A 48,965-nucleotide genomic window follows, 5' to 3' on the forward strand; every position below is an offset into this window, starting at 1 on the left:
GGAAATTTTGTCGATAACACCGCTACAGCATACTGCTATTGACAAGGTATCTATATCCATATAGGCAAGGCAAAAATTTTGCTATTTAGTTGTTCTAAATGAGAAATTTTTAACGAAGCTAATATGCTATTTGACCCTTCAAATTGATTAGAGAATTAATTCAATTGGTATAATATGAAGGCCAGAGCTATTTCTGCTTGGGACAAGGCAATGTTATCAAAGCGCTTTATTATTGAAACTGTGAATGACCAGCTAAAGAATATTTGTCAGTCAGAGCATTCAAGACATAGAAGTTTGCATGGGATGATATTAACAGTCTTAGGTGCGCTGATTGCATACAGCCACAACGAAAAAAGCCATCAATTTCTGTTGATGAACTGATGGCCTAAACCGCTCTCGGGTTAGTTAGCGAAACGCAGAGTAATAAAGCTGAGCTTTCAATTACTTTGGTGGATCAATTGAATGGTTAATGCTGGCGTTAACCCTAAACCACCCTGCAATTGAATAGCGCTTTTCGTTGGCAACTAATACTTCGTGAGGAAATTCATCACTTAAAAAGGTAACCAGTGTGCCGTAACTTGGCAGTACCGTTGTGAGTATCTCGTCGTGATTATCGGGATTATAAACAACTAGTTCGCCGCCATTGTCTGACGCCCAAGACTGATTCAAGTACAATACCGTGGTCAAAATACGGTTGGTCTTTCCCTTAAAAGCGTCCATATGCTTTTTGTAAAACGCCCCTGGAGGATAAATGGCAAAGTGGCTTTCATAACTAAAAAGTCCCATAAACAGCCGTCTGTTTAAATAGGTTTTTAGCTCGCCCATGTAGTTGAGCCAAACAGATTCCAACTCATTGCTGCTATCTAGCCAGTGAATTTTATCTCTGCGAATTTTCTTATTTTGCTCGTGAGAGGCTAAACGACCAATGCCAGCTTGCTTAAAATCATCATTGCTTAGCTCTGCTATTCTCAATTCCAACTTGGATAAAATGTCGGGACTGACGAAATTTGGCAAAATACTAATGCCTGTGGTTTGTAAGTCCTGAGCTAATTTCTCGAACGGAAATTCTAAGTCTAAATCTAACAATAGCGGTGCCTCTAAAAAAGGTCTTTTTACCCCTTTGTTTGGTACCGATCCAGCGAGTTAATTTTACCTTGTCGATAAGCGAATTTTGTTAATGATGTTTTCGCTGGCGGCTTCGATTAAATCAAGCACATGTTCAAAACCTTGTTCACCACCATAATAAGGATCAGGCACTTCATGCTCACTCATGTCACCAAACGCTAAAAACAGCTGAACTTTATGAGCCAAACCGGTAGGACAAATGGAGAGTAGATCGCGGTAATTAGCGTTGTCTGCACACAAAACTAAATCGTAATCTTCAAAATCGCTGGGTTTTACTTGCTGCGCTGATATGCCTGAAAAGTCATATCCTCTTGCGCTTCCTGTTGCGACACTTCGTGGATCTGGAGGGTTACCTTGATGATAGCCAATGGTACCAGCAGAATCGATACGGATTGTTAACTCTGTTGCTTCGAGTTTGTGCTTTAATACCGCTTCCATAGTTGGAGAGCGGCAGATATTGCCCATGCAGACGACTAAGATACTAGAAATTGCGCTCATATTATTGTCCTTCAAGTACGCTTTTATACCAATAGTATTCATTCTCCAAGCATACCGACTTTTTAATTCAGAGCAAAATACAAGGCGCCGGCTAATACCAACAGTATTAGGGCGCCAAATTTAAATTGTTAGTTTGGAAGGTTTTCGTGAGGACCAAATACCTCATAGAAGATTTGCTCGGCTTGTACACCGGCATTAATCAGTTGGGTTTTGATAAAGCGCATAAAGGCAACCGGGCCGCATAGGTAGAACTCTCCGTGTGTGAGCGGCAAAGTATCTTTGATTACGTTGATATCCATCAGCCCAGAATATGTACCATCGGCTTCTGACTCCAACCATGTAACCACATTAAAATCTCGGATATTGCTACCAAGCTCATTGATTTCTTGATTGAAACCTAAGTCACTGAGGGCTTTATTAGCGTGTAAAAAGTGTGCCTCGACTTCAGGTGAATGCTGGCTATGAACACCAAGCATGCAAAGCATAGGAGTAATTCCAACCCCAGCGCTAATGTATACCTTTGGACTGGCTGTGTGTTGTCTGACGAAGTCTCCAGCAGGTGGAGTGAGCTTGAGGAGGTCGCCCGCTTTAAGCGTATGAAGATATTGCGATACGGCACCGTCGTGTTTAGTCGAAATTCTAAGATACGAACCATTGGGGGCAACAGACAAAGAGTATTGGCGGATCTGCTGAAACCCTGCTACTTCTTTTGGTATAAAAACAGAAATAAATTGCCCAGCTTGGTAATGAGGTACGGCTTTACCGTCGACTGGTTTGAGATAAAAGCTCTTAATATTTTCAGTATTGCTTATTACCTTTTCAATCGTAAATTCACGCGTTCCTTGCCACCCACCTTGCTGATCAAGTGCGGTTTGATACAGACCATGCTCTGCGGTGATAAATAAATCTGCTAAAAACTGGTAGGCACTAAGCCAAGCTTGCTCTATTTCGTCTGTGAATTGTTCGCTGAACTCGGCTTTGAGTGTTGCAATTAAATGCCGGCCAACAATAGCGTATTGCTCAGGTAAGATCCCAAGGCTAACGTGTTTGTGGTTGATACGTAAAATGGCGTCACTGAGCACTTCTGGTTGATCAATGTAATTGGCATAGGCTGCTAATGCCGCAAATAGTGCCAACGGCTGTTTTCCCGAAGCCTGATGGGATTGGTTGAATACCCCTTTCAGCTCAGGGTGTTGATTGAACATATTATGATAAAACTTGGCGGTGATCTCGGGACCGACCTGAGCCAATAGCGGTGCACTTTGTTTTACCAACTCAATCGTGTTGTTTGTAAGCATTAATATCTCCAATTTGAGAGTAGAGTTAACCCATTCGCCCATCGACGCGTTTTTGTACCAGCATGGGCGCGAAGGTAATGAAAAAAAGCATAAAACCAAAAACCCAAGCCACGGCACTTAACAGCCATGCATTGTGCGGGTTTATAAAGTGAATTAGGAATGCGCGGATAAGACCTGATACCGCGATACAGATAAACGCCAGTATAGTTGTCGTGCCTACCTGTAATAGTCGACCAGTGTGGCCCAAGGTAACGCGAGTCATCATGGCTAAGATCATTAATCCCATGCCATTAATTGCCACTAAGTGAAGATGGCTGCGCAAATGCTCTGGTGCAAAGGTGTTGTTGTATGCGATAAGTATTAAACCCACTGCGATTGCACAGTATGAAAGATATAATGACCAAAGCAGTGGTACGTTAAATAATTTACCGTTAAACCAATAGGTTGCTCTTATCGAGTGCAGTAGCCCAAGGAGCAGGAGTGCAACACTTAAATAGTGAGTATTGGGTATCGCAAACTGCAGGATATAGGTGAAAACGCAGATGATGGCGAGGTAGAAAATCGTCCTGTCTAACTTCGGAGTATGTGGTTTTTGTACTTGCTGCAATCCTCGGGCAATAAAAAATGGAATAACGCGGCCACCCACTACACCAATCAACAGCATGTAAGCAACTAGCGTTGCTTGGCTTATAGCGCTTAGCAATAATAAGTGCTGGTTGTGAAGTAAAATCAAAAATATGATGTTGCAGCCACACAACATACTTACAGCAAAAATAAAAACACGATTGTTTTTGGATTTTGCATCAAGAATAATGGATGCTAAGTTGATTAGAACAATGAGCCAAAAACCCAGTTGTAGTAGTAAGGTGATGATGATTGATGAATTTGCCACAAAAAAGCTCAGCCTAGCAGCACACCAAATAATACAGAGTGACAGCAGTGCGCCACCATGTAATGTCTGTCTTTGCGTCCAATTTTTTGCCGCGGTTAGCAAAAAACCGGCGACGACAGCACCGCCAAAGCCAAACAGCATCTCGTGGGCGTGCCAATAGGTCGCTGGGTATTCATTACGCCAAACAACATTGCCATTGAGCAATAAAGCCCATACAGAAATGCTCACGACAGCGAATAACCCCGCGAGTAAAAATAGCGCTCTAAAGCCGAGCATCAACACCGGCCAAGTAGATGGTAAATACCAACACACTGCTTTTGGACAGGGCTCTTCTAGCTGGATTAAACTCATTTATTTAACCTCCAAACCTAGGTGGTATAGACAAACAAGGCGGATGACGTAGGCAAGCTTAATCAAGGCGGCCAATACGATAGTACTAATATGCGCTGCAATTTGTGAGAAAAGGCTGAAGCTTTCAACGCTAAAAAAACTCACTTGCAGTGACAGCATAAACGCTGCGAGAGATGTGAAAATGGCGATGTTGCTAAATCTTAAAAGTTGGTATGCACGGCTCATCGTTAACTCTGCGAATGTTGATATATAGACTATCTATTGCAGGTGTTACGCCAACTTTAAAATTTTATATAAATCAAAATATTACAATTATCCTATTGATATTTGAGTCAAATTGACCTACCTTAAATGGTGTTTATTTGAGTAAATTGAGTCTTTTTGACATGAATTCGTTAGAACTCTCCAAGTTGCTTGAGCTTAGTATGTCGTTGTCACGACTTTCGTTAGCACAAGAGGGGCGCGAGGTTAAGCAATACGCTAAGTCCTTGCTTTCAGCATTGAGTCAATCTGTTACCGCTGATGCCATCGCCATTCTCTATGGCGATCAGCATGCATTAACGATTCTAGCTTGCAATGGATTGAGTGCGGACGCTGTTGGGCGGCAGTTTTTGCTCTCAGAACAACCTAGATTGATGTCTATTTTCGAGTCTGACGAGCTAGTTAGTTTTCCTGCCAATAGCAACTTACCGGACCCCTACGATGGTCTGTTACTAGCGGAAGAAAGTCGCTTGCCAGTGCATGCCTGCATGGGATTCAAGGTCGCACTGCAAAGTAGTGCCTTATTGGTAACGTTCGACAGCCTTAAACCTGATAGCTTTGAGCACTTGTCTGACGTTTATATGAAAACCCTACAAACAATTGTCTCAAGTAGTGCATTACGTATGTTTGAGGCTGAGCGTCTCTATGAGCAAGCACGTTCACTTACACATACCCAATCCCAAAAGTCCGTTAAAAAGCAAATCTTGGTAGGAGAGAGTGCGGTGATGCACTCGCTTAAATCAGAAATTGAACTGGTAGCTGGCTCTGAGTTTAATGTCCTTATTCAAGGTGATACGGGAACGGGTAAAGAGTTGGTAGCAAAACATGTACACTTTAATTCCCAGCGAAATGACAAACCGTTTGTACAAATTAACTGTGCAGCGCTTCCTGACTCGATAGCAGAAAGTGAACTCTTTGGTCACAAAAAAGGGGCGTTTACTGGCGCCGATAAAGACCGATTAGGCAAGTTTGCAGCCGCAGATGGAGGCACACTGTTTTTGGATGAAGTTGGCGAACTGAGCCTGACTTTACAGAGTAAACTCTTACGTGTGCTGCAAAGCGGCGAGGTGCAAGCGGTAGGTGCTGACCGTATTCATATTGTCGATGTTAGAGTAGTTGCTGCCACTAATCGCAACCTAAAAGAAGAGGTGAAACGCGGAAAATTTAGGGCGGATCTTTATCATCGCTTGAGTGTGTATCCTTTATTTGTTCCTCCACTGACTGAGAGGCTAGATGACATACCGCTGCTGGTTGGTTTTTTTTTAGAGCAGCTTAGAGGTACGCTCAACGCAAAACAAGTAGTGATGGATAGGCAAGCACTCAGCCGGTTAATGCATTACGATTGGCCGGGTAATGTCAGAGAGCTTGAGCATTGTGTCAGTCGTGCAGCGTTAAAAGCTAAGCACCAACAGTGGCAGGCTAATATCATCGAGATCCATGACATAGATATTGAGCCAAAACACAATCAACAAAAACGGCAAGCTGACCGCCTTATTAAGGAAGAGAAAGCAGGTCCTATTACCATGAAACTCGCCGTCGAGCTACTACAAAAAGACATGATCGTTAACGCGATGGAACGTAATGGGTTAAATTGGTCGGCAGCTGCGAGAGAGCTGGAAATGGATAGAGCAAATTTAGTTCGACTAGCGAAGCGTTTGGGGTTAGATGTTAAAAAGCAGATGAGTTGAATAACCTGAGCTGCTTTTGTGAGTTTCAATAACTTAGCCTGTTTCTTATTCTGAGTTAAGATTGAATACAAGCTATTCAAAAAATGAAACCCGAAATGTAATGAAAATTGTTATTAATACTCTTATAAGTTGTTTATTTTAAAAGGGTATATTAAGAAAACTGTTATTTTTATTTAATCTTGCGAAGAATAAATATTGAACTAGGGTTATAGGGCGTCACTCGACATTATTAGGGGGCCCTATGCAGGGTAATAAGCAAGTTATAACAGCGCTAAATCAAGTGCTTACGTTAGAGTTAACATCGATAAACCAGTTTTTTTTACACGCAAGAATGTACAAAAACTGGGGATTGGAAGAGTTAAACGAGAAAGCTTACAAAAAATCTATCAAGGATATGAAGCAAGCGGATGATCTAATCGAGCGTATTTTGTTTCTTGAAGGGTTACCAAACCTCCAGCATTTAGAAAAGTTACGAATAGGTGAGCATACCGAAGAAATGATGGCGTGCGATTTAGCGTTTGAACTCGATCAGCTACCGACACTACGCGATGCGATTGCGTTGTGTGAACACGAACAGGATTATGTTAGTCGAGAGCTACTAGAAGATATTCTTGAGTATGAAGAAGGCTATGTGGATTGGCTCGAAACGCAGCACTTCTTAATCAAAAATACTGGCATTGAAAATTATCTGCAATCGCAGATTGAGGGGTAAGTTATGCAAGGCAATTCTACCATCATCGACTTACTCAATAAGCAACTTACTCTTGAGCTTTCTTCTATGGATCAATATTTGGCTCATGCCAAAATGTATGAAGATTGGGGGCTTGAGAAGCTGCATCACAAGCTATCTCACGAGTACGAAGAAGAGCTTGACCATGCAAAACGGATCACCGAGCGTATTTTGTTTTTGGAAGGCACACCGGATACCGCTTCTCGTGCGCCAATTCACGTCGGTGCTGACGTGAAAGAAATGCTAGAAAATGACTTGGCAGCTGAAATTTTGGTAAAAGATCATTTGAAAAAGGTGATAACAGCGTGCGAGCAAGCGCAAGATTATGTCACGCGAGAAATGCTTGAAACTCTGTTAGATGATACTGAAATGGATCATATTTATTGGCTTGAGCAACACATTAACTTGATCAAATTAATAGGTCTACCAAATTACATTCAGAGCCAACTTGCAAGTAGTTCTGAATGACCCAACCACCGCACCCGCTTTAGGGTGTGGTTTCTTTATGTACCATGCAATCTTCTGCTGAGCTATAACGTGTAAGGTATTCGCTATAAAATTAAGCAATCACAATGATTTGAACTAAAGTTTAGTTATGTGTTGAGTAATTAGTAATACGATGAAAATATTATTACTGTTTTTCTGCCTCCTGAGCTCGGTTTGTCTCGCAGCAAACTCAAAGCTAGTGTTTCGTATTTATCATGACGCTGATTATTCTAATTTAAATGAGTCAGCCGAAGCGATAAAAATGGGATTTTTGACCGCATTCGATGAAGTTGATAATCAAATACAAGGTTTTAAGATTGAATTAGTGAGCAAAGATCATCGTGGTAATAGTAATCGTAGTTTGCTCCATTTTAAGCAATTTTTAAAAGATCCCGATGCTTTGTTAGTACTTGGAGGCGTGCATTCTCCCCCCTATATTAAATTTCGTCAGTTTATCAACGAGAATAAAGCGCTGCTGTTGGTTCCTTGGGCCGCTGGTGGACCTATTACAAGATACCCGAGTAAGGACAATTGGGTGTTTAGGCTTTCGGTAGATGACACCAAAGCGGGTAAAGTACTCATCAATTATGCAAATCAACAAGGTTGTGTTGCGCCTCATTTACTCCTTGAGGATACTGCATGGGGACGCTCCAATTACGACACATTGTTAAGAGAGTATAAAAAGGCTAAGCCTAACAGTGCGTTACCCGTATCTTGGTTTAACTGGGCCACTCGAGAGAGTGAAGCAAGGATTATTATTCGTAATATCATTGAGAGTGAGCCACAATGCATCATTTTTGTTGGCAATGCGATTGAAGGAGCTGAGTTTGTAAAAGCCATGGCGAGTATTGATGAAGTGGAGCGCCTGCCGATTATAAGTCATTGGGGAGTGACTGCGGGTAACTTTTTTGATGTTATTGGGGATAAGTTATCTGCAGATGTCTCATTGGCGGTGTTACAAAGCTGCTTTTCTTTTGAGAATAAACCGTTAGATGAGTTTTCGGCGCGAGTATTTAATCGGGCAAGGCGGCTTTTCCCAACTCAGTTTGCAACGCATGGGTTTGTTCAAGCAGCACCTGGATTTATCCATGGGTATGACATTGCCAAGCTTCTTATTGCGGCGGCAAAGCAAATAAAACTGACAGAATCGGTTGCTACCAATAGAGCCTTATTAAAAAGTGCATTGGAGGATTTGCAATCGCCAGTTAACGGCCTAATAAAAACCTATCAACGACCATTTCGGGTGTGGAGTGAAAAAAATGATTCCGCTCATGAAGCGCTGACAGTGCAAGACTTGTGTATGGGACAATACCAGTCTAATGGCAGTATTAAACTAGTTTATAGTTACTCGGGGTCAAATTGAAAAATAAACTCACTTTGACGAGTAATCGTGCCTTTTACGCCTTTTTAGGATTAACGGCTATCATTTCACTTCTGCTCAGTGCGCTCTTCGTTGGACTAAGAGCAAATGTCATAGTTGAAGATTTGGTAAGAGAAACGAATGAGACCCAAGCTCAACTCTCGGTAAACAATTTGACACAATACTTGGAGAGCCGAAAACAAATACTATTTGATCTATCTTCGCACCCTATTGTTGTAAATGGTGCGATGGGAACAGGCCTCTCTGCAACACAGTTACGAGATTTTCTGCGCAGTTTTCAAATTATAGGCAAAGCAGAGAAACTGATGGTAATTAACGTTCTCGGAGAAGTAGTCTATGCAAACTTTGACTCTAATGAAATACTAGGGCAACAACCTATTTGGTTGGATAAGGTGATTAACGCTGAAATCAGTAATGCAATAGATTTAACTAAAGTTGCTAACCAGCATTTTTTTACGGTAGCGGTACCTATTTACTATAACGGTTTTGCTGAAGGAGCGCTTATTGGTGAGTTTTCGACCAGCCTTGAAACCCTACTGGCGACTTCTTTAGACTCTCAACTTCATAGCATCTCGTTAAAAGGGCAATGGCTTGAGTTTTCCGATGTTGAACGTGTTGAGGACTATTTTAGTATCAAGTCATTAGCTATCGGAACAACGGGACTTCAACTAGACTATCGTTTGCGAAAAAGCTTGGTTACTAACGAAGTGCAAATATTTGTCTTGGACCTTATAGGTGCGATAACCTTTGGGTTACTCCTGTCCTTTGGGTTGCTTTACCTATTTGGTAAACAACTATTGTTAAACCCGTTCAAGAAACTAGAAGAGTCCAGAGCAATACTTACGCGAAGTGAAGAGCGATTTAAACTCGCAATATTTGGCAGTGATGATGGCCTTTGGGATTGGGATCTTGAGCGAAATGCCGTGTTTTATTCAGATAGATTTAAATCTTTGCTCGGCTTTTCTCAAGAGACACAAGCCTTATTCTCTGCACATATTTCTAGTTTATTTGATCGAGTTCACCCTGCAGATCTACCCAATTTAGAAAACTCTATAAAATTCCATATGACAGAAGAAGAGCCTTTTGGTGTCGAGTGCCGAATAAAAACGAGGCAAAACAGCTATCGCTACTTTTGGCTCAAAGGCGCGGCAGCACTTAAAGATGGAAAAGCAAAGCGAATAGTTGGATCACTTTCAGATATAACTGATCAAAAGCTCCATCAAGAAGCGCTGAAAAAGGCAAAGGAGCAAAATGACCTACTTGCTCAAGCAATAGAATGTGCAAATGTTGGCATTACGATCGTTGATGCGACGAACCCTGAATTACCGATCGTATTTGCCAATAAAGCTTTTAAACAGATCACCGAATATGGAGATGAAATACTTGGTAAGAACTGCCGCTTTTTGCAAGGAGAACAAAGCCAACAGCAAGCTATAGATAAAATCAGAGCTGCAATAAAAGCTCAAGCATTCGTCAAAGTTGAGTTGATAAATTATACCAAATCTGGGAAAGCATTTTGGAATAGTTTACAGATCTCCCCTGTATTTGATGAACAGAACCAAATAACAGCATTTGTTGGTATCCAACAGGATATTACTGCTGCCGTCGAGGCGAAAAAAGAGTTAGAGCAAGCGAAGCAAGCGGCGGAGCAGGGCGCCCAAGCTAAAAGTGAGTTTTTAGCGTCAATGAGTCATGAGATCCGCACGCCAATGAATGGTGTAATAGGCATGTTAAGCCTGCTGGAAGATGAGCACTTGACTCAAACTCAGTTACATAAAGTGAGTCTAGCAATGGGAAGCGCCAAGTCATTGTTAAATCTTATCAACGATATTTTAGACTTTTCTAAAATTGAAGCAGGCAAACTTGAGCTTGAGTCACTAGATTTCGATATTAGAGCTTTGCTTGGCGAGTTGATTGAATCCGTTGCGTTGCAGGCGCAGAAAAAGGGACTTGAACTTATCCTTGATGTTACCCAACTTGAAAAGCCATTGGTGCGGGGAGACCCGAGCCGCATTCGACAAATCATTACCAACTTAATTAGTAATGCAATCAAGTTTACCGAGCAAGGGGAAATTATTATTCGAGCTTGGTTTAGTGAGGTAGAGAATAAGCTGAGGTTTCACTGCTCAGTTGAAGACACTGGAATAGGTATACCAGAGAACAAAGCTGAAGGACTTTTTGCTAAGTTTTCTCAAGTAGATGCCTCTACAACAAGGAAATACGGTGGTACGGGTTTGGGGCTTGCCATTGTCAGGCAACTGTGTGAGTTAATGGACGGCGATATCACCGTAAGTAGTCGGTTTGGTCACGGTAGCCAATTTGAATTCTTTGTTACCTTAGTTCACGGTGACAATACTCAGTTCGAAACGACAAAAGTAGATCTGGAAGGGATCAAAATACTCTTAGTTGACGATAACCTCGCGACCTTGGCGAGTTTAGAATCTCAATTGAAGCATTGGGGAGCGGAGGTGTGTAAAGCCAGTTCAGGCATACAAGCATTATCAATGTGTGAAGCTGAATACCAGCGTGATAAAAATGTGTTTGATATAGCCCTATTGGACATGACGCTCAGAGGTATGTCGGGTGAGCAGCTCGGCGCTGCACTAAAAAATGATAAGCGATTCAAAACGATTAAGCTTATCATGATGACGCAAATGGGAACTAAAGGAGATGGCCAGTTTTACGCAGAGCGTGGCTATTCGGGTTATTTCCCAAAGCCCGTGACAACCAAAGACCTCTTTGATGCATTAACCATTTTGGCTGAAGATGGCAAAGCGCTGGCTAATGCGAAGCCACTGGTTACAAGTCACTATTTGAAGCTGGTAAGAAAGGCGAATGAAACCGAATGTACTTGGCCAAAGCCTTGCCGCATTCTATTAGTTGAAGATAATGAGGTAAACCAAATTGTTGCATTAAGTATGCTCAGAAAATTGGGGATCACAGATGTTGAAGTCGCTGAAAATGGACTTGTTGCTATCGAGTTGCTCAAATCTCATCAAGATGAGTGCTGTTTTGAACTGATCTTAATGGATTGTCAGATGCCAGAAATGGATGGCTATCGGACTACCGAGTTAATCCGAGACGGAGCCGTAGGCAAGAGTTATCAGGAAGTGAAAGTATTAGCCATGACCGCTAATGCAATGTCTGGTGATAGGGAAAAGTGTCTAAATGCGGGCATGAACGATTATCTCACAAAGCCCATTTCGGAAGAGCCATTGAGCGAAAAATTACAATATTGGCTATACAAAAGCGAATATACATCTACAGATGGTACAGAAGAAACGACTTAATGGGTAACTGAAGCAAATTGGCAATATTTTCTATCTATGGTAATCTTTACTGTATATAAAAACAGTTGCCTTGGTTTGTGTTGAGAAAAGAATTACCCGTCAAATATTACTTAAGTCACTTTAGTGAGCTTAGTGATTATTTACTTAAAGTATGTCAACCGCTATTAAGTAACGCACAGCGTGAGCTGTTGGCTGAACTACATCGCTTGCCTGAAGATGAACTGTGTTTGCTAGTGCGGTTTATTTCTCGCAAAACTCCTTTTCTGGATATCAATTCGTTGCGCTACGAAGAGATCAATAGTATTTATGAGGTCGCGCTTTCACTAAAAGCAAAAGGGTTACTTCGCCAAGTACAGCAAGACGACTTTCAAATATTACTACATTGCTTAACTAAACCATGTTTAATTGAACTTGCTGAGCGAGAGAACTTAACTAAGCCGCCAAGTAAATCGGCAAAAAAATTGCTCTGGGTAGAGCATTTGCATCACTCTATCTGTGTTGAACATGTGAATGTACAAGAATATCTATCCAAGTATCTCACGTTCTCATTTCAAGCTGATATTGACTACTTTCTATTTTTGTACTTTGGTAAGGTAGGCCTTAGCTTAGCGCAATTTTCGATGCGGGATCTTGGTGTAATGAATACCCGGAGCGTTAACGCCGCTTACCATGCACATTTTGAACAAAGATCAGAAGCAGTGAGCGCGTTTTATTATGCAAATGCACTCAGTGAGCTCAAAAACACCCCTGAAGATGAGTTGGTACAGCGTGCTAGCGAAGCGATAGCGCAACAATTACCTAAGGCCGATGGGCAATATGCAGTGACTGCGCATGCAAAGTACCTGTTGACGCTTGCCAGAAAGTTAGGTCCTGAATTTTCCCATTTTAAAACCTTACTGTGTATGAGTGAGCTCCCTCAAGCTCGTGAGATGTTGATACGACATCATTATAAACAAGGTGAAGTTGAGCTGGTACGTGAGCAATTAGAGCGGATATTACAGGGTGAAAACGATGAAACACTGATGATCTTCGCGGAAGACTTTTACCAGCGCAAATTTAACCAAAAACGCACTTCTGTACTCACGGATATGCTAAGAAAAAGTCAATCTGCGATCCAAATTGATGAGGCCTATAAAGGGCAAACCGAAGCAGGCGTTATTGCTTACTACAAACGTCACGGCATTGAAGCCTACCATGTTGAAAATAAAATTTGGCTAGCCTTATTTGGATTGACCTTTTGGCAAGAACTTTTTTATCACCCAAAAAGTATCGTTGCTAATGGGTTTTCTAGAACTCCGCTGGCGTTAAAAGAAAATCGTTTTTACAGCGAGTTTGAGGAAGAGATTGAATGCCGCTTAGCGAGTTTTACAGATACTTTGGTTTGGATAAACTGGCTTTTGCGCCAGATGAGTCAACATTACGGAGAACCCAATCGGTTGTTTATTTGGCACGATAGGATGCTCGACGCGATAAAAATATTATTGTCTAACGTGTCAATTGAGAGTGTTAAATCTGTTTTAAGGCTATTGTGTAGTGACTTTCATCTGATGAAATCCGGTTTTCCCGATCTGATGATAGTCGATGAAAAAGCGGGCTTAAGGTTTGAAGAAATCAAGGCACCAGGTGATAGTCTTAGCAGAAGTCAGCTAGTTAACATTTCTAAACTCTTGCAATGCAATATTCCCACACGGCTGCAAACCGTTGAATGGCACATCTCCAAAGCGCAACCATATGTCATTGTCGATATTGAAACCACTGGGGGAAATAAGGAGTTTGATCGCATTACTGAGATCGCCATGGTAAAAGTCGTTAACGGTGAGGTCGTTGCTAAATGGCAGTCGCTTATTAATCCGATGCGCCGTATCCCACAAAAAATCACTGAGTTGACAGGGATCACTCAGTCAATGGTGAGTGATGCTCCGAGGTTTTGCGAAATCGTAGAGCAAGTTGAGCAGTTTAGCCAAGGTGCTATTTTTGTCGCGCATAATGTGAATTTTGATTATGGCTTTATTCGGCAGGAGTTTGCTCGTGTTGATCAAGAGTTTACTCGTGCAAAGTTATGTACTGTGCAGTTAGGCCGAAAGTTTGTACCAGGTCTGCGCTCCTATGCGCTCGGAGCATTTTGCCAAGCGATGAATGTACCTTTGGTTAATCATCACCGGGCGATGGATGATGCTTATGCTACTGCTGAAATTTTCATTCAAATCAATACAATAAGACAGGGAAAGTAGCATGTCAGCCGTTCGTTTAATGCATCAGCAAATGGGCCTATTTTGGGGGACTGGCGTGTGGCTAGGGGCACTTTGTGTATCTAAGCTACCTTGGCAAGCGGTTATTTCTGCAGTGGTGTTGTTGGTTATCAATTTATTTATATTTGCACTTTTTTGGTGGGATAAGCGAGCTTCAACACTTGCTCAATCGCGCATTCCTGAGCGTAATTTGCTACTTTTTGGGTTACTCGGGCTCAATATTATCACACCAGTGGCGATGTATATACTCAGGCATAAAACCATCAAGCCTAGCTTTAATTTTAAGCTGTTGATGGTGCTCATGATGCAGACCATCGTGTTCGGCATGCTGTTTATTTGGTTATTTATATAGGCCCTAATAGAATTTTTTATTGATAAATTTTCTTTGTTGACTAATTATCAATAGGATAATTGGTATCAGTGAGAGAATAATAATGAACAAACTAGAGACGCTATTAAGTCAGTATGCCATGTATCATCGCAGCAAAAAGAACATTCTGACTCACTTTTTTGGGATCCCGTTTATTGTGATTGCAGTTGTCGGCATGACTTTTATCCCACTATTCGATGTGTCAGGAGCTACCATCACGCTTGCCGCGCTGATAGGGTCAGTTTTATGTTGCTACTACCTGATGTTATCCCCCACTTTCGGACTCATGATGAGCGCAGTCATACTGGCTTTTTATTTCCTTGTTCAAACGTTAAATCCACTTATCGCTAATGCTGGGATAATGACCGTACTGTTTTGGGCTGGTGTTTTCTTTGTGGGCTGGGTGTTACAGTTTATAGGGCATTATTTCGAGGGGAAAAAGCCTGCGTTTGTTGATGACTTGATTGGTTTAGCAATTGGGCCATTGTTTGTGCTTGTTGAGCTTTTATTTGTATTAGGGTTATTCAAGGAGCTCGAAAACAAAATAGTGAATAATGCTGGAGAGTATAAAGCATAGGCAAATAGTTGGGCTAAAATGCTATTTCTGCCCAACTGTAAAGACTGTCTAAGTTGTCATGCGAGTTTCTAGTTTAGAGCCTTTTATTATGGTGATATCTTGGCAATTTAATCTTACTCGGCCACAGCGAGTTTCTAATAAAAAGGTAGCTTCTGGGTAATCTTCACCACCGGAATCAACAAATTGCTTTCGTGCGCGGTGAACCATAATGTTCATATGGTTTGTTTGTACGCCGAGTGCTTTTGCTAAGTCATCACGATAAACCCAACCTTGAACATCCGATTCAAGGCCTGCATCTTTATCTTGGATCCGAGTTCTTGCAAGCAGCAGCAGTAAGTAGTGATGACTTCTGACGCCTAAATCTAGGTGTTTGTCGTCAACACTTAGTGTTAGTTGAGTATCTTCTTCGTCTTGGCTAACATTGAACTCTAACGCCATTGGTTTTGCTGTCTTTTGGCACTCTAAATGCTTGGTTACAGCAATAGTCGTGGCAGAAAAAAACATCCATTGGTCATTCATCAAAGAGACAATACTGCCATCTATCAAGGCCTGTCGATCCGAGGTATTCAGATCTTCTAAAAACCAATAGTTGAGCAATTTATCATAGTAAATGATGTGTTTAGGGTCATCTTCACTAGGGAGTAGAAGTTGATTCGTTACTTCCACTACTTTTTGGTTGTTTGACTGTGAAACTAAATATTGACACTCGGTTTGTAAGTTCGCCGCCACAAACGAGTTTTGACCAGGTGCTGCAAAATCAATCTTATCATTTTCGAATAGCTGATACGGCAGGTTTTTATCGAGTTTCTTGTCATTTATCCAGATGCCATTTGTACTCACATCTCGGATAAACCATTTGTTTTCATTGAGTTCGATAATGGCGTGATGTCGCGAAACTCCCGGCTTGTCTATTAAGGTATCTACACTATATTTATAGCGGCCTACCGTATGATAGCTTTTAAGATAGACTCGTTCGAGTTTCTGTTCGTCGATTAAATAAGCCATAGTTAGTTCCGTATAACTTTGATGAAAATTACATGCTTATACAAAATAGATATCACAATTCAGCGAGGCGTAAATCTCATCTATATCATGTATAAGTGCGGTGAAGCATACAATTTTATTTCCTTCTACTCAATGATAAAGACCCACGAGGTGGGTCTCGTTGAGGGAAGAATTCACCAGTACTTACGTACCGGCTTGGTCTAATTTGGAATTACAGTTTTTCTAGTTTGACGCAGAATCCCAAAACCTAAACCAATTGTTTGATATTAGGGTGATAAATCCTAGCAAACATCTTTAGTCTAATTCGATTACTTAAATTTAGCTATTACACGGCATTACACTGAGATTACAGGAGTTTTAGACTTCATTGACTTGAATAGGTCACCTCCCTATGAAATGAGACATGCATAATTGGAGATTTTGTAATCTCTCTTACCTTTCCAGTTACCTGAACTAATTTTTTACTGCTTTTACACTGATTGTGCTTTTTATTTTTGGTTGTGGGTTGTTCACAACAACATAAAAGCCAGAAGCTCTGTAAAAGCAGGAGCATAAAATGAGCCAATTCAGAGCGTGAAAGACAGTTAAGTTGGAAGGGGGATTTCAACTTTGTGATCACTTCGATTCAGAACCTATAAATATGGATGGTGGTGTGGTTAAGGTGGCGAATGACTTTACTCGTAGGCTGCTTTAGGTGAGAGCAAAAGGTGTCGATATTGTTCATGTTTTAGACATGATGAAAAAATGGCTACGTGCGCTCAAAACTCGTTGTTGACGAAGCTGATAATTTCTTGCGAGTGGTAAACAGTCGTGACCTGACCGACTAAAAGGCCTAAAGTGTTCTACAGAGAAAACAGGTGTCGGAGAGAAGATGTGTGCGTTGAAGATTTGATGGTGACTAAAGAAGAACTCTTTGGGGTTGTTAGCGGTCAGCAAGACTTAGCGAATTAGCTTATATTAACAGGTCGTGTTGTTTTCATCGGAAAAGTTTAACGTTGCACAATCGGACACTTTGGTAGGCTATGTTCATTTTCCTTGGTGTGGTTTAACAAACCACACCTTCTAAAGCCTTATCGTCTCTCGCTTTCTAAGTACTTAATGGCCCCTCTAATTGCGGCCACTTGTCCCGCGATACAGTTTTCTGGTGTTGCGTTTTGACCATCAGGGTAAACTTCTGTGGTTGTTACAAAAGCGGCATTGGTCATACCCATACATAAACCTAGCGCAGTGCCATCATAATTAATTACACCGTGCTGCTCTATATCAACACCGATTAATTGCCCATTTTCATCAGCATCTGCAATTTGGGTTACCTCAGCCACCTCTTCGATAATACGTTTTTGGAATTTAGCTTCCGGTTTTTGAGTATGTCCGACTAAATAGAAACCGTCAGGTATATTCCAATTGTGATTCTCTTTACCATCTCTTGCTGCCAATGCCGGGCGGAATTCAGAATTATCAGAATCTGTGGTTTCGTGTAAATCAACATGACACAGAATATCTGCTGCTTTCTTATTGACAAAGTCCATTGCTGATCGAGATTCAGGTGCTGGACTATTTGCATAAAAAGAGCGGTTAGGGTCAATGGCTTCTGGATTCCAGCGGTTTATCGTCTCATAGCCCCAAGGACTTAAGCAAGGCAAGATTATGAAATTATAAGCCTGTTCATATTGTTGTGCTTCTGATTTTGCAAAAGCGAGCGCACCATGTACACCGCTTGTTTCATAGCCATGCACGCCACCGGTAACGAGTATGGTTGGTTTGTTTTGCTGCCAGTTTTTTGTTGTTAATGCAAATAGAGAATAAGTTTGGTTGGGGTAGTCAAGCTGACCATACTCGGTGACGTCAAAAACGTGCTTGAGCGCTTCTATTTGAGTTTTTACTTCTTCAGAGTATGAACGTTTGATAGATTGGCTTTCTAACCACAATGTTTTTTCTTTGGAAGTCCAAGGTACGCCGGGCGTACCTATAGCATATTGTCTTTGCATAATAACCTCATTGTAAATTTAGGTTATCTTACTCAATGCCTCGTTTTGAAAGCAACTTTATACGGCCTACTACACACCAATAAGCTTGGGATTAAGTATATCCAAGTAGTTTAAGGCTATGCTGTTGCGCAAGATTGGGTTTGAAAGACCAAATTCTAAGTACACCGCTTGTCAGATAAAGTTTGGTATAACTAAACCAAAGTAATCGTTCTACGGAGATTTTTTCCACTTCTTCTGCTGGAATATAGTGTTTTTGGCCTAACAGACTGTGATAAACCACGCCTTGATTGCAAATGATTACTCGGCTTTGACCACTGAATATTGCCCATAACCCTGTAACAATATAAAACATGATTGCTGCAGATAGCGTTAATTGGACAAAAGAAACCATGCTGATCTTTTCTGACACGATTAAGGCATCTAGAACAAGTAAGGTAAGCGCTATAATAGAAAGGGAAATGAAAAATGATAAGTTCATTCCTAGTTTTAACTCTTTCATTGTTGTTCCTATTTTCTTTGATTGATTCTGAGAGTGTGCAAATTATTTCAACAAAATGAATCAATTGTGGAGGTAATGATCTTTTCTTACTAAATCAAACTTTGTAATTGATATTTTCTCTAAAGGCTGCTTCTTTAGTCGTATATATTAGAGGTGTAGGTTCGCAGACATAACGCCTTTTAGCGATAGAGATAATAATGTTGGCAGTGTTTGGGAGCTTTTTAATTGTGAAAAGTGAAATGTAATGAGTGGCTCCTCCTTATTTTTCGACTTTTTACGGCCTACGGAGCGTGGTGTAATTGAACTTGCACTTTTTTAATATGACAAATGGAAAAAGTTAGCATATGTTTAAATCTTAGCGTTTTTTGTTCCGTCTTGAAATATCTGTGATCTTGTCTTGCAGAAAAGGGTTAAGGAAGAATTATGAAATTTGAACAGCTACTCAATCACTTTGACACAGGTATTTGTGTCGATCAGATGCAAAAAGAAGCCCTAATTGATATCGCATTACTCTTTATTGGTGTTGATGGCGTCATCAGTGAAAGTGAAAAACATGTTGTGAGAAAGTGGGCAAAAAGTCTGCAGTGGAATTCTGCAATCGCATTAGACGATTACATAGAAGATAGCCTTTCAAAATCTGTTGTAGCGATAAAAAATAATGACATTGAAGCTTATGTGCAACACCGCATGAATAATATTATCGACGAGCCGATGCGTAACCTTGCTAAGGATTTGGCCGTGCGTGTTATTGAAGCCGATGGTAATGTGAAACAGGCAGAAAAGGACGCACTTGCCATTCTTGAGGCCGAACTATAATACTGTCTTTAGCTGCAAGGTCAGTGGATCCAAGGTATCCAATTAAATACTGAGATCCACTGATATCTCAGTGTCTTTTTGGCTTTGAACTACGCACATAATAAGTCGTGTTCTATTAGGTTTTCTTATGTTTGAGAAAACTGTTGAATTAGGCGTGTTTGTTGCTCAATTTGACTTAGCAACTCTTGACTTAAAGCAAACGATTGCTCGCCATGTTCAGTGCCTTTTTCTGCCAGCATTGTTACGCTCTCCACATTGAGGCTTATCTGCTTTACCACACCGCTTTGTTGTTCAATGGCTGCAGCAACACTGCGATTTAAATCGGCTAAATGCATGACATGGCTTTGAATGGTATCAAGGCTTGAACCGTTATTTTTTGCAAGGTCAACACTGTGATTTGATAGACTATTACTTTTTTGCACTGACTCAACAGCGGAGCTGGAAATATCATTTAGCTCTTTAAGTAATTGCGTAATTTCTTCTGTGGAAGTTTGTGTGCGCTGTGCAAGTGTGCGAACTTCATCTGCGACAACGGAGAATCCTCGGCCATGATCGCCCGCTCGGGCGGCTTCAATTGCGGCATTTAACGCAAGCAAGTTGGTTTGATCGGCAATAGAGTTGATAACACTCAGAATATTTTGAATGCGGTCATTTCCCGAGACTAAGCGATTTACGGCACTGTTCACTTCCATTAAATGCTCATCAAGATAGTGAATAGAATCAATAACATCCTTTACTGCGGCTTTCCCAAGCCCAGCCTGATGCTCTGAATTATTGGCTGCATCTGCAGCATGGTTTACGTTTTCTGAGAGTTCATCAATTGTTTGTGAAAATTCGTCCATGCAAGCGACCATTTCTTTTGCCTCGCTTGTTTGCTGTTTTAGTAACTCAGCAACAAATTGACCGCTTTGTGTGGTAAGTTTTGCATTTTCACTGACTTGAATGGATACATCGTTCACTCGGCCTACTACCGCAGAAATTTTCGCCTTTTGCATTTCGAATGCCAGTGTAATATCGGCAACTCGGTCTCGAGATTGACCGTATATCACAGACATTAGATCATTATCAAAAATCGCTTTGGCTTGTGTGAGCAAAGCTTTATATTTAGATCGAAAACGTGCGGTCAACACAATCGTGAAGCATAACAGAGTCAATGGTAGCAGGGTAAACCAATGGTTGTTTAATACTGATGCTAGAGGCAAAGTTATCGCGACGAAAAGCAATAACATAAATGAAAGGCGAGTGCTGTCATAGCGGCTCGTTTTTTGTTGGCTATCAAGAGTGCGATAAGCATTTTCTGCGCGTTTAATTACGGAGGAAGAAGGGCAAGTTCTTACAGATTGGTATTCAACTATGTTGCCTCGCTCGTCTTTAATTGGAGTGACGAAAGCGTTTACCCAATAGTAATCCCCATTTTTGGTTAAGTTTTTAACAGGCCCCATCCAAGATTGGCCGTTTTGAATGGTAGACCACATATTTCTAAATGCCGCTTTTGGCATATCCTGATTACGAACTAAGTTGTGAGGCTGACCAAGCATTTCTTCAATGCTAAAACCCGCGGTGTCACAAAATGACTGATTTGCGTATGTAATTCGACTATCCAGATCCGTTGTTGAAAGCAATACACTGTGCTTGTCTAACTTTATTTCCCTACCCATTATTTTTGACATTTGTTTTTTATCTCGGTAGCTAAAGACAAGGCGAAATATAAATCTAAGACTTTATAGTCAGAAGGTTTTTTTGACCGAACCGTGGTTTAATAAAAGGCTTGCTGACCAAGATCAGGTTTATCTATTGTTACCTTAGCCGAGATTAATTTGATTGTGATACATCAATAAATTCAACCAGCTTTCATGTTATTGAGTGTAATTAAAGGTGGTATGGAATTCGCTTTAGTTACAATCATTAAGCTGAAATTGCGTTAATGTCGGCAGATTTTTCTTAGCTGATTTACTCGGTCGGTAATTTCTACTTATGTTTGTAATAAAATAGGGGGAGCCACCAGTGAAAAATGCGACACTTTACCGAATGCATACCTCATCGCACATTTGTCCTTTTGGTCTCCGGGCTAAGGATTTGCTTTCACGAGAGGGCTTTTATGTAGACGACAGAGTGCTCAAGTCAAGGGAACAGACGGATGAATTTAAAGCCACTCATAACGTTGACACTACACCACAAATATTTATTAACGATCAACATATTGGCGGCTATGAAGCGCTACGCCGATATCTAGGCAAGCCGTCACATAAGGAAAAGAAAAACGTATACTGGCCGGTACTTTCAATATTTTTAGTCGCGCTGCTGGTCACATTCGCGACACAATTTCCTGTCGATAATCTTGTAGAATGGATAATGCCCTTTATTGGGTTTTCCATGCTGTTACTCGCGGTACAAAAGATACGGGATGTTCATAGCTTTACAAACTCCTTTATCACTTACGACTTGTTAGCGATGCGCCATCTAAAATACGCGTATGCTTACCCCTACTTAGAGTTATATGCCGGCGTTTGCATGTTAACAACGTTGTCTGCCATTTATTATGCGCCAGTGGCAATATTCATAGGGCTTATAGGCGCAATCTCGGTGTTTAAGGCCGTATATATTGATAAAAGAGCGCTCAAATGTGCATGCGTTGGTGGTGACACTGATGTGCCTTTAGGCTTTATATCATTAACAGAAAATGTGGTTATGTTTAGCGCTGGAGCACTTATGTTGTACAGCTATTTCTGATTTATCCTGAGGCTCGGGTAAGGTACGAGCTGGTTGATTACTTTTAAAACTTCCGTAAATTAGCAGGCAGCATAGTGCTACCTGCCAAATTTTAAGAGAAGAAACCGCTGACTATTGGCTTATGGCTTTCAACCATTTTTTGACCGTTACACCAAACGCTATGTGGCGTTAGCGTGTTTGCGTCGAGCAAAACAAGGTCGGCATCACTACCGACAGAGATCTCACCTTTATTTAATCCTAAAATCCTCGCTGGATTGGACGTAATCGATTGCAGAGCTAAGTCAAGCGGCACATTAAATTGCTGTACCGCTTGCTGGAACGCCCCAAGCAGCGAAGACTCTGAACCCACTTCAAATCCAACTAAATGATTTTGTTCATTATAAATTGGTAAGCTTGCATGTCCATCGGAGCTCATGGTCAGTTGTTGCGAGTTCACGCCTTTGTCTAAGCAATATGCCAACGCCTCGGCTGCTGCTAGTTCACCATTAGCTAAGTCGTACTCGGTGGTACTAGTGGTAAAGTCGATGGTTCCGCCAGCTTTGCAAAATGCAATCCCCGCAGTTAGCAATTCGGCATTTCGATTCATATGAGTTGGGTAAAACTGACTGAGCGGTATTTCACTAGATTGTGCTACTTCATGGAGAAGTTGTAAGTGCTCAACACCTGTTCCAACATGAATAGAGACGGTACCACGTTTACCACTCAATAGGCCTGCAGTTCTCGCTTCTGCTGCTATGGTTGTAAGCTCTTTTACCGAAGGCTGCGTACCTCGATGATCGGCGATTGCAACTTCTCCAACACCGATAAATTCATCAATATACATAATGTCATGGCGGATACTTTGACCGAGCGTTTTTATTGGCAAGTGGTAAGAGCCTGTATGGCAAAAGGCGTTCAACCCCTCCTGTTTTAGTCCTTTCGCTTTAGCAACTAGATCGGTATGTGTTCGGCTGACATCATCGGTGCCAAGTGCGCCAATGACAGTCGTGATCCCATATAGCGTTGCATCAGTGAGGTTCATTTGCGGTGTGCGGCTCGCAAAACCGGCTTCGCCACCACCGCCACTAAAGTGCACTAAAGAGTCGACAAATCCGGGGGTTAATATAAATCCCTGTCCGTCAACGATAGCGAACTCCAAGTTGCTGTTTATTTCGATATCCTCCTCGATTGCGAGGATTGTTTTCCCTGCAAAAAGGACATCACGCTTTCCGAGCTTTTTAGGCGTAAAAAGCTCAACATTTTTAATAAGTGTTAGCATAAATTTATTGATAATTTGTTAAGTGAGCAAATATGGTGACCACACTTGCTAATGTGAAAAGAAGTAGCATAAAGCGCCAAATAAACTGCGCCCAATCGTTCCAAGAAAGTTTAACAACCCCTAAGCAGCCAATTAGGCTCGCTGAGGTTGGGATAATGATGTTGCTCAGTCCATCTCCTAGCTGAAAAGCCAGTACAGAAGTTTGTCGAGAAACACCAATTAAATCTGAAAGGGGTGCCATAATAGGCATAGTAATAGCTGCTTGTCCGGATCCCGAAGAAACAAAGAAGTTGAATAAAGATTGGAATACATACATAAACCAAGCTGCCAACGCATCTGGGACTTGGGTTATTAAGATAGCCGCATAATAAAGCACAGTATTTAAGATTGAAGGTGTTTGGAGATCGCTCCCGCCTAGTAATAGTACAAGCCCCTTGGCGAGACCAACTAGCAAGGCTGCAGGCAGCAGATCTGCGCTTCCTGTTTTGAATGCTGCCATTGATTGACTAATAGATTGGCGTCCTCCCAATTTAGCTATCAGGGCGATGACCAGCCCCAGCACAAAAAACTGAGTGGCAAGTTCAGGGATGTAGTATCCTTTTGCAGTCACACCGTAAATGACCCAAATAATTACCATGAAAAATGCAAGCAATAACGCCTTATCAACAAGTTGTAGCTCCGTGGGCGAAGTACTTGCCATGATATCCTCACGATTTTTACGTACTTTCGCAGCGTAGCGTACCGTAAAAGCCAGCCCGACGAATGTGAATAGGATAGTGAGAGCAACCCTAAACTCAGCGCCTGAGAACACCGGTAACTGGGCGATACTTTGCGCAATGGCAATACTAAAGGGGTTCATGGGGGAAGTAGCAAACCCGATTTGCGTTGCGACATAAGTCACAAGCACGGTAACTTGGGCGTTATAGCCAAGCCTCATCATGATAGGGTAAAGCACAATACAAAATGCGATAGCCTCTTCACCCATGCCGAATATGGCACCACCCAAAGCAAAGGTGATGAACAGACTAGGGGTAAATAGCCAATCAATCCTTTGTGTAGAATTGATCAGCGCCATAATGCCATTGTCTATTGCTTTGGTCTGCATTAATACGCCAAATGCACCACCTGTTATTAGGATAAAAGCGATAACCCCAATAGCGGCTCCATTTCTGTCGCCACTCACGAGCCCCTCAAATAGCACGTTGAACAATCCTGCTTCACCTTGAGTGGCAAACAAAGGTAAAGGTGCGGGTGTTTGTGCTTGTGAAAACTGTGAAAGTGCAACGGTATCATTAGTTCCTGCTAGCTCGAACGAGCCGGGCAAAATAAAGTGTGACACCGCATAGCACAGCCCTGCAATCACCAGCAAAATAACGAATGCGTCAGGCATTTTTATAGTTTTTTGCATATAAAGAACGAAAATGGGGTTACCCCCATTTCTCCATTAGAACTGGTAAGTTAATCCGAGAGTATAGTTGGTGCCTAACGCATTGTGATTGATTGAGTCGAAACCTCGCGATGAGCCATAAACCACAGGCGGCTTTTTATCGAAAAGATTATCAATACTGAGCCTCACTTTTAGGTGCTCTGAGAACTCATAACCCGCACTAACATCAACCACTGTCCAGCTATCAACATCTCGTTTCCCTTCGCTATCGAGTTGCCCAAGTTCAGCTAACTCGTCGATTTCTCGACCACGTAGCCCTTCGATGTCATCCTCATAACTGTCAGTATAGTTTGCACCCAGCGAGACATAAAAATTATCAGCGTTATAAGTCACTGAAACTCTGCCTATATTTTCAGGGTATCTGAAGGTACCAACAAGTTCTTCACTTTGATCAGAGCCTGGTTTATTGCGTTCGTATTCAAGGTAATGAGTTGCATCCAGTTTCACGATTAAGTCAGCGTTATCAAATCTAAATCTATGATCAAATTTAATGTCCAACCCAGCGATATCTTGGCTACCTGTGTTCTCTAATTGAATAACATGATCGCGATATAGTTGTAGGCTTTGAGCGCGAGAGTCAAATTCATTGATATAAGCCGCCAAAATTTCGCTTAGATCAGCGCCGCTTTGATCTATGCTCAAACCTTGTGTATCGGTTACGCTACAAACATTTTCATCATACGAAATACCCATCAGACCATCAGGTACAAGGCCACAATGACGCAACGACGGATCGGTAATCGCACGACTGAGTACAGCGGTCATATTTGTATCAATAACGTCGGTATATTCAAACTGCCAGTAATCAATCGCGATAGTGGTATCTCGAGTTGGACTCCAGGCTAAACCTAGAGAAATAGATTCAGACTCTTCTGCGTTAAGTTGGCTGTTACCAAGCTCTAAGGAGTTAACCGTAACTTGCGTGCCATCACCCTCACAATACAGATCGGCGACAGCTTGATTCGCGCCGCAATCGAAGGTTGAAGTCGTTGTTCTCAGCTTTACCCCCGCCTGCGTTAAAGAAGGGGCTCTAAAAGAAGTAGACCAACCGGCTCGTAACATTAGGGCATCAGTAGGACGATAGCTTATGCCGATTTTTGGATTAAAAGTTGAGCCAAAGTCGTCAAAGTGGTCATATCGTCCAGCCACCTGCATTTCTACGGTTTCTGTTACTGGAATGTATAGCTCTACAAATGCACCTAGCTGCGTTCTTTTTGCGTCCGCGATGCTAGAGCCATAACCAAATACATCAACTAAGTAATCGTTGGCAGCGTCTGCAACCGCATCATTTGAAGGGGTGTCCGACAGCTCTTCTTTTCGTGCTTCGAGACCAAACGAGGACTGTACCGCGATATCTTGCCAAGAAAAGAGCTCACCCGATACAGTAAAATCCCAGCTGTAAATACGGCTTGTACCTTCTCGGGTCGGGCGTGCTTTGGTAAGTGCAAGTGTTGCATCGTTAGTGGCATTGCCTACTAAGAATGGGTTATAAAAGTCGAGCAGGTTACTATTAGCACAGCTTAACTGGCCGTCGTTAATGCTGGCAATGTTCCCATCACCACATAGCTCCCCGGCCAAAGCGGCATGAAACTTATAACGATTGTATACCCCATCGGTGGCCACCTGATCTGATTTAGATTCAGAGAACATAATCCCAGATACCCAATCCCATTCGCCTAGCTGCCCTTCTAGGCTCGAAACCAATCGCATATTTTGGCTTTCGACTTCAATGGTGCGTGGTGAGGTAAAGCGAGCATCAAACTGAAACCCCCATTGCTCCTGTCCAAGTTGTGTGTCGAATGGGTCGATGTAAAGTGAATTAAGTAGCGAGTTGTTACCGCTTGCGTCGCTATAAATGAAGAGGGCACCCTCTCTCACCCAAGGGCCTTCACTGTCATCAATCTGATTGATTGCGGCTGGGGTTGAATAAGCCGTCGATTTTGTTTTACTGATAAAAAATTCAGTTTTCCAAGTTAACTCGCCAACCTGTTGATTGAACATCGCACCACCAGACACACTCTCAAATGGAGTGCTCAGCACATCATCTTGATTACCATAGTAAGCACAGATCTGCTCCCCATACTCAGTGGTGATCAGCTGGCTCATACAGCCAGGTGCTGGAAGCTCATTACCGTCGCGACTGCTGTAATAATAAATATTAGGCGTATTGTTGAGTTTAGGAAGATAAGAATATCCGTTAACTAAGTTGGGTGTTGCTAAGAAGTCTCTATCTGTTGCGTTAAATTGGTTTCGGTCGTAAAAATCTGCAAACAACATAAGGCTGCCATTACCAACTTCAGTTCCCCAAATTAGATTGACTTGTGTTTTGCCCTCATCAGAGCTTTCAAGACTGTTACCATAGCTAACCTCAAGTTCTGCACCATCGTAATTGTCTTTAAGAATATAGTTAATCACACCCGCAACGGCGTCGGCTCCATAGATTGCGGATGCCCCAGTCGCTAGGATCTCAACTCGTTCGATTGCCGCTAAGGGGATGGCGTTTACATCAACAAAGTTTTGTGTGCCCGCCGCAAAAGAGCTTGGCGCGACACGACGACCATTGATCAAGGTTAACGTCGCTGAAGGACCCATGCCTCGTAAACTGGCTGCTGCTTGCCCCGCGGGTGTTGAGGTTGATGTACTGCCACTCTCGCTTGTGGAGAATGTGCCAGAGCCACCTTTTAATTGAGGAAGGTCTTGAAGTAACTCGAAAATTGAGGAAGCACCTGAGCGGTCTATGTCTTCTGAGCTTAAGATAGTAACGGGCTGTGTGCCTTCTAAATCAACGCCTTTTATGCGAGAGCCCGTGACCTCAATTCTTTCAACGGCTTTTACGTTTTGATCTGTTTGTTCTTCTGCATGAGTATTAAAACTTGAAGCAGCCAAGGCTGCTGAAATTGCTACGAATAGTTTGTTGTACATTACTTCACCTACTTTCTGTTGATGAGCGGCTTAGTACAGGCGAATGGCGGTGCTGTAGAATTTATTTGTTGTGTTTATTGCTCTACCGAGTTGAAACTTCGCAATCGTTTGTGCTTAAAAAGCGTTAAAAACAATAGGTCAGTTTCAATTAGACAGATAAAAACCACGCCACTACGAAAAATAATCGCGATAGTATGCCTTAAGTCAGCCGTTTAATTTTTATAGAAATCAAGAGGTGGGGTTGCAATTAATAGACAACGCCACGGCTTTACACCGTGTGTCTACTCGTCGAACCACTCAGAAAGGTAGTGAGGTGAGTAGAAGTAGCAAACAAATTTGAACGCATTCTTCAACATATTTTCATCTCGTGTTTTTTGACAATGCAAACCAGCGTATGCTAGCTTGCGCTTCGCAATGTTCATTAAAATTTATAGCACAAGCGTTTTTGTGCTGACAAGTCGTTTTTAACAAATTTGTTTGGAATTTATCATGAATGTTGTGTTTTTTATAACCACAGTGTTAACTGTGGGTACGCTTTTCTTCAGCTTAACCTCTTCTGCGCAAACACTTTATTTGATTGGCGGGGCACTCAAAACTTGCTCTAGTATGGCTACAAAAAACTGTGCAGAAAATGTCGAATTTTCAGCGGCTGTGAAAACGCATTTGCTGTTTTCTGTTGATGAAAGGGCAATAAATAAATTCACTAAAGGTTGGCCAACTAACAATCGCGCGCACCTAAGGCGCACCCTTAAACTGCTTAAGAAATTACCATCGAACAAAGTTTTATCTAAACTACAGCTTGCGCAGCATGCGAAACAATTTGATGAAGGCTTATATCGCAGTTGGAGTGATAAAGAATATAACTTCTTCTTCGATATGCTTGAACTGCCCTTGTTGTATGAGCATAACCGCATACCTGAAATAGTTAATACTAACGGAAATAATGAGCCAGCGAGCACCGAAATCATAGAAGATATTGCTAAGCGCATTGGCAAGACAAAAACCAAAAGATTGCTGCTTGTCACTGCATCTTCTCGTGATCCTTATGAGTCTGCTGATTTCTATGAAGGACTATTTCAAAGCTACGATGTTAATGCTCAATGGTTCCCCCTTACTCCAGCATTAGCCGCAGCACTTAGTCGCGATGACTGTGAAAACCTAGATAGCTATCGTAACCAGCTCAATGGGGTTTATAATCGTGAAGTCATTTATCCGGATAGAACATTAACCGAATATAATCTTTGCCAGCAAGGGATTGAGAAAGTGAAACAGCAGTTGGTAATTGCGGATGCGGTCATGTTTAACGGCGGTGATCAATCACTCACTAAGCTAGTTATGTATGCTACCGATAAGCAAACGCCTTATCCTTGGACTAAAGTTCTAAAGGAGATACCAATAATTATCGGTACGAGTGCCGGAACAGCGGTGCTGGCTGGCGGAAAAAATACCTTCGGTAATGTTCCAATGATCACCAATGGTAGCAGCATCGAAGCTATATTAAATGGTGCGATAAATGCCTCTGCTCCAGTACAACACTGCGAAAAGCATGGTGGGTGTGGCAAGCTAAATGCCGATGCATTAACTTATGATGCTACAGGTGGCTTAGGAGTCTTTTCCTTTGGCGTTTTAGATACGCATTTTAGTGAAAGAGGCAGAAGTTTTAGGCTTGCGGTGTTAGCACTAAAAAGCGGCCAAAAATTTGGTTTTGGTGTGGATGAAACCACAGCACTAAAATTTGAAAGTACTGAAGAGGAGTTCTCGGTACTTGGTAAGCAGGGCGTAGTCGTGATTGAAACTCATAAGCCACAGCATTTCTACTATTCGTTTTATCCTGCAGGCAGTGCGTTTTCAATGTCCAAGCTACATTCAAAGGATAAAAGCGACAGTAATGTGGTGAACAACACAAAAGGCAAACGTCTAGTTGAAAATTTAGTCGAAGACAATGCGCTCCGTGAAGTGACACAGCTTATGTGTTTAGAGCACCTTAGTGAAGTGGAAGCCTCACAGGTAGACCTGCCAAACATTCATATTGAACGAACCAACCAGAGTCGCTGTGACAGGGTGGTCAATGGGAAATTCCGAGTCAAAAACATAAGCGTAAAATGGCATGAAAAGTAGTGTAACCTAAACCTTAAATGAGGCGGGTATTCATCGCGAAAATGCCTTGAAGCAAATTACAAAGTGAATTAAACGGCTACCAACTGGTAGCCATCATAATTAGCAGCCTAGTTGTGAGCTAAGACCGCCGACTCGACCCTCAATGTCGGTGGCTTTATAGCTTGGCAGGCTAGGTAGGATATTCAGGCCCGCTTTTTGTTCTACTTCGTCAATGGTTACTTCTGTTTTGCAGTAATCAAGATATCTACCAGAAGTTTGCTCCATGATAAAAGCAGAAGCCTTCACATTTGAGCCTGCTATTGTGACAACGACCTTAAAATAGCCTGACGGAATAGTGTGAGATTCATCAGCACCAGGCAAGGTAGCAAAGTAATATTCATACAAGGGACCCGTGAACACATAGGCATTTTCGCCTGTTCGCACTAAACTTCTCACTGCATTTTCTAATTTAACCCATGGGCCTTGATTAAGGTTTGATGATTGCGGGGTAATGTTCGAGAGGTAGTTAGTATCGCTCCAATTGGATGTATTGGAAAACGACGCCAAAGGCACTTGATGACCTCTATCTGTATGAATAGTTGCCCATGCATCGCTGTAGTCACTTGGCTCTAGCGTGTATCTACTTGCAATTTTAGGGTCTGATTTCCAACTCCTTGAACGGCTTGGTCCGTCAATTGTGCTTGGTGTGACTTTGTATGCTACCCAGTCCGCAAACTTTGTTGCGCGATTATTGCTAAGTACATATATAGGTCGCTCAACGATATCATTACTTGATGGTGTGCCAGTTGGGCAACCGTAGTTGCTACATATGTTGGTGTTTGCATTTGCAGTCGCGCTGACTGCAAGTATAAGTATTGCGAATTTCATTTTAATCCCGTGCTTAATTGAAAGTCACGCAATACTAGGTTGGCTATTTGTCAGTATTATTACTTTAATGTAAATATATTGTGTTTTTTGATCGCTGCTGTTAGTTGAGAACTACAGTGAAAGAGCAGATTTATAAGGCGTTATAGCTATAAATTATGTTAAAAGTCCCTCATTTTTATTTTACAAGTTAACTGGAAAATAGAGGCTAGGAGCAAAGTGATAATTTCAATTGTTGTCCACTATTAGCATTCTCACCTTCAACCCTTGTCGGCAAATTTCTCAGCTTATATTTGGGTACTCTGTATGGTTTTACATTACAGTTCTTGTTTGATCAGGAATTTTTCACCCAGTCTAGATAAGGTAGTAACGCATTTATCGATACAGAAATCGGTTGAGTTGGAAGAAGCGCGCAGGTTTTGAGCCTTAAAATAGTTACATGCTGACTTCTGCAGGATTAAACTTTTGATTTCAAAGTTCCCAAATCCATAAAGCTTTATTACTGCGTTGAAGAAAGTTGTGTAGTGGCCAATGCTTTTTGGCCATCACATTATAAATTCTCAGTATTGCAGTTCTTGCATAATAGTAGTGGTAACCATTGTTGTGCTGATCGTAGAAATTCTCCTTATAAACTATTTAACTTTATAGGAAAGTTACACCCGCATGCGTCAATGTGCCATGATCGTGTCTACTCTCACGCAAAGCGTTTTGCGGTATGCTTTTAAAAGGTCGCCTGGTCTAGCGAGCAATGCCAATATCATCTAAGATGATTGACATGTTTTGGCTTGGCGTAAAACTAATATTTAATATTATCTTATCAGTATTACTACTCTCTGCTATAAGTTCGATAGGAAAAACAACGGTCTGAAGTAATGGCTCTGTAGGTGGATAACTTACATCTTTGTTCTCCAGCTCTGAATAGTCTGAAGTTAACAGCGGGGAAATGCTTCCTGGGGAAGTAAAATTCTGATTAATTACGACGCCATACTTATTGAGAACTTCTATATTTATGTCAGACAACAGGTTATATGGGCTACATTCTCTGTTCTTTTCAGAGTCCAACACTGCTATTGCAAAAGTTAAAAACTTATCTTTCATCGTCAAGCCATCGATTGACGCTAATTTAACTTGAAAAGAAGTTTCAACTTGTTTCTTGAGTTTCAGAGCTAATACATTGTTTGGTGTATCTACGCCACCTCTTAATTGCTCCTTTACAATTGAAGGCATGCCCAATTGCTCCTGGCCATCAACCAAAACCTTATACCTTTTACGATCTGTATTGAGAATGTCAAAGTTCTCAATAACTTGAAAAGCTGAAGTTATATATCGAGAGACATAGATGTCCTTGGGAAGATCAAACTCTGAGATGGGAGGTCGTCTTAGTATATTTTCGTATTCTTTCTTCCCTAACAAAGTAAGATCAATAAAGGCAGATACAAAGACTTTGGTCAACTGCTCTTGCTGTTTAGGCGACAATAGCTTTTTATAAAATCTTTTGCTTCCTCCCCAATGAGTATCATTAGACATATCTTGATTAAAATTTATGTGGTTAGCTTTATATACGTAAATTGAATACTTTACATAGTCATTACCGTCATCAAATAACGTTCTTTGCCATTGCTGACTACCAAGAAACTGATAAACGTCAGCATCGTGCCCTCCTTGCAGTACTAAGTAATTAGTGTTTCTTAGAATGTTTTTGCCATTAGCATGTTGATATTGACCATCCATTGGGGCTAACGCAACTACCGATTTAATACCGAAACCAAACTCTGTAAGCTTATCGCTATTTGGTAAGGTTTTTAAATTATTGAATGTAGAGGCTAAGGAGACGGCTTCCCCTCCTCTAGACATACCAATTAATGCAATGTTTTCCAAATCAAGTTTGTTATAAAAAATGCTATCCTGTTTTCGATTCCAAGAACGCAGTAGCTTCAGGTGTTCCAACAATACCCAGCCACGAGCGCCGCTTTCTCCCATTAAGCCATTTAAATAAGTTTGATCTACCTGAACAACGACGTAACCGCGACTAGAAAACAACTCACCTAAATAATCAAAACCTGGGTCTGAATTGCCATGAACTAAAAGAATAACAGGCTTCTTCTCTGAAGTATCAGGAAACCAAACTTTACCATCTAGCGCTAAATTTGCGCTTTCAAATGTATGGTATGCGTCATATTTATAGCCCTGATTTTTGGAATAGTCAGCAAGAAAGCTTGGTAGCGTGATGGTAGGAGTAATTATGTCGGGCTCATCAATAGAGAATAAAAATGGCTTTTCCCCGTAGGTAATCACGTCAAATTTATACTTCCCTCTTTCGGCTGGGTTTGATAAGCCACTCTTTTGTGTTTTAGGAAAAATGTATTTATCTGAAACACACTGTAAAACCTCATGGGCAGTAGCTGAAAGGGAAATCGATAGAATGATGATAGATACTAAATGTGCAAGTAAACGTTTCATTATTATCCTTAACACTTTATTTACTGAGTTTTATGTTAACAATGTAGGAGTTGAGGCTTTAGACGCAAAAAATATAAAAAAGGTTTAAAGGTTTTGAAAATAGGACTAGTCAGCATCCTTTTTTCTGCGATTGCAATTATTCTGTGTACTAACTAATTCCTCTTCAAAATTAAGTTAGATCCAATGTCCATTTCTTGTAACTTGTAGTGATCAACTAATTCCTGACAGTGAACTAAGTTTTTCTTCTGCTACTGCTGGAGCTTGCATATCGTTATGACTGTGTGGCCTTCTCCAGTTGTAATAGTTCATAAAGTAAAAGCTAACGTATTGTTCAGCTTCTTTAAATATAGTGGAGTTTTGTTTTGGGTTGCTTCTCACAAAAAGATTCCTTCTAGTCGTTCAAGCTTCAGTTTCATTTAGACCTAAGAGCAATGCCACTCATTTGAGGTGCTATTAGGTGTCGTCCTATATATCCTCCCCTAAAAGGAGCTAAAAGGGCAAAATAATTTTATTGAAATATGGTGCAGCAAGTGTGCGACGAAACTAATGTGCGATAAGAATGATAGTAGATAGAGTTAACTTATTGAATAGGGTAAGGAAAAGCTGGTCGGCATAGCAGGATTTGAACCTGCGACCCCTGACACCCCATAGCTACTATAAATTACGCTTTAACAATCTGTTTTAATTAGATTTATTTCAAAATAAACTGTATATAAAAACAGTTTTTTTGTCTGTTCTGGTGCATTTTTTATGTCAGCTAAAACAATAAGTTAAGTTTTTAATTACCACCAATTATTGCCCGTTCAAATCAATTTTTCAGCCTCTTTCATTAGTTTATATTGCATCTCGAGAGTTTGATTTATGTTTCAATTTGTTTTATAGGTGTTAATATCTTGTTTGTTTTATCTGTTTGGAAATTCTTTAAGGAAAATTGAAAATGAAAAAACTACTTACTTTGGCCCTACTTATAGGTTCCACATCGTCATATGCAGGCAACATACGAGATATTCCATTACCTAATGCTGCAAATGTTTTGAGTTCAATGGGTTATACAGAGTTTGAGGTTAAAGAGATGGAGGCAAACCCTGATTCTATTTATTGGACTCAAGAAACTGGGTGGAAAGAGAGCACTGAAAGACTGCAAGAAGCCATGATGAAATTGGCGTCACCAGATGGTGAATGGGAAGGGTGGTATTTGAATGATGCAAATACAATAATCAACATGTGTAAAGCGTATGCTAGGGACGCAAGGCACTGTGTCGTTTTTGCAAGTACTGTGGGGTGCACTGAAAGTAGCTGTGGGAAGTATCACTATAAAAATAGCATTTTCGGAGTTGTAGGAGAGACTTATTCGAGTAAGGCTAAAGCGATTAAAGCGTGGGTAGATAAGTACAATAATGTTGATAATCTTCCCTATAAAGGGTGGTATGTTGCAAATGAAGGGAGCAGTGACTGGTATAGTTACTGTGAAAGCCCTAGAACGGGAGTCTGGCGTTATTCAAATTGCAGGGACGAAAATGGAGTGCTTAAAGATATAGAAATGCGTGATTTTTACAATGATCAAAAAGAGGCATACGATAATGGTGATGATGACGATAACCCTCGCCCAAGATTTAATTATTGCATGAGTGAAACAGATACTAATATTTGGGGGTATTGCCCAAACGGTTTAAATAATGCAAATACCTTTTATGCCAGAATTATGAGCGTTTTAAGATAAACTTTTGTCTCTGTCCATTAAAACTTTTTAAATTATACTGGTCAGAGCTCTTGATAAAGAGTATCAGGAGCTTTGACAAATTTATTAACTTTCATACCAGATCACTATGCACTTTTTACATTCAAATTAATGTGGGGAGCACTTTGCTATCGGTATGACACCAGAACAACGCCATCCACTTAGTAAGTGCTAAAAACGTCTAAAGATCATACTCATAACCTTTGACTGTTTCACTGGCAGGCTTACCACAGCTTTCACATCTAAAAATACTGTAGTTATATTCTACTGAAGGTAAATGTTCTGGATAATAGGCTTGTTTTCCGTCTTTACGATGATTACTCATTGAATCAGCACCTGTAGCAACTGTTATTTTCCTTCCACATGTACATGCTGAGTTGATTATTGCCATGCTTATGTTCCCCGAGTTCCAGTTACGCTGATTTATTTTGAATCAGCAATAAATCGTATTGCTGAATTGTCCAAACGACTGCGTAACAACACCACAAATAACGAGGAGTGTATTCATTATTGTCACACTCCCAAAAGTCGCTTAAATCAATACCATATTCGTTGTCGCTTTTGAAACTCCGATAAAACTCTACAGCGCCAAATTCATCTTCTTCTATGCTGTTTAGCTCGCTTCTGATCCACTCTTTTTGAGCTTCTGTTTCGCAGTAATCCAAAACATTCGTTTTGAATTTATCAAATGAAAAGGCTTTATAGCCACCATGGCGATCAACCGACACAAGCTTCTCAGACCAGTAATGAGCATTGATTCTTAGCTTTGAATCTCTAAAGAACTCAAACATATCTTGCACGCGAGAAAATGTGAATGAACCCATATCGCCGTAATAGAATAAAATCCCTGGGGAGGTAACAATGTTAAATGATTGACAAACAGTGCCAGGTTCACGCACTAATAAATGACGATACATACCATCATCCTTTATGACTGTCACTCTGTGTTGCTTAACGTCTTTTAAAAACTTTTCTGCTGTTAATTCCATCATTTATCTCCAAATTGAAATCCAATGTTTAATTTGCATTAGTACTTTTGACCGTTAATGAATGAGGTCTATATCACTAACTCCGCCAGCGGCACTTCCACCCAGTCTCTATGGTTCTCTGTATACACCTTGGTTGATTTAGCGTCTGTGTGCGCCATTCTCGCTTGTGGGTCTATGCCGGCTTGTGAATATAGGAAGGCGGATAGAGCGCGTATTTCATGAAAAGTAGGGCGCTTGGACTTGGGTAAGTGTTTGTATAAGCCTATTTTGTCTCTAATGTCGCTGAACTGCTTGCTTAAGTAAGACGGGTTAAACTGCGTAGCGTGGGTGCATTCTTGGCTGACTATGTTGTAGTTAGTAGCACGTTTGTGGACCACATAAGGCGAAAAGAACAGGTCTTTTTTGCTCATATCAATAATGTCTTTTATCGCTTGGCCAATGGGTATTGCAACGTGCGCAGCTTCTTTGTTTTTAACTTTTTGACGGTGAATGTATAACGTGCCGTAAACTTTACCGCCGTTTTGCATTTGTGGTTCTTTAAACCAAACGCACCCGCAGCGATTTGGCATTGGCTTACTCAGTTTGTATTCAATTCGTGATATTTCTAGCGCGGCATGGGTGGTTTGTAATGCCAAATCCATTGCTACTTTTATATTTAGTGGGGCAGCAGCATAAATACGTTTAAAGTCGTCGGGTGTTAACCTAACTCGCTGCTTTTCTTCTTTAGGTTTGGTTTTTTTGAGCTTGGCAGGGTTTTTTGTCATTAGCCCTTCGTCCATGGCATAGGCAAAGATTTTACCTAAAAACGAAATTTTGCGGTTTGTAACCTGGTTGCTAGCCCCGTCATGAAAGGTATATAAATACTCGTTTACATGCGTTAGTTCTATGTCTTTTGGGTGCGTCTCGGCGAAGAACTTTTTAGCTCGTTCTATATCATTCATGAGTGTTTTCATGGTGTCGTGTGCGGGCTTTTCCTCGTCGATTATCCTTGTTTGGATCTTATCTAAGTAAGCTGCTAGTGCTTCTTGTTTTGGTGCAGAGCGAGTAATAAGCGCCTCTATACCTTGTTTGTTCCCGCCACGCATACGCATATTGTACTCTTGCGCTATGGCGATAGCCTCAGCACGGTTATAGCCGAGCGATACCCGCTCACCATTTATCAGCTTAAATCTAAAGCCTTTTTTGGCATCGTGATAAAGGTGTGCGGGTAAGTCGCTATTTTTATAGTGTCTACGTTTAGGGCTCATCACTAGCAGCTCATTCTGATCAACTTATCAACGGCGTTTGACACGTTTTGAGACACCCCAAAACGCTGATCTTCAAACACATACATCTTTTTTCCAACGATACGCCCTTGGATCTCGCCGTTATCCATTAAGCGTCTAATAGTTTCTAGCGACGGTGCGCTACCTTCTACAAATTCGCGCGATAACCAGTCGCGTACTTTCATTAATTTGGGGGTCATAACAACTCCAGTTTTTCCTAAAGCTTTATAAAGTCATTTTCAGTTTTGGGTCATGCTGCTTCACTTTTCTTTACTAAGTTCCGCTCAAGTGGGGCGGCAAAAACAGCAATAGGGCCGTCGTCGGCTTCATGAATCGAGAGCAAAAATGCGCCGGGCGTATTACAGGTTGGATGCCAGCTATTGATGTTGGTGTTGCCTTGTTTGTAGTAGCTTTCTTCCTGTTCTACCGTGCAACTGTTTTCAAACTTGTCTAAACATAAGCGAAAGCCACGTGATAGTGCATAGTTATGGATTTCAATAAAGGTATTCCCGTCATCCCACATTGGCCAGTCAGGGTGAGACCAATACCCGTTTTCGTCCCGTTGTACTTCAACCGGCTTTAGCGGGTTGCTTGCTGGCAGGGCATTTATTAATGCACTGGTGTCTACGTTATTTTCTAATGCAAACTGGCGAATAGCCGACTCCATTTTATGTGACATATTGGCTAGCTCATACATCGCGCTCACCACCCAGCTGTGTGGCACAAATTGAGCTGCTTGTATTTCTGTTTTTGGTAAATAATCGTGTTCTTCTAACTGGCCTGCGCGCAGTGCAGCGTTGCTGATAATCTCTTTAATCATATTAGGTGTCATCGTTGCTCTCCTACCAAGGTTTTAGTCCAAGCGCTATTCGCTGCTTGTTCCATTTGGCTACTAAACTCGTAGCCTCTCGTTTGTCACTGGCGTCAGGCTTATCTTTGCCCTTGTACCACGCCAATTGCAGTGCGGTGGCGGTAATAATGTCCATGTTTGTGCATGCTTTATTTACCAATCACACCCAGAAGTTTCATAGTCGTGAGCATAAATACCTTTATCTAGTACTATTTGACCTTTCATTGCATAGACGTTGAATAGCGCTTTTTCGAAGTTATATAAGCGTCCAATCGATAATTGATTTTTTGGATTATCCCCAGAAATACGTATGCCTAAAATTTCATAATTTCCGGTTTCTTCGCATTTAGATAGGTGCAGGTCGTATTCACATTCAGACGAAGATTTATCTGCTTCTTTATCGATGTACACCTTGAGAGATGAAAATGAGTTACCTGATGACCATGATGGTTCTTCAATAATTAGTGTTATTTCGCCTTCGTACTCTTCGTCAGTACTTTTTATTACTCGTTCCAAAAACCATGAAAGAGTCACAGTTTCAGGAAGCTCACTTGTTATTTCTGCTAGTTCCTGTTCTAACAAAGTAGAGAGGCGTTCGTCATAGAACTTTTGAGCCGCTGCTTTTAGTCGATTAGCTACAAAATTGTGGTAAGTCGGTAAGTCATCTAAATCTTTTAGACAGGGCATAATAGCGTTGGTAAATTGCTTTTTTATCTCCTTACCAAACTCACTGTAGCTTCTAAATACATCCTTAGCGGTGTCTTCAATTAGGTTATCCACTTGAGTTGCGATTGCTTTTTCAAGTGCTCCCGCCTGAATTCTCTCGCTCAGTACGTTCGTTAGCATCTGTTGAGCTGAGACTTCAGCGCTATTCATTGATGGAGTAAACTCTTGTGTTTCTTGCGTCATTGTATTGTTCCTTAAAAGTTAAAAGAGGTGTGCCCTTGTGGGGGCACGTCTCTGGTGCTACATGGAGAAATAGTTACCGCTTTTTACTCTGCTAACCTGTGCAGCAGCGTAGATATAAATCCTGTTCTTGAGGTTGGTGTTGGTTGTGCTTCTATTTGCTCTTGTTCGGAGTATTGATCGCACAACATTTGTATTTGTTCGTTAACCTCATTTAGCTCTTTAAGTGCTTCTGCTTTATCGATATGGATGTTCTTGTTGAGCAGTGTTTTGGTCTTGCTTACACCAGAAAAGTCTGGGTCTAGATACACCATTACCCCTACCATTTGCATCGTCGGATACGTGTTAATGCACACATGCACCCGCGGGTGAGGTGTTATGCCTAATGTTATCAATTGTAAAATGGCGCGTTTAATTTCTGTTTCCATGCTGTACAATCCTTAGTTGCTAAAAGCATTAGCTTTAGTTATTTGGAATACATAATGTAATCTATCTTGTAATAAGATTACGATCGTGATTGCAATTAGTCAATTATTTGGTTATTTTATTTCTCGTTGTAATCATTGTTGATTGCACTGTGTATGCGTTTTGATGTGAATTACATTGGAGTTATGCATGAAATTTTACGGTTTAAAAAATAAATCTCTGACCAGGGAGTTGAGTACTAATATGGCCTTAAAGGTTACTGGGGGTACAAATGGTGGAGGAATAGAGCCACCTGCGCATAAAGCTGCTGAAGAGGGTGCTACTAAAAAAAGCACTATAGCCATAAAAGGATAAATAAATGTTTTCGTCTTTCCAGCTAGAATTGCATGAACTTTCTAAGCACGTTATTTTGGCTTATCTATTCCTTTGGGGATTATATGTAGTACTTTATCGAAGAATTGATAGCATTAGTTTGACATTAACTTTCGCGCTATTTGCGTCGTTAGTTATGCACACCTTGACCCCTTATCTCTATTCGATTGCTAGTAATGGAGGTAACACGATAGGTATTGCTTTATGGTATTTAACCTTTTGTTTTATCAACATCATTCTTATTTTTTCGGTAAGAAAAGCCCATGGGATTTTCAAGTTGAAAATGGATAAACTGGCTGTGGCGATACCAGCGTGTTTTTTGGTAGCAACGTTTATTCAGTTGGGAAGACTTTTCGACAGACTGTTATTTAATACCGGTTTCATAGCAGACTTGTATGTTTATGGAATCCAAATTGTTAACCTTTTGTTGATAGTTGTATTTGCATTGTGTATATTCCGTGGAAAGCATATCACTTAACAGTGTATAAGGGAGGTTATATGGATCTGTTTAGTGTTGTAGTGATTTTAATGGGATTACTTACATTACTACTTTCAGTTAACGAATTTCGTTTACTGGTTTTACAACAAAAAATTAGCTCTCAACAACCTGACTTCACAAATGTCCTTAATATCGAAGTGTACTTGGCTACCAAATCATTAGGTATTACAACTAAGCTTGTTCAACATAGCACCTTGGCTCAGCAGGCCATTTTATTGAGACATCGAGATGAGCTAATTGAGCGGAGAGGTTCGTAATTTCTGCCTAGATTTTACCCTCTATAAGTAGAAAGGAAGTAATTCTGAATGAAAGCTAATTGGGCCAGAGCAGCCAGTGCGCTCATGCGAATTAAAGGTGTAAAACAGAAGGATCTCGTGTCGCTTTTTGGTGTAAAAACTCAAGGTGGTGTTAGTCACTACTTTAATGGTAGATACAGTATAACGGACGAACAATTAAGAAAATTAGCTATATTTTTGGGAGTAGATGAAAATTATTTCACTATCGTTAATTTATCTGATACTTCTTCTGTTTTAGACACAGATATTTTGGAAGAGTCACTTCTTATTCTGTCCAGATTTGCAGGTATAGACGACGAACAAAAGAAGCTGTTTTTCTCTATTTTTAATCAGTTAACAGGTGAGCGTCTTGTAGAAGTTTATGGTTCTTTACTTCAAGCGAAGGTACAGAAAGAAGAACTGCTGTTGGCTACAGCTGTTAAACTTACAACGCCATTGCAAAGTAACAGTTAAGCTATCTGTTACTTTGCGCTTTTAACCTATCAGATGCATCTTGGATCACTTTATCCCTTTGAAGATTTGCCTCAAGTAACACATCGTAAACCTCTGAGATTCTATCTAACCCAAGGCTTTCTAAAGTTTCAAAAAAAGTCACAATCTTGGTGTCGGGTAGTTTATCAATTCTAACAAGTGTCTGTAATGTATCAACTAAAGTCTGCACATGGAGTTTACCATAGCTAACTTCTTCATTAAGTAGCTTACTTACTGGCACCCCTAATCTATTAGCTAACTTTGATAGTTGCTCAGATGAAATACTATTCCTACCACTAAAGTAGTGACTCACAGCACTAGTACTATTAACGTTAAAAACTTCAAGCAAATCTTTTTGATAAACCTTTTGTTCTTTCATCAATTCATTGGCAACAGAAACCCAGTTTGGCGTGCTCATAAAAACTCTTTTTGTTCAAAAGGGGTGAAAGAATAGTACATGTAAAGTCGTGTGTATTCAATCTTGTAGATATGAAGTGATCTTATAAATGATCTTGGGAAGTTGACTTACAAGAATTAGTGTATAATATACATTTTAAGTTACATAATGTGTATTTCATTGTTGTATCATTGGGGGCTTATGAAACTACTTAATTGGATTGTGGACGAAAAGCATTACGAGATGCTCAGTATAAAGTTAGGTAAATCGGTCCACACAGTCAGGAGTTACGCTTATGGTCACAGACGTGTACCTGAAAATGTAGGTTTAGAAATTACAAACATAACTAGTGGGGCTGTTACTCAAGTTGATCTTGATGATGCATATATCGAATTCCAAAACCGTAGCACACAGTTCTCCTTATGCTACAAACGCGGATTGCGTTTGTTCCAACCTGTTTGCTCTGTAAGCACTTCAGCAAGCGTTAGCGAAAAAAAGGCTTTTATTGAATGCATTGCTCAAGAGCTAGGTGTAGCAGAGGGTTGTAATCATCCTACAGGCTGATTACCTATATAAAACCCACATAGAAGCATGTAATTCCGTTATTCGGTGATTTCGGCCCCAAGTATATCGAGCAGTGCTTCTGTTTTCATCGAAGCGACTTGAGCTTGAGGAAGCTTATGTTTTTGCACGATGTAGTGCTGGATGGCTTCAAACCATCCGTCAAGGCGATAGCTAGCGTAGTCGTCCTGTTCTACTAGTTTTTTGCCGAACATATAAAGGCTGAACTCAGCGGCGGCACGAGCTTTAAGTGAATTGGGGTTTGGTTGGGAGTTTGTACGATTAGGGTGTGAGTATTGAGTCATTAAACAATTCCTTTTTGTTGATGTCCTTTACGTATTAAGCATAGCAGAGAGATTCGGATTTTTGTAAACGGTTAAGTTAATGAAATTGGAGGAGTGATGACAGATTTTGCAAGCCATGTGATTGACCAACTTAATTTAAAAGATAGTGGAGCAAATAGCGTTGGAACAATCACTTATATAAGTGATGGTCAACAAGTAACAACGGCTTTAATGCAATATGAACTCGACTTTATTTTTAAGAAAAGACAAGAGATTAAAAATGCGCTGCAGAGCTTTGAGGCAAAAGCGGCACTGTGCAAAAGCCAAGCTGAATTGCTTGGCAATGTTGAGCGCACTATTGAGCCAACTAGCTGTCGCGACTAAATAGTTTTGATGCAAAGTTAGGTGCTTTGAATGATTCTTGTTCCTTATTAATGAGGAACACTTCGTCGTTATCTTGCCTAAGCACGTGCTGTGCGTTTGATGGAGATAGCATGAATTTGTGATTAATTGCATCGAGTCCTTTTTCGGTTATTGAGTAGTTTAATAAGACTGTTGGAATTGAAGTGAAGTCCAAAGAGGCATGTTTAAGACAAATGTAGTTTTCCTGATGAAGCCATTCAAGGGTGGGCTCAAGCACGTTTATAGCAGTATCGACAGCATGATCAAATGAGTATTTGCTGAATGCCGTCCAAAACTTAGAGTTGTTGTTTATGTATACATCGAGAGGAAACTGCTCTGCTGCATGGTGGAGAATAAATGTAGAAAATGCGGTAAATGCATATTCATGGTCTTCTTTTTGGATATTTTGCATGTGGTTCATGGTTAGTCCTTTTCGTTTGTTGATGTTGTTTGTTCGCACTTGCAGATTAGCAGACGTAAGGGGTTTTTTAAATGCACATGTTAGCCGGTTTACTAAATGAGATGAGGGTTGCAAGTGGCTGTTAGCAATAAAGAAATTGTAGTGATAGATACCGAAACACTAGATACATCGCCAAGTGCGGTGGTGTTAACTGTGTCTGCTGTGCGGGTATCTTTGGATACTGGTTTGAGCCTGCCTGTTAATGACGGTGTGCTCAATGAGGTTGGTGAAAACATTCTGCATGTTATGCCAAATGTGACTGAGCAGCTGCTTAGTGGGCGGACGACATCAGCCGGGACTATTGCTTGGTGGAATGGCCAGAGCAATCAAGCAAAACAAAGTGTTTTAAGTGGTAGCACTATGTTACTTGCAGATGCGCTGGCTTTACTTACGGCATTTATTGGAGACGCCCAAGTGTTTTGCCGTGGTACTGATTTTGATCCGCCTATTCTTGCGAGTTTATATAAAAGCGCGGGTTTAAAAGCGCCATGGAAGTATAACCAGGTTCGCGACGTTAGAACGTTTATTGATGCGCTCAGTGGTGGCACTAAGGGCTACCTAGAAAATTGGGAGCAGCCTAGTTGGTTGGTGCCTCATCACTCTTTACACGATTGCATTAGAGATGCAATGCAGATGGTGGAAGTGAGTAAGGGGCAATGTGTAACTGTACCAATGGATTAAGTAATTGATACATATAGGAGGAAGGGGTATGCACCCTAATAATTTTACGGTTACGGCTGTTACAGATGAGGGCGAAACGGTGACGGCGCCATTGGTCTGTGTGGATTTTAGCTCTTTAAACCATGAAACGGAGTTGGTGAAAGTGGATATGCCGGATAAAAGCATCCGGTGGGTTGCTTGGGAAACAGTGAGAGTTAAGGGCCAAATTCCATTTGAGGACGAGGCGCAATTAAAGTTGATGGGTACGCAAATTGCGCTGCTTGAAAGTAAACGTGCAGCGCATTTGAAGCGTTTGGGCATTGTGGGTGTTTAGAGATTTAGGTTTACAGGCTGAGCGTCTCGTTTGAATTTTAAATTATACCCTAGTCTCTGTAGGCCAGCTTCGGTAAGCACAATGCAGGCGCTGTCTACTTTGCTTTGACGAACAAAGCTCTCTTCAAAGAAAAAGTTTACTACTTCTTTAAGAGTGTTTCTTTCGTGGTCTTCGATTTGTTGGCTTGGTTCAGTTTGGTGCACGTTTTCGTAACTTGGGTGTATACCGTTAGGAAATTTATCAACGAGAAGTTTTGAAAGTGGTTTTGCATGTTTTTTAAATAGTTCGTCAAATTGTGGCATGAGTATTCCTCCGTGTTGCGGAGTTTTAATAGTAGTCAATATTTTCGATTGAGGAGAAAGCGATGTTTGAAAATTTATATGAGCGTTACCCAGGGCATATGCCGGGTAAAAACAAGCCGCAGGCGACACCGCCTGTAAGTAAAGAAGAAAAGCCTACCCCAAAGGGGTAGGCCGACAAACAAAAACCCGCAATCTGAACTTTGGCGAGCCGGATTTGCGGGTTTAAGTATGACGGAGGTTAGTATGACATGTTTGGTTGATTTAGCAACAGGAGTGGCGTGATGAGCATGGAGCTTATGGTTCTGGCAATGAAAACTCACGTTGGAAGCCATGCAAGAAAGTTAGTGTTGATTAAGCTTGCTGATAATGCCTGTGATAAAGGAGAGTGTTGGCCGTCTTATCAGCATATTGCTGATCAATGTGAGATGTCTAAACGTTCTGCTATGCGCCACATTGATAAGTTAGTAGAAGATGGGCTCATTAGAAAAGAAGTGCGAAAAGGTGGGATAAAGGGAAATAGGTCTAATGTGTACTTTTTGGAAAGAGAAATGCTATTAAGTAGTATGATCCAGCCAACTACCCCTAGTGACAAATTGTCACTAGGGGTAGTGTCAGAAAGTCACCCCCCTAGTGACACCGTGACACCACCCCCTAGTGACATTGTGTCACCCAGAACCAGTCACTCTTTAGATCCAGTCAAAGAACCAATAAAAAATAAATCAAAAAATTTGGATTTTTCTGTTTGGCCTGAAATGCCCTCGAACCAAACATTGAACGATTGGCTGGCAATGCGAAAGCGGATGAAGGCGGATGTAACTCAAACTGTGATCAACAGGCTGGCGCCTCAATTGACGATTGCGTTTAACAAAGGGGTGAGCGTTGATGACTGTTTGGGCGAGTGCGTAGTACGAAATTGGCGTGGGTTTGAATTTGATTGGCTGAGTGACGAGATTAAGGCTCGGGGTTTAGGGCGTTTGCGGGCGAATCAGCGTCGTTCATCTGACTTTGAGCTGTCGGGCCAAATTACTAATCACTCGAGTCGCAAGGATGTGAGCTTGGCTTTGCAGGCAGGAATGCCATTTAAGGCGTTACCAGAGCGGCATCAAAACGACTTAATTGGTGAGTGGCGAGCAGGGCGTTTACGGATTGAGTTGGTTTCGTTGCTTGAGAAGCAAAATGTTTTGCTGTGAGGCCGTTATGGGTAATTATCGTTTTGACCAAATCACTTTTAAAAATGCACTTAAGACAATTTTAGGTGCGAAATACAACGCTGCTGCGGCTCAAGCTAATGCTGAAAAAGCACGTGTACTTGCTGAGGTTGGCGGTGAACCAAGTTTGCGTGATAAAAACCGAGCAGCTGCAGCTGGTAATCGTGTTATGGCTGAGTGGGCTAAGAATGCTGGGGTGCTTAGTGTGTCTGACTGGATTAAGAGCCAACGCTAATGATTGAAGCCGGTAACATTCTTAAATGTGCGCGTAAGCAGTCTGGTTTAAAGCAAGTGGATGCTGCTATTGCTTATGGTGTGTCTGAGCGAACGTATCAAAGATGGGAGAACAATGAGATCCAACCTAAGTTTGTGGACGTGGTTGGGCTAATTGAGGGAGTGTTTAAAGTTGAGTTTAGGGATTTGGTTGGATAGTTGCAAAACTACTATTGAAATAGATAGAATGCGCAAGTTATCACTTATTGTTATATATTTTAACTGTACTAATTTTGTACTTAGCATGCCGATAATGGATTAATAATGTTTAAAGAGTCTGAATTTAAAGCGGCTGCAATTGACTGGTTAATTGCAAGAGGAGAGCTTTGCAAAGATGCTGTGTTGATAAATGAGTTACCAGTTGATGATTTTAGTCGCAGAGCTGATTTAGTAGTTGCTAATGGTAAATTACAAGCGTTTGAAATAAAAAGTGATGCCGATAGTTTGACTAGACTGGAAGGGCAGATACAAACGTATCTGACTTTTTTTGATAAAGTGACTTTGATTTGCTCTCCTAAGTTTACCGAAAAAGCAAAGCAAATATTGCCACCCAGAGTGGAAGTTGTTGAACTTAATTTTGCTGATGCTTGCACACCTAAGATAAAAATTAGAAGGCGAGGTAAAATTGACCGTATTAACACTGCAAGCCGATTCTTATCGTTTGTTGATAAGCGCGAATTAGTAAGAGCTTTAAGAAATAGGGGGATTGCATGTTCTCATGCTGACACCCTTCAAGAACTGTATGGAAAGTATAGCAAGTTACCAATTACTTTTTGGCGCTCAGTTGTGCTTGAATATTTGAAGTCTAAATACAAAGTTACGCATGATAACTTTGTTTCTGCCCGTGGTGATTTTACTTCAATTGACGACTTAGATATGTTGAGTCCAAATAAGTTAATTGCTAGTGAAACTTTAGAATGTACAGATGATGCTATTGATCGGTGGGACTTACCTAATGACGAGCAATTGGTAGAGGCTGGTGCAGTTGATGTAACAAAAACCATGAAGCAGTTTGGAATGATCTCTGAAAAGCCTGTTTTTGTGATACCTAGAGTGAAAAAGAGTAAGGCTTGTTAATCTGAATAAGCCATAGTTGACCTGTTAGATTTGACTAATAGCACTTAATCAAATCTAACATTCATATCGATGCACTTGAAGACAATAGAAACGACTAATTGAGGTGTGAAGACATGCAACGCATGGAACCTAATCACGAAACTCAATTCATAGTAAGAATGCTGAGATAGCCGAGCCACTTTTAACCTTCTTGTTAGCTTTCTATATAACGTGAAATAGCTTATTTATTATTAATTTTTTCAGTTTTTGTTGAAATCTCTCTAATTTTATAAAAGTTTACATTGGAATCGCTATCTAATGAAACATAATAATCTTTAGCGTTTTCTTTTTCATCATAATCACCGAATATAACATAATTAAGACCTCCTTTGCGTTGAGATGACTTGAATATAATTCCATCAAACATGCCTTCTTTATAATTACGGATGGTTTCAGATAAAATTTGAAGATCTATATACGTAACATCTGTGGGCCTAACTGGCTTAGAAACAAACTTATGTAATTCATTTAATAAAAACCTCCTCCTTATATCATTGCCACCTTGGGGGTTTTCAAGAATATTAAACTTTCTTATTTCAATTGTTTCTAACAGCGTGAAATCAAAAAAGTTCAATTGTTTAGTAGATACAAACTCTCCAATTGCAATGGTATCACCGACATAAGGACGTAATTCCGCAATAGCAGTTTCATAATCTCCAGCGGTATACAAAAAAGATATTCCTGAAGGGCTCATTCGGTTACTTGCGGATAAGAGTTCTGGAGGTGCTCCTAGCTCTTTTTTAGGATTTTTTCTAAAGATATCTTTTTGAGTATCATCTTTTACTATTCTCCCCCTAAAGAAACTTACTCCTTTATCAATTTTTGTTAGGGCAGAGTTGAAATTTTTATCTTTTTCATCATTTTTATCAATCATTAAAAAGCAATCATTAATTAACCCTTCATAAAATTGAATTGCTTTTTTGTTAGTAAATCGACGGTTATGTTTTACATCATTTGATATTTCATGCCACTCAGTTTTGGATTCTTCTTTATATTTTTCAATGGTTTTATCATCAACAGTCTCTTTATATCGCCCTTCAGCTTTAAAGAATTCTGGTGTTTCATTACATAGCAAATTTGAAATTTTAGTTTTAAATCCCTTATTGTTATATGTAAATCTAGATACTACATCTTCAAGGGGAATTGAATTAGATGTGTTTTTATCAACTAATTTATAGTGGTTCGGTATTTTTCTATTTAATGTATAAATAAAACCTTCTAAAATAAGTCCTTTGGTGCTTTTTTTTGAACATATCACACAGTTTTGTTCTGCATCTTTATAATCCTTATTCCTTGTTTTAAAGTAGAATGCAGTGGAATTACATTTCTTGCAAATAAAACCAATTGATTTGTCTATTTCTTCTTTTTCAAATTCTTTAAAAATTTCTTTTAAATGTAAGTTCATTTTTTCCAAAATAATATTGATGTACAAAAATTAAACCCGGTATCATTGTAATGCTTTTAAGGTTAGCACTTAAGTCACCGGAAATTGCGAGCGTAAAGATTAATATAACCATGAAGGTAAAGGTGATAATTTCTGACTAACGGTATAAATTCATTCTGATACTCGTGAGTGACGTCAAAATCTCTTTATCTAAACTGTAGAGCCAGGTACGAGCAAATACAGTTTAACTAAAAATACCTTTACTATTAAGGTCGTTGTAAAGGTATTGTAAGCTATTATATCATTAGAGATGTTACCACTCGCCTTCCTCTTCCCATGCTTCACCACCATCAAAGTCGCTTAATGGTACACCAATGATGTCTTGCTCTAGAAACTCTATGGTTCTTTCAATGTGTAAGTTAACACGTACAGATATCCATTTGGACTGCACGGCGGGATCACACTTTGT

General features: G+C 40.7%; 49 protein-coding genes and 1 pseudogene. 24 read left to right on the forward strand and 26 right to left on the reverse strand.

All coding sequences use genetic code 11. The features are described 5' to 3' along the window. Positions 1 to 171: 171 nt before the first annotated feature. Positions 172 to 389, forward strand: a pseudogene (locus CWC03_RS10595) (transposase); the annotation flags it as partial. 52 nt (positions 390 to 441) lie between these two features. Here the strand turns inward: CWC03_RS10595 and CWC03_RS10600 are convergent. The 4 genes from CWC03_RS10600 to CWC03_RS10615 form a co-directional block, all read right to left on the reverse strand. Further along, on the reverse strand, positions 442 to 1,086 hold the full coding sequence (locus CWC03_RS10600; protein ID WP_138581896.1) for a 2OG-Fe(II) oxygenase: 645 nt from the start codon (positions 1,084 to 1,086) through the stop codon (positions 442 to 444). Between the two features lie 63 nt (positions 1,087 to 1,149). Then, complete coding sequence (locus CWC03_RS10605) at positions 1,150 to 1,623, reverse strand: low molecular weight protein-tyrosine-phosphatase (protein WP_138581897.1); 474 nt, start codon at positions 1,621 to 1,623, stop codon at positions 1,150 to 1,152. Between the two features lie 128 nt (positions 1,624 to 1,751). Then, positions 1,752 to 2,921, reverse strand: coding sequence for an NO-inducible flavohemoprotein (gene hmpA / locus CWC03_RS10610; protein ID WP_138581898.1), 1,170 nt, complete (start codon positions 2,919 to 2,921; stop codon positions 1,752 to 1,754). Positions 2,922 to 2,946: 25 nt separating this feature from the next. Next, entirely contained in the window at positions 2,947 to 4,164 is a 1,218-nt protein-coding gene (locus CWC03_RS10615; protein ID WP_138581899.1) for an NnrS family protein, read from the reverse strand. A 386-nt stretch (positions 4,165 to 4,550) separates the two neighbouring features. Here CWC03_RS10615 and norR point away from each other — a divergent pair, with 386 nt between their 5' ends. The 8 genes from norR (at position 4,551) to CWC03_RS10660 (ending at position 15,196) form a co-directional block, all read left to right on the forward strand. Then, entirely contained in the window at positions 4,551 to 6,113 is a 1,563-nt protein-coding gene (norR, locus tag CWC03_RS10625) for a nitric oxide reductase transcriptional regulator NorR (RefSeq protein ID WP_138581900.1), read from the forward strand. A gap of 241 nt (positions 6,114 to 6,354) precedes the next feature. After that, the gene (gene bfr / locus CWC03_RS10630) at positions 6,355 to 6,825 is read left to right on the forward strand and encodes a bacterioferritin (protein ID WP_095729185.1); all 471 of its coding nucleotides are present in this window, start codon (positions 6,355 to 6,357) and stop codon (positions 6,823 to 6,825) included. Between the two features lie 3 nt (positions 6,826 to 6,828). Next, the gene (gene bfr / locus CWC03_RS10635; protein ID WP_138581901.1) at positions 6,829 to 7,311 is read left to right on the forward strand and encodes a bacterioferritin; all 483 of its coding nucleotides are present in this window, start codon (positions 6,829 to 6,831) and stop codon (positions 7,309 to 7,311) included. 151 nt (positions 7,312 to 7,462) lie between these two features. Beyond that, positions 7,463 to 8,692 (forward strand): ABC transporter substrate-binding protein, encoded by a 1,230-nt coding sequence (locus CWC03_RS10640; RefSeq protein WP_138581902.1) that lies wholly within the window; start codon positions 7,463 to 7,465, stop codon positions 8,690 to 8,692. After that, complete coding sequence (locus CWC03_RS10645) at positions 8,689 to 12,000, forward strand: PAS domain-containing hybrid sensor histidine kinase/response regulator (protein ID WP_138581903.1); 3,312 nt, start codon at positions 8,689 to 8,691, stop codon at positions 11,998 to 12,000. The genes CWC03_RS10640 and CWC03_RS10645 overlap by 4 nt, the downstream gene beginning before the upstream one ends. A gap of 77 nt (positions 12,001 to 12,077) precedes the next feature. Then, the gene (locus tag CWC03_RS10650) at positions 12,078 to 14,231 is read left to right on the forward strand and encodes an exonuclease domain-containing protein (RefSeq protein ID WP_138581904.1); all 2,154 of its coding nucleotides are present in this window, start codon (positions 12,078 to 12,080) and stop codon (positions 14,229 to 14,231) included. 1 nt (position 14,232) lies between these two features. Continuing rightward, positions 14,233 to 14,601 carry a DUF1294 domain-containing protein gene (locus tag CWC03_RS10655; protein ID WP_128726175.1) on the forward strand — a complete coding sequence of 123 codons (369 nt, stop codon included), beginning with the start codon at positions 14,233 to 14,235 and terminating at the stop codon, positions 14,599 to 14,601. 82 nt (positions 14,602 to 14,683) lie between these two features. Then, a complete protein-coding gene (locus CWC03_RS10660; protein ID WP_138581905.1) occupies positions 14,684 to 15,196 on the forward strand; it encodes an Mpo1 family 2-hydroxy fatty acid dioxygenase in 513 nt (170 codons plus the stop codon). Positions 15,197 to 15,244: 48 nt separating this feature from the next. Here the strand turns inward: CWC03_RS10660 and CWC03_RS10665 are convergent, their stop codons facing one another. The 3 genes from CWC03_RS10665 to CWC03_RS10680 form a co-directional block, all read right to left on the reverse strand. Next, positions 15,245 to 16,201 (reverse strand): FHA domain-containing protein, encoded by a 957-nt coding sequence (locus tag CWC03_RS10665; protein WP_138581906.1) that lies wholly within the window; start codon positions 16,199 to 16,201, stop codon positions 15,245 to 15,247. Between the two features lie 1,070 nt (positions 16,202 to 17,271). Beyond that, positions 17,272 to 18,189 (reverse strand): M14 family metallopeptidase, encoded by a 918-nt coding sequence (locus CWC03_RS10675; protein ID WP_138581907.1) that lies wholly within the window; start codon positions 18,187 to 18,189, stop codon positions 17,272 to 17,274. A 91-nt stretch (positions 18,190 to 18,280) separates the two neighbouring features. Next, positions 18,281 to 18,688 (reverse strand): hypothetical protein, encoded by a 408-nt coding sequence (locus tag CWC03_RS10680; protein ID WP_138581908.1) that lies wholly within the window; start codon positions 18,686 to 18,688, stop codon positions 18,281 to 18,283. Positions 18,689 to 19,111: 423 nt separating this feature from the next. Between CWC03_RS10680 and CWC03_RS10685 the strand changes: the two genes are divergently transcribed. Further along, on the forward strand, positions 19,112 to 19,504 hold the full coding sequence (locus CWC03_RS10685; protein WP_138581909.1) for a tellurite resistance TerB family protein: 393 nt from the start codon (positions 19,112 to 19,114) through the stop codon (positions 19,502 to 19,504). Between the two features lie 125 nt (positions 19,505 to 19,629). Here the strand turns inward: CWC03_RS10685 and CWC03_RS10690 are convergent, their stop codons facing one another. After that, on the reverse strand, positions 19,630 to 21,174 hold the full coding sequence (locus tag CWC03_RS10690; protein ID WP_249314004.1) for a methyl-accepting chemotaxis protein: 1,545 nt from the start codon (positions 21,172 to 21,174) through the stop codon (positions 19,630 to 19,632). 358 nt (positions 21,175 to 21,532) lie between these two features. On the opposite strand from CWC03_RS10690, the gene CWC03_RS10695 reads away from it, so the two are divergent. Next, positions 21,533 to 22,234 carry a MauE/DoxX family redox-associated membrane protein gene (locus CWC03_RS10695; protein ID WP_138581939.1) on the forward strand — a complete coding sequence of 234 codons (702 nt, stop codon included), beginning with the start codon at positions 21,533 to 21,535 and terminating at the stop codon, positions 22,232 to 22,234. Between the two features lie 91 nt (positions 22,235 to 22,325). On the opposite strand, the gene iadA is transcribed toward CWC03_RS10695, so the two are convergent. Genes iadA through CWC03_RS10710 form a run of 3 tightly spaced genes read right to left on the reverse strand, consistent with a single transcriptional unit; the run spans position 22,326 to position 27,861 of the window. Next, a complete protein-coding gene (iadA, locus tag CWC03_RS10700; protein WP_138581910.1) occupies positions 22,326 to 23,492 on the reverse strand; it encodes a beta-aspartyl-peptidase in 1,167 nt (388 codons plus the stop codon). Positions 23,493 to 23,496: 4 nt separating this feature from the next. Continuing rightward, the gene (yfcC, locus tag CWC03_RS10705) at positions 23,497 to 24,900 is read right to left on the reverse strand and encodes a putative basic amino acid antiporter YfcC (RefSeq protein ID WP_138581911.1); all 1,404 of its coding nucleotides are present in this window, start codon (positions 24,898 to 24,900) and stop codon (positions 23,497 to 23,499) included. Positions 24,901 to 24,936: 36 nt separating this feature from the next. Next, entirely contained in the window at positions 24,937 to 27,861 is a 2,925-nt protein-coding gene (locus CWC03_RS10710) for a TonB-dependent receptor domain-containing protein (RefSeq protein ID WP_138581912.1), read from the reverse strand. A 489-nt stretch (positions 27,862 to 28,350) separates the two neighbouring features. On the opposite strand from CWC03_RS10710, the gene CWC03_RS10715 reads away from it, so the two are divergent. Further along, the gene (locus tag CWC03_RS10715; RefSeq protein ID WP_138581913.1) at positions 28,351 to 29,979 is read left to right on the forward strand and encodes a cyanophycinase; all 1,629 of its coding nucleotides are present in this window, start codon (positions 28,351 to 28,353) and stop codon (positions 29,977 to 29,979) included. 99 nt (positions 29,980 to 30,078) lie between these two features. Here the strand turns inward: CWC03_RS10715 and CWC03_RS10720 are convergent, their stop codons facing one another. Both CWC03_RS10720 and CWC03_RS23630 read right to left on the reverse strand, forming a co-directional pair. Beyond that, positions 30,079 to 30,846 (reverse strand): DNA/RNA non-specific endonuclease, encoded by a 768-nt coding sequence (locus CWC03_RS10720; RefSeq protein ID WP_138581914.1) that lies wholly within the window; start codon positions 30,844 to 30,846, stop codon positions 30,079 to 30,081. 735 nt (positions 30,847 to 31,581) lie between these two features. Further along, positions 31,582 to 33,303 carry an alpha/beta hydrolase gene (locus tag CWC03_RS23630; RefSeq protein ID WP_212748148.1) on the reverse strand — a complete coding sequence of 574 codons (1,722 nt, stop codon included), beginning with the start codon at positions 33,301 to 33,303 and terminating at the stop codon, positions 31,582 to 31,584. Positions 33,304 to 34,240: 937 nt separating this feature from the next. On the opposite strand from CWC03_RS23630, the gene CWC03_RS10730 reads away from it, so the two are divergent. Beyond that, a complete protein-coding gene (locus CWC03_RS10730; protein ID WP_138581915.1) occupies positions 34,241 to 35,023 on the forward strand; it encodes a hypothetical protein in 783 nt (260 codons plus the stop codon). A gap of 199 nt (positions 35,024 to 35,222) precedes the next feature. Here the strand turns inward: CWC03_RS10730 and CWC03_RS10735 are convergent, their stop codons facing one another. The 8 genes from CWC03_RS10735 to CWC03_RS10765 all read right to left on the reverse strand — a co-directional run bounded on the left by CWC03_RS10735 (position 35,223) and on the right by CWC03_RS10765 (position 39,479). After that, a complete protein-coding gene (locus CWC03_RS10735) occupies positions 35,223 to 35,432 on the reverse strand; it encodes a hypothetical protein (protein WP_138581916.1) in 210 nt (69 codons plus the stop codon). Positions 35,433 to 35,454: 22 nt separating this feature from the next. Continuing rightward, complete coding sequence (locus tag CWC03_RS10740; RefSeq protein ID WP_138581917.1) at positions 35,455 to 36,033, reverse strand: hypothetical protein; 579 nt, start codon at positions 36,031 to 36,033, stop codon at positions 35,455 to 35,457. Between the two features lie 65 nt (positions 36,034 to 36,098). After that, the gene (locus CWC03_RS10745; protein ID WP_138581918.1) at positions 36,099 to 37,277 is read right to left on the reverse strand and encodes a tyrosine-type recombinase/integrase; all 1,179 of its coding nucleotides are present in this window, start codon (positions 37,275 to 37,277) and stop codon (positions 36,099 to 36,101) included. A 2-nt stretch (positions 37,278 to 37,279) separates the two neighbouring features. Next, complete coding sequence (locus tag CWC03_RS10750; protein ID WP_138581919.1) at positions 37,280 to 37,495, reverse strand: hypothetical protein; 216 nt, start codon at positions 37,493 to 37,495, stop codon at positions 37,280 to 37,282. A gap of 50 nt (positions 37,496 to 37,545) precedes the next feature. Continuing rightward, entirely contained in the window at positions 37,546 to 38,127 is a 582-nt protein-coding gene (locus CWC03_RS10755; protein WP_138581920.1) for a hypothetical protein, read from the reverse strand. A gap of 10 nt (positions 38,128 to 38,137) precedes the next feature. After that, the gene (locus CWC03_RS23455) at positions 38,138 to 38,281 is read right to left on the reverse strand and encodes a hypothetical protein (protein WP_171040232.1); all 144 of its coding nucleotides are present in this window, start codon (positions 38,279 to 38,281) and stop codon (positions 38,138 to 38,140) included. Positions 38,282 to 38,298: 17 nt separating this feature from the next. Continuing rightward, the gene (locus CWC03_RS10760) at positions 38,299 to 39,054 is read right to left on the reverse strand and encodes a hypothetical protein (RefSeq protein WP_138581921.1); all 756 of its coding nucleotides are present in this window, start codon (positions 39,052 to 39,054) and stop codon (positions 38,299 to 38,301) included. An 83-nt stretch (positions 39,055 to 39,137) separates the two neighbouring features. Beyond that, positions 39,138 to 39,479, reverse strand: coding sequence for a hypothetical protein (locus CWC03_RS10765; RefSeq protein ID WP_138581922.1), 342 nt, complete (start codon positions 39,477 to 39,479; stop codon positions 39,138 to 39,140). 187 nt (positions 39,480 to 39,666) lie between these two features. Between CWC03_RS10765 and CWC03_RS23460 the strand changes: the two genes are divergently transcribed. The 3 genes from CWC03_RS23460 (at position 39,667) to CWC03_RS10775 (ending at position 41,097) form a co-directional block, all read left to right on the forward strand. Beyond that, positions 39,667 to 39,831 (forward strand): hypothetical protein, encoded by a 165-nt coding sequence (locus tag CWC03_RS23460; protein WP_171040233.1) that lies wholly within the window; start codon positions 39,667 to 39,669, stop codon positions 39,829 to 39,831. Positions 39,832 to 40,347: 516 nt separating this feature from the next. Beyond that, positions 40,348 to 40,605, forward strand: a complete 258-nt coding sequence (locus CWC03_RS10770) for a hypothetical protein (protein ID WP_138581923.1) — start codon at positions 40,348 to 40,350, stop codon at positions 40,603 to 40,605. Between the two features lie 48 nt (positions 40,606 to 40,653). Further along, a complete protein-coding gene (locus tag CWC03_RS10775; RefSeq protein WP_138581924.1) occupies positions 40,654 to 41,097 on the forward strand; it encodes a helix-turn-helix domain-containing protein in 444 nt (147 codons plus the stop codon). Position 41,098: 1 nt separating this feature from the next. On the opposite strand, the gene CWC03_RS10780 is transcribed toward CWC03_RS10775, so the two are convergent. Further along, a complete protein-coding gene (locus CWC03_RS10780; RefSeq protein WP_138581925.1) occupies positions 41,099 to 41,533 on the reverse strand; it encodes a helix-turn-helix domain-containing protein in 435 nt (144 codons plus the stop codon). A gap of 180 nt (positions 41,534 to 41,713) precedes the next feature. On the opposite strand from CWC03_RS10780, the gene CWC03_RS10785 reads away from it, so the two are divergent. Beyond that, positions 41,714 to 42,076, forward strand: a complete 363-nt coding sequence (locus CWC03_RS10785; protein ID WP_138581926.1) for a helix-turn-helix domain-containing protein — start codon at positions 41,714 to 41,716, stop codon at positions 42,074 to 42,076. A 38-nt stretch (positions 42,077 to 42,114) separates the two neighbouring features. Here CWC03_RS10785 and CWC03_RS10790 read toward each other — a convergent pair whose 3' ends face one another. Further along, on the reverse strand, positions 42,115 to 42,378 hold the full coding sequence (locus CWC03_RS10790; protein WP_138581927.1) for a hypothetical protein: 264 nt from the start codon (positions 42,376 to 42,378) through the stop codon (positions 42,115 to 42,117). Between the two features lie 96 nt (positions 42,379 to 42,474). Here CWC03_RS10790 and CWC03_RS10795 point away from each other — a divergent pair, with 96 nt between their 5' ends. Next, a complete protein-coding gene (locus CWC03_RS10795; protein ID WP_138581928.1) occupies positions 42,475 to 42,741 on the forward strand; it encodes a hypothetical protein in 267 nt (88 codons plus the stop codon). On the opposite strand, the gene CWC03_RS10800 is transcribed toward CWC03_RS10795, so the two are convergent. After that, the gene (locus CWC03_RS10800; RefSeq protein ID WP_138581929.1) at positions 42,725 to 43,180 is read right to left on the reverse strand and encodes a hypothetical protein; all 456 of its coding nucleotides are present in this window, start codon (positions 43,178 to 43,180) and stop codon (positions 42,725 to 42,727) included. The two genes, CWC03_RS10795 and CWC03_RS10800, sit on opposite strands and share 17 nt — an antisense overlap. A 114-nt stretch (positions 43,181 to 43,294) precedes the next feature. Here CWC03_RS10800 and CWC03_RS10805 point away from each other — a divergent pair, with 114 nt between their 5' ends. Both CWC03_RS10805 and CWC03_RS10810 read left to right on the forward strand, forming a co-directional pair. Continuing rightward, on the forward strand, positions 43,295 to 43,900 hold the full coding sequence (locus CWC03_RS10805) for a 3'-5' exonuclease (protein ID WP_212748149.1): 606 nt from the start codon (positions 43,295 to 43,297) through the stop codon (positions 43,898 to 43,900). 28 nt (positions 43,901 to 43,928) lie between these two features. Continuing rightward, the gene (locus tag CWC03_RS10810) at positions 43,929 to 44,213 is read left to right on the forward strand and encodes a hypothetical protein (RefSeq protein ID WP_138581931.1); all 285 of its coding nucleotides are present in this window, start codon (positions 43,929 to 43,931) and stop codon (positions 44,211 to 44,213) included. Here CWC03_RS10810 and CWC03_RS10815 read toward each other — a convergent pair. Then, positions 44,210 to 44,515 (reverse strand): hypothetical protein, encoded by a 306-nt coding sequence (locus CWC03_RS10815; protein WP_138581932.1) that lies wholly within the window; start codon positions 44,513 to 44,515, stop codon positions 44,210 to 44,212. The genes CWC03_RS10810 and CWC03_RS10815 overlap by 4 nt on opposite strands. A gap of 308 nt (positions 44,516 to 44,823) precedes the next feature. Between CWC03_RS10815 and CWC03_RS10820 the strand changes: the two genes are divergently transcribed. From CWC03_RS10820 to CWC03_RS10835, 4 genes are all read left to right on the forward strand, one after another. Then, the gene (locus tag CWC03_RS10820) at positions 44,824 to 45,705 is read left to right on the forward strand and encodes a helix-turn-helix domain-containing protein (RefSeq protein WP_249314005.1); all 882 of its coding nucleotides are present in this window, start codon (positions 44,824 to 44,826) and stop codon (positions 45,703 to 45,705) included. A 7-nt stretch (positions 45,706 to 45,712) separates the two neighbouring features. Continuing rightward, positions 45,713 to 45,958 carry a hypothetical protein gene (locus CWC03_RS10825; RefSeq protein ID WP_138581934.1) on the forward strand — a complete coding sequence of 82 codons (246 nt, stop codon included), beginning with the start codon at positions 45,713 to 45,715 and terminating at the stop codon, positions 45,956 to 45,958. After that, positions 45,958 to 46,155: a helix-turn-helix transcriptional regulator gene (locus CWC03_RS10830; protein ID WP_138581935.1), complete on the forward strand. Its 198-nt coding sequence runs from the start codon at positions 45,958 to 45,960 to the stop codon at positions 46,153 to 46,155. The genes CWC03_RS10825 and CWC03_RS10830 overlap by 1 nt, the downstream gene beginning before the upstream one ends. A 105-nt stretch (positions 46,156 to 46,260) precedes the next feature. Next, on the forward strand, positions 46,261 to 47,073 hold the full coding sequence (locus CWC03_RS10835; RefSeq protein ID WP_138581936.1) for a sce7726 family protein: 813 nt from the start codon (positions 46,261 to 46,263) through the stop codon (positions 47,071 to 47,073). Between the two features lie 220 nt (positions 47,074 to 47,293). Here the strand turns inward: CWC03_RS10835 and CWC03_RS10840 are convergent, their stop codons facing one another. Continuing rightward, positions 47,294 to 48,517, reverse strand: coding sequence for an RES family NAD+ phosphorylase (locus CWC03_RS10840; RefSeq protein ID WP_138581937.1), 1,224 nt, complete (start codon positions 48,515 to 48,517; stop codon positions 47,294 to 47,296). Positions 48,518 to 48,965 lie beyond the last annotated feature (448 nt).

The sequence above is a fragment of the Pseudoalteromonas sp. S2755 genome (genome assembly GCF_005886535.1).
Taxonomy (GTDB): Bacteria; Pseudomonadota; Gammaproteobacteria; order Enterobacterales; family Alteromonadaceae; genus Pseudoalteromonas.

Bases quoted from the DNA above. Each gene is read 5' to 3' on its own strand.
- CWC03_RS10605 (WP_138581897.1), bottom strand. From the start codon at position 1,623: ATGAGCGCAATTTCTAGTATCTTAGTCGTCTGCATGGGCAATATCTGC.
- hmpA (WP_138581898.1), bottom strand. From the start codon at position 2,921: ATGCTTACAAACAACACGATTGAGTTGGTAAAACAAAGTGCACCGCTA.
- CWC03_RS10615 (WP_138581899.1), bottom strand. From the start codon at position 4,164: ATGAGTTTAATCCAGCTAGAAGAGCCCTGTCCAAAAGCAGTGTGTTGG.
- norR (WP_138581900.1), top strand. From the start codon at position 4,551: ATGAATTCGTTAGAACTCTCCAAGTTGCTTGAGCTTAGTATGTCGTTG.
- bfr (WP_095729185.1), top strand. From the start codon at position 6,355: ATGCAGGGTAATAAGCAAGTTATAACAGCGCTAAATCAAGTGCTTACG.
- bfr (WP_138581901.1), top strand. From the start codon at position 6,829: ATGCAAGGCAATTCTACCATCATCGACTTACTCAATAAGCAACTTACT.
- CWC03_RS10640 (WP_138581902.1), top strand. From the start codon at position 7,463: ATGAAAATATTATTACTGTTTTTCTGCCTCCTGAGCTCGGTTTGTCTC.
- CWC03_RS10655 (WP_128726175.1), top strand. From the start codon at position 14,233: ATGTCAGCCGTTCGTTTAATGCATCAGCAAATGGGCCTATTTTGGGGG.
- CWC03_RS10660 (WP_138581905.1), top strand. From the start codon at position 14,684: ATGAACAAACTAGAGACGCTATTAAGTCAGTATGCCATGTATCATCGC.
- CWC03_RS10665 (WP_138581906.1), bottom strand. From the start codon at position 16,201: ATGGCTTATTTAATCGACGAACAGAAACTCGAACGAGTCTATCTTAAA.
- CWC03_RS10675 (WP_138581907.1), bottom strand. From the start codon at position 18,189: ATGCAAAGACAATATGCTATAGGTACGCCCGGCGTACCTTGGACTTCC.
- CWC03_RS10680 (WP_138581908.1), bottom strand. From the start codon at position 18,688: ATGAAAGAGTTAAAACTAGGAATGAACTTATCATTTTTCATTTCCCTT.
- CWC03_RS10685 (WP_138581909.1), top strand. From the start codon at position 19,112: ATGAAATTTGAACAGCTACTCAATCACTTTGACACAGGTATTTGTGTC.
- CWC03_RS10690 (WP_249314004.1), bottom strand. From the start codon at position 21,174: ATGTCAAAAATAATGGGTAGGGAAATAAAGTTAGACAAGCACAGTGTA.
- CWC03_RS10695 (WP_138581939.1), top strand. From the start codon at position 21,533: ATGCATACCTCATCGCACATTTGTCCTTTTGGTCTCCGGGCTAAGGAT.
- iadA (WP_138581910.1), bottom strand. From the start codon at position 23,492: ATGCTAACACTTATTAAAAATGTTGAGCTTTTTACGCCTAAAAAGCTC.
- yfcC (WP_138581911.1), bottom strand. From the start codon at position 24,900: ATGCAAAAAACTATAAAAATGCCTGACGCATTCGTTATTTTGCTGGTG.
- CWC03_RS10710 (WP_138581912.1), bottom strand. From the start codon at position 27,861: ATGTACAACAAACTATTCGTAGCAATTTCAGCAGCCTTGGCTGCTTCA.
- CWC03_RS10715 (WP_138581913.1), top strand. From the start codon at position 28,351: ATGAATGTTGTGTTTTTTATAACCACAGTGTTAACTGTGGGTACGCTT.
- CWC03_RS10720 (WP_138581914.1), bottom strand. From the start codon at position 30,846: ATGAAATTCGCAATACTTATACTTGCAGTCAGCGCGACTGCAAATGCA.
- CWC03_RS23630 (WP_212748148.1), bottom strand. From the start codon at position 33,303: ATGAAACGTTTACTTGCACATTTAGTATCTATCATCATTCTATCGATT.
- CWC03_RS10730 (WP_138581915.1), top strand. From the start codon at position 34,241: ATGAAAAAACTACTTACTTTGGCCCTACTTATAGGTTCCACATCGTCA.
- CWC03_RS10735 (WP_138581916.1), bottom strand. From the start codon at position 35,432: ATGGCAATAATCAACTCAGCATGTACATGTGGAAGGAAAATAACAGTT.
- CWC03_RS10740 (WP_138581917.1), bottom strand. From the start codon at position 36,033: ATGATGGAATTAACAGCAGAAAAGTTTTTAAAAGACGTTAAGCAACAC.
- CWC03_RS10745 (WP_138581918.1), bottom strand. From the start codon at position 37,277: ATGAGCCCTAAACGTAGACACTATAAAAATAGCGACTTACCCGCACAC.
- CWC03_RS10750 (WP_138581919.1), bottom strand. From the start codon at position 37,495: ATGACCCCCAAATTAATGAAAGTACGCGACTGGTTATCGCGCGAATTT.
- CWC03_RS10755 (WP_138581920.1), bottom strand. From the start codon at position 38,127: ATGACACCTAATATGATTAAAGAGATTATCAGCAACGCTGCACTGCGC.
- CWC03_RS23455 (WP_171040232.1), bottom strand. From the start codon at position 38,281: ATGGACATTATTACCGCCACCGCACTGCAATTGGCGTGGTACAAGGGC.
- CWC03_RS10760 (WP_138581921.1), bottom strand. From the start codon at position 39,054: ATGACGCAAGAAACACAAGAGTTTACTCCATCAATGAATAGCGCTGAA.
- CWC03_RS10765 (WP_138581922.1), bottom strand. From the start codon at position 39,479: ATGGAAACAGAAATTAAACGCGCCATTTTACAATTGATAACATTAGGC.
- CWC03_RS23460 (WP_171040233.1), top strand. From the start codon at position 39,667: ATGAAATTTTACGGTTTAAAAAATAAATCTCTGACCAGGGAGTTGAGT.
- CWC03_RS10770 (WP_138581923.1), top strand. From the start codon at position 40,348: ATGGATCTGTTTAGTGTTGTAGTGATTTTAATGGGATTACTTACATTA.
- CWC03_RS10775 (WP_138581924.1), top strand. From the start codon at position 40,654: ATGAAAGCTAATTGGGCCAGAGCAGCCAGTGCGCTCATGCGAATTAAA.
- CWC03_RS10780 (WP_138581925.1), bottom strand. From the start codon at position 41,533: ATGAGCACGCCAAACTGGGTTTCTGTTGCCAATGAATTGATGAAAGAA.
- CWC03_RS10785 (WP_138581926.1), top strand. From the start codon at position 41,714: ATGAAACTACTTAATTGGATTGTGGACGAAAAGCATTACGAGATGCTC.
- CWC03_RS10790 (WP_138581927.1), bottom strand. From the start codon at position 42,378: ATGACTCAATACTCACACCCTAATCGTACAAACTCCCAACCAAACCCC.
- CWC03_RS10795 (WP_138581928.1), top strand. From the start codon at position 42,475: ATGACAGATTTTGCAAGCCATGTGATTGACCAACTTAATTTAAAAGAT.
- CWC03_RS10800 (WP_138581929.1), bottom strand. From the start codon at position 43,180: ATGAACCACATGCAAAATATCCAAAAAGAAGACCATGAATATGCATTT.
- CWC03_RS10810 (WP_138581931.1), top strand. From the start codon at position 43,929: ATGCACCCTAATAATTTTACGGTTACGGCTGTTACAGATGAGGGCGAA.
- CWC03_RS10815 (WP_138581932.1), bottom strand. From the start codon at position 44,515: ATGCCACAATTTGACGAACTATTTAAAAAACATGCAAAACCACTTTCA.
- CWC03_RS10820 (WP_249314005.1), top strand. From the start codon at position 44,824: ATGAAAACTCACGTTGGAAGCCATGCAAGAAAGTTAGTGTTGATTAAG.
- CWC03_RS10825 (WP_138581934.1), top strand. From the start codon at position 45,713: ATGGGTAATTATCGTTTTGACCAAATCACTTTTAAAAATGCACTTAAG.
- CWC03_RS10830 (WP_138581935.1), top strand. From the start codon at position 45,958: ATGATTGAAGCCGGTAACATTCTTAAATGTGCGCGTAAGCAGTCTGGT.
- CWC03_RS10835 (WP_138581936.1), top strand. From the start codon at position 46,261: ATGTTTAAAGAGTCTGAATTTAAAGCGGCTGCAATTGACTGGTTAATT.
- CWC03_RS10840 (WP_138581937.1), bottom strand. From the start codon at position 48,517: ATGAACTTACATTTAAAAGAAATTTTTAAAGAATTTGAAAAAGAAGAA.